Raw genomic sequence first — 57,086 nt, 5'->3', positions numbered from 1 at the left:
GTCCGTCTTGACCTCGACGGAGACCCGTGTGGACAGGGCATTGACGACGGACACACCGACGCCGTGCAGACCACCGGAGACGGCGTAACCGCCGCCGCCGAACTTTCCGCCCGCGTGCAGGACGGTGAGCACGACCTCGACGGCCGGCTTGCCTTCGGACGGCACGATGCCGACCGGGATACCGCGGCCGTTGTCGACCACGCGCACCCCCCCGTCGGCGAGGATCGTGACGTCGATGGTGTCCGCGTGCCCGGCCATGGCCTCGTCGACCGAGTTGTCGACAACCTCTTGCACGAGGTGGTGGAGACCGCGCTCACCGGTCGAGCCGATGTACATGCCAGGTCGCTTGCGGACCGCGTCCAGGCCCTCGAGCACGGTGATCGCGCTGGCGTCGTACGACGCTTTCACCTCGCCCGGGGCGGGAGCAACGCTGCTCTCACCGGGGTTGGACGGAATGTTCTCGTTGGGGTTGCCGGAATCGGCCACGAAGCGCCCTTTCTGGCACAGCACAGGCCGTTCTCCGGGCAGGCGGGAGCGGCTGCGTCGTTCGGCTTGTATCGACGAATCCCGCAAGACGCGGGATTGCACACCAGTCTACCGGTAGCGCCGACCCGAATGGGGGTTTGCCGGTACCTGAGTACGCATGTGCCGCCCTGAACCAGCGCCTGACGACTCCCCATATTCAGGAAGGGCCCCCAAGACGCTCAAGCGGGCATTGAGCGCTTCGACCTGTCAACCTCTCGCTACCGTGAGGGACGCTCCGCTCTCCCCGTCCGGTGACAACCACCGCATACCGGTACAACTCGGATGCGACGGACAGCCCCACCGAGCAGCCCGGACAGGGCCCGGGCGCCACCCGGAACACCGCCCCACCGCGCTCAGGAACGAGAAGAAGCCCAGCTGACACGCTCAGAGCCTGTCGGGTGGCCTCTGATCGGGCGGCCGCGCCCTGGCACGCACTCCCCCAAGGCCTTGAGGGCCAGGGGGGACCCCCTCCCGCGTTGCCGAAATGCCCTGGTAGCTCCATCCCCGAGCTCTCAGCTTCGTTCGAGCAGGGGAGACCCCGTCCGAGGACATCCCGGCGCCTTGGAACCGCACGCACCAGACCGCGTCCGCTGTCCGATCGAAGGCCGCCCGACAGGCTCTCAGCCGTACGTATCGCCGGGCCCCGTGCTCCCCGGCGCCCGCAAGGGACCGAACCTGCGCTGCGGGCCCCCCGGCCCCAACACCTTGATCAACCTGACCGTGCCCTGCCCCAGATCCGCGTTCAGCCGGGCCACCAGCTGAGGCGCCAGCAACCGCAGCTGCGTCGCCCACGCCGTCGAATCGCACTGCACCGTCAGCACCCGCTCGTCCGGATCCTCGTCATACCGCAACGGCACACAGTGATTGGCCAGATCCGCGCCGACGATCTGCGGCCAGCGCCCCATCACCCCGCCCACCGCCGCAGGCGTCTCCCAGCCACGCTCAGTGATCAGGCGATTGATCGCCGCACCCAGCGGCAGCGGATCACGCCCGTCCGCCCGCGCCCCCGAACGCAGCCCACCACCCCGCCTGGCCTGCTTCTTCTGCTGCGCGGCAGCACCACGCGCCCGCGCCTGCTCCTTCGCCGCCCGCAACGCCACCCGCGCCAGATCGACACCCGACGGCTCCGGCTGCCCGCCGTCCCCCGGCCGAGCCTCCCCCGGCCGAGCCTCCGCCGGCTGCCCGGACGCCTCACCCCGGCCGCTCACAGCCGCCCCACCTCACCCGCGGACACCGCGTACCGCGTCCCCGCCAGAACCCCGGGAACGTCGTCGTCCACCGCCGCCGTCACCAGCACCTGCTCACCCGGAGCCACCAACTCCGCCAACCGCTCACGACGACGTGCGTCCAGCTCGGCGAAGACGTCGTCCAGCACCAGCACCGGTTCGTTGCCCTCACCGCGCAACAGCTCGTACGAGGCCAGCCGCAGCGCCAACGCGTACGACCAGGACTCGCCATGGCTCGCATATCCCTTGGCGGGCATGCCGCGCAGCCCCAGCAACAGATCGTCGCGGTGCGGGCCGACCAACGTCACACCCCGCTCGATCTCCTGCTTACGGACCTCCGCCAGGGCCGCGATCAGCTGCTCGAACAGTTCCTCACGGGTACGCGCCGCATCCACCCCCGCGCCGACCGAACTCCGGTACTCCAACGCCACCGGACCACCACCGGGCGCCACATCCGCGTACGCCTTGTCGGCCAGCGGCTGCAGAGTCGCGATCAGATCCAGGCGCTGCGCCAGCAGCTCCGCGCCGACCCGGCCCAGGTGCTGGTCCCACACATCGAGCGTGGAGAGATCCATCGACCGGCCACCGTGCCTGCGCGCCATCGCCGCCGACTTCAGCAAGGTGTTGCGCTGCTTCAGCACCCGCTCGTAGTCCGAACGCACACCCGCCATCCGCGGCGAACGCGCGGTGATCAGCTCGTCGAGAAAGCGCCGACGCTCCCCGGGATCCCCCTTGACGAGCGCCAGATCCTCCGGGGCGAACAGCACCGTACGCACGATCCCCAGCACATCACGCGGCTTGACCTGCGACGATCTATTGATCCGGGCCCGATTGGCCTTGCCCGGGTTGAGCTCCAGCTCGACCAGCTGCGAACGCTCGCCCTGTGTGACAGCGGCTCGGATGACGGCTCGGTCCGCACCCATCCGAACCAGTGGCGCATCGGAGGAGACCCGATGGCTGCCGAGCGTCGCGAGATAGCCGACGGCCTCCACCAGGTTCGTCTTGCCCTGGCCGTTGGCCCCCACGAAAGCGGTGACGCCCGGATCGAGAGGTACCTCGACCCGGGCGTACGAGCGGAAGTCGGCCAGCGAGAGATGCGTGACATGCATGGGTGTACGCCGACCTTCCCGGCTTCCTGCTCCGTGCTCCGTAGGACGGGTCGGACGCTCTGGCCCGGCCCGCTCCTCGTTGCGGCTACTTCTTGTTCTCGACCGCGTGACCACCGAACTGGTTGCGCAGCGCGGCGATCATCTTCATCTGCGGGGAGTCGTCCTGACGCGAGGCGAAACGCGCGAAGAGCGATGCCGTGATCGCGGGCAGCGGCACCGCGTTGTCGATCGCGGCCTCCACCGTCCAGCGGCCCTCACCGGAGTCGGCGGCGAAACCACGGAGCTTGTCGAGGTGCTCGTCGTCGTCCAGCGCGTTGACCGCCAGGTCGAGCAGCCAGGAACGGATGACCGTGCCCTCCTGCCAGGAGCGGAAGACCTCGCGCACATCGGTGACGGAGTCGACCTTCTCCAGGAGCTCCCAGCCCTCGGCGTAGGCCTGCATCATGGCGTACTCGATGCCGTTGTGGACCATCTTCGCGAAGTGGCCGGCGCCGACCTTGCCCGCGTGGACGGAACCGAAGTCGCCCTCGGGCTTCAGCGCGTCGAAGATCGGCTGGACCTTCGCCACGTTCTCGGCGTCGCCGCCGTACATCAGCGCGTAGCCGTTCTCCAGGCCCCAGACACCGCCGGAGACTCCGCAGTCCACGAAGCCGATGCCCTTGATGCCGAGCTCGACCGCGTGCTTCTCGTCGTCCGTCCAGCGGGAATTCCCGCCGTCCACGACGATGTCACCGGGCGAGAGGAGCCCCGCCAGCTCGTCGATGGTGGCCTGGGTCGGGGCACCGGCCGGAACCATCACCCAGATGACCCGCGGGCCCTTCAGCTTGCCCACAAGCTCTTCGAGGCTCTGGACATCCGAGACGTCCGGGTTGCGGTCGTAACCGATGACGGTGTGGCCTGCGCGGCGGATGCGCTCGCGCATGTTGCCGCCCATCTTGCCGAGGCCGACGAGACCGAGCTCCATCAGAGATTCCTTAAGCGTTGTGCCGATTCGTACCCAAGGTCGAGCCTACGCCCGGCCGGGGACAGACCGGCGGGCATGCTCGGCGCTGAGCGTGCCCGTCGGAACCTGCCGTTTGCGGGACCGGTGGCCGGATCAGCCGGAGAGACGCACCGGCATGATCAGGTACTTGTACGCGTCATCCGCCTCGGCATCCACGGCCGGGCGGCCGCTGAGCAGCGCGGGCTTGGTGGACGTCGTGAACGAGAGCTGGGCGACCGGGGAGTCGATCGCGCTCAGCCCGTCCAGCAGGAAGGTCGGGTTGAAGGCGATCGAGATGTCGTCGCCCTCCAGCACCGCGTCGACCCGCTCCACAGCCTGTGCGTCGTCGCTGGACCCCGCCTCCAGGATCAGCACGCCCTGCTCGAAGCTGAGCCGCACCGGGGTGTTCCGCTCGGCGACGAGTGCCACACGCTTGACGGCCTCCACGAACGGAGCGGTCTCGATGACGGCGACCGAGTTGAACTCGGTGGGGAACAGCGTGCGGTACTTCGGCAGATCGCCTTCCAGCAGTCGCGTGGTCGTACGCCGGCCCGCGCCCTCGAAACCGATCAGACCCTCACCGGCACCCGAGCCGGAAAGGGCCAGAGTCACCGTGTCACCGCTGGTCAGCGCCTTGGCGGTGTCCAGCAGCGTCTTGGCGGGCACCAGGGCGACGGCCGAGGCATCCGGGTTCTCCGGCTTCCAGAGGAACTCGCGGACCGCGAAGCGGTAGCGGTCGGTGGAGGCCAGGGTGACGGTCTCGCCCTCGATCTCGATCCGCACACCGGTCAGGACCGGCAGCGTGTCGTCGCGGCCCGCGGCGATGGCGACCTGGGCGGCGGCCGAGGCGAAGACCTCGCCGGGGACCGTGCCCGTCGCGGTCGGCATCTCGGGCAGCGCCGGGTACTCCTCCACAGGAAGGGTGTGGAGTGTGAATCGCGAGGAGCCGCAGACCACGGTCGCCCGTACACCATCTGTGGAAATCTCCACCGGGCGGTTGGGAAGGGCGCGGCAGATGTCGGCGAGCAGCCGGCCGGAGACCAGCACCGTGCCGTCCTCGTCGACCTCGGCGTCCACCGAGACCCGGGCCGAGACCTCGTAGTCGAAGCTGGAGAAGCTGAGGGCGCCGTCCTCAGCCTTCAGCAGAAGGCCCGCGAGAACGGGCGCCGGCGGACGGGCCGGGAGGCTACGGGCCACCCAGGCCACAGCCTCCGCGAGTACATCGCGCTCCACCCGGATCTTCACCGGAACCGCCTCCTGCTGTTGCTCGCTCGCCCTGCTGGCCTTCGTCGTCTGATCGGGTCGTCCCGCCGATGACAGCGGGAGGACGCCGGGGACCAGTCTGACGTACGGCACCGACACTCGGTGCTGCTCGGGGTCAAGTCGCGACAAGAGCTTCGGAGCGCTCCGGCGCCGAGTTGTACACAGGCCCCACTTCGAAGCGGATTCCGGGCTAACTCTAGGTGGCAGTAGTAGTAGGGCCTGTGGAAACCGTGGATAACGTCGTTTTCCCAGGTCAGGCCCAGTTTTTTGTCCACCGACCCTGTGGGTGGCACCGGTGGACAACCCGGCGCTTCTGTGGACACGCGAAAGTTCTGCACACCCAGTGCACAGGGCAGGGGGGTTTCTCCCCAGGGCTGTCCCCAGCTTTACCCAGGTTCCCCACAGCCCAACCGACCCTCTCGGTGTGACGCCTTTCACTCTGCGCAGTGAAAGGCGGTGTTGCGTTGCCGAACAGTGGACAGGGGTGTGGAGAAGCTCGACCAAGCTGGGGACAAGACGGGCCGAGCTGTGGGCCGCCGGTGGACAACATCATCAGCTCCTTGTGGACGAAGATCTTGTCCACAGCCTGTGGATCACTGTTGGCCACAAATCCCCAAGCCCTTGACCTGGCCTGATGGAGTATCGACAGTCGCCCCTGTGGAAGCAATATGGAAAACTTCCGAATCCCCAGGCTGTGGAGGGGGGATTCTCCCCAGATCTGTGGAGAACGGACGGCCGACGGCAGGTATTCGAACACCGCGACCGCGACGGAGGCCCGGGAACAGGCTTCGGAGGGGGTTCAGGAGCGGGGTTCGGGGGGGCTCCGAAGGGTGCTTCCCAGGCCCGGAGGAGGGCTCAGGAGGACTCAGGGGGAGGCGTGAGGTGCCGGAGAGCCCTTCACGAGGGTTCCGTGGCGGCGTCCGGTGGTCCCCGGGGCGGTTTGCCGGCGGTTTCGGGAAAGCCTGGGGACGCCCCGCAGCCGCCTCGGGGGGTTCCGACAAAGCTCCGGGCAGGGGCCGGACAACGCGGAAGGGCGCCCGGAAGCCCTGTGAGGGTTCTCCGGGCGCCCCTGTGGCGCGTACAGAGCGCGTACTGCCGGCCGTCAGCCGTTCTTGATGCGGTTGGTGAGCTCGGTGACCTGGTTGTAGATGGAGCGTCGCTCCGCCATCAACGCGCGGATCTTCCGGTCCGCGTGCATCACCGTCGTATGGTCGCGGCCGCCGAACTGCGCCCCGATCTTGGGCAGTGAGAGATCGGTCAGCTCCCGGCAGAGGTACATGGCGATCTGGCGGGCCGTCACCAGCACGCGGCTGCGCGACGTTCCGCAGAGGTCGTCCACCGTCAGACCGAAGTAGTCCGCGGTCGCCGCCATGATGGCCGTCGCCGTGATCTCCGGAGCCGAGTCCTCGCCCCCCGGAATCAGATCTTTCAGCACATGCTCGGTCAGCCCGAGGTCCACCGGCTGACGGTTGAGGCTGGCGAAGGCCGTGACCCGGATCAGCGCCCCCTCCAACTCCCTGATGTTCCGGGAGATCCGGGAGGCGATGAACTCCAGCACCTCCGGCGGGGCGTTGAGCTGCTCCTGTACCGCCTTCTTGCGGAGGATCGCGATCCGCGTCTCCAGCTCCGGCGGCTGCACATCGGTCGTCAGACCCCACTCGAAACGGTTCCGCAACCGGTCCTCCAGGGTCACCAGCTGCTTGGGCGGCCGGTCGGAGGACAGCACGATCTGCTTGTTCGCGTTGTGGAGCGTATTGAAGGTGTGGAAGAACTCCTCCTGCGTCGACTCCTTGCTCGCCAGGAACTGGATGTCGTCGACGAGCAGGATGTCCACGTCGCGATAGCGCTTGCGGAAGGTGTCGCCCTTGCCGTCGCGGATCGAGTTGATGAACTCGTTGGTGAACTCCTCGGAGCTCACGTACCGCACCCGGGTGCCCGGGTAGAGGCTGCGGGCGTAGTGCCCGATGGCGTGCAGCAGATGGGTCTTGCCGAGTCCGGACTCCCCGTAGATGAAGAGCGGGTTGTACGCCTTCGCGGGTGCTTCGGCGACCGCGACCGCCGCGGCGTGGGCGAACCGGTTGGACGCACCGATGACGAAGGTGTCGAAGAGGTACTTCGGATTCAGCCGTGCCGCCGGCTCACCAGGACCGGGTGCGGGGGCTGGCTGTGCGCCCATCGGCCCGGTGCCGCCGCCGGGCCGGCCGGTGCCCGCGCCGCCCTGCCGGTGCTGGGGCTCCGGCATGTCGTGGTGCTCGGGGCGCTGCTGTTCGTAGCTCTGGCGCTCGGGCGGCTGCGGCCGGTAGCCGTGCTGCGGCTGCTGGGGGCGGCCGCCGGCGTACGGCTCGCGCCACTGCTCCGCGGAGGTGTCGCGGTCCTGGAATCCACCGAGCCGCGGCTGCTGCCAGGAGAGGTCCTCCTGGGTGCGCGGCCACGCACCGGGGTCGGGGCGCTGCTGCTGGTAGTCGGGGTAGGCGGGCCGAGCGGTCGGCATGCCGTCGTCCGAGGGCCGGTGTCCGTATCCGTCGTACGCGTCGTTGTGCTGACGCTCGTCGTGCTGCGGTCCCGGATAGCGGTGCTGCTGGGGCTGCTGGGACTGATGCATCGGGGGCGCGGGCGGGCTCGGAGGCTCGGCCGCGGAATCGTCGACGGTGATCGCGATGCGGATCGGGCGGCCGCACTCCCGGCTCAGCGTCTCGCTGATGAGCGGCGCGAGCCGGCCCTCCAGGACGCGCTTGCCCCATTCATTGGGTACGGCGAGCAGCGCCGTGTCGGCGACCAGTGCGAGCGGCTGGCAGCGCTCGATCCACTGCTTGTCCTTCGGCTCGATGCCCTGCTGGCCCTCTCCGAGGAGTTGCTCCAGCACTCGTGGCCACACTGCGGCAAGATCGGCAGGTACATCAGCCACAAGGCACGCTCTCTCGCTGGTCCCACGAATGTGTGGTTCTCGGGACGGGATGGGTCGGGATGGGTGAGGACCGGCAGGCAGGAAGAAAAAGAACCGGAGTTCAGCCACGGTAGTCAGGCCGACCCGCACGGTTCAAGTCGTTGTCCACAGGCTGTGCACAGTGGGGGGTGTTGCGGAGCCGGTTTGACCGGATGGCGCAGCCGCGCGTACCGTGACCAGGTCGAGTTGTCGATGGCTGCTGCCGCCTGCCTCCGATGGGCAAAGATCACGATCTGTGATTGTGAAGCGGTGCACTAGAGCGTTTACGCGAGTTCCTCGTGGGCGCACGGTGACAGCCAGGCGATGTCCCGCCAACACACGAGTCATTTCTGGAGCCCCCGAGTGAGCAAGCGCACCTTCCAGCCGAACAACCGTCGTCGCGCGAAGACCCACGGCTTCCGGCTGCGTATGCGCACCCGAGCCGGCCGCGCGATCCTCGCGTCCCGCCGTGGCAAGGGTCGCGCCAACCTGTCCGCCTGATCGCCTACAGGTCATGACGTGCTGCCTACCGAGAATCGGCTGAGGCGGCGCGAGGACTTCGCGACCGCAGTACGTCGAGGACGCCGGGCCGGCCGCCCGCTACTCGTCGTTCATCTACGCAGCGGTGCAACCGACCCGCACGTGACTGGGGAGAACGCTCCCCCGCCGCGTGCGGGTTTCGTTGTCAGCAAATCCGTGGGTGGAGCGGTTGTACGCACAGCGGTGAAGCGCAGGCTTCGCCACCTGGTCCGCGAACGACTGGCCCTGCTGCCCCCCGGTAGCCTGGTTGTCGTACGAGCGTTGCCTGGAGCGGGCGACGCCGACCATGAACAGCTGGCCCGAGACCTGGACGCCGCTCTGCAGCGGCTGCTGGGAGGGGGCGCGCGATGAAGTACCCGCTGCTGGCTCTTATCAAGCTGTATCAGTGGACGATCAGCCCGCTTCTCGGGCCTGTTTGCCGTTACTACCCGTCGTGTTCCCACTACGGATATACGGCGATCGACCGGCACGGAGCGATCAAGGGAACCGCGCTGACGGCTTGGCGCATCCTTCGCTGCAATCCGTGGTCACCCGGTGGCGTGGACCATGTTCCACCGCGCAAACGTCCGCGTTGGCACGAACTGCTGCGTAATGCCATGCGCGGTGACAAGGGCGGGGACTCCGCCGCTGATGTGCCTCCCGAGGGGACGGTTTCCGAACCCCCGGGCCCGGTCGCAGAGACTTCGCCCAATGCTCAAGGAGCTTGATTAGTGGACACGATTGCCAGTCTGTTCAGCTTTATCACCTGGCCTGTTTCATGGGTCATTGTCCAGTTCCACACGTTGTATGGAGCGATCTTCGGCAATGACACGGGCTGGGCCTGGGGCCTGTCCATCGTGTCCCTGGTGGTGCTGATCCGGATCTGCCTGATCCCGCTTTTCGTGAAGCAGATCAAGTCGACCCGGAACATGCAGGTGCTCCAGCCGAAGATGAAGGCGATCCAGGAGCGCTACAAGAGCGACAAGCAGCGTCAGTCCGAAGAGATGATGAAGCTGTACAAGGAGACGGGCACCAACCCGCTCTCCTCGTGCCTTCCCATCCTGGCGCAGTCGCCGTTCTTCTTCGCCCTGTATCACGTGCTCTCGGCCATCGCCTCGGGCAAGACGATCGGTGTCATCGACCAGCCGCTGCTCGACAGCGCCCGTAAGGCACACATCTTCGGTGCTCCGCTCGCTGCCAAGTTCATGGACAGCACGTCGGATGTCACCGCTCTCGGTGCCTCTCTGACCGACGTCCGGGTCGTCACCGCGGTCATGATCGTGATGATGTCGGCGTCGCAGTTCTTCACCCAGCGCCAGCTGATGACGAAGAACGTCGACCTGACGGTCAAGACGCCGTACATGCAGCAGCAGAAGATGCTCATGTACATCTTCCCGCTGATCTTCGCCGTCATGGGCATCAACTTCCCCGTCGGTGTCCTCGTCTACTGGCTGACCACCAACGTCTGGACCATGGGTCAGCAGATGTATGTGATCAACCAGAACCCGACGCCGGGCAGCAAGGCGCAGGACCAGTACCTGGGACGTCTGCTGAAGAGCGTCACCGCGCACGGTGAGGTTCGTGGCAGGACCAAGCGCAATACGGTGAAGCGGATCGTGTCCAAGGGCCCGGACCGCAATGACATCGAGCGGAAGTTCATCACCGGGCTGGCCAAGCTGGGCCTCGCTGCCCAGGAGGACGGCACGGTGATCAAGAGCGACACTGCGCTTGCCGAGGCCGAGGGCGGAGCCGCGCAGCGGCGTCAGCAGCCCAAGCGCCAGACCAAGGCCAAGCGTCAGACCGGTTCTGCCAAGGACACCGGCTCCACCGAGTCGGGATCCAAGACCTCCCTGCAGAAGCAGGACGGATCGCAGGACGACAAGCCCACGCCGGCGGGCAAGCCCGCGTCCGGTTCCTCACGCCAAGCCAAGTCCGGACAGCGCAAGGGTCCGCAGCGGCCCAAGCACCCGTCCAAGAAGTAAGAAGGAGTCCATCCGTGACGGAAGGCACCACCTCCACGGCCGCTGAGGGCAGCGACACCTTGACCCGCCTTGAGCAGGAGGGCGAGATCGCAGCGGACTATCTTGAGGGACTACTCGACATCGCCGATCTCGACGGTGACATCGACATGGACGTCGAGGCGGACCGGGCCGCGGTTTCGATCATCAGCGATTCGGCACGTGATCTGCAGAAGCTCGTGGGCCGCGACGGTGAGGTGCTGGAGGCGCTCCAGGAGCTGACGCGGCTTGCCGTGCACCGGGAGACCGGTGACCGCAGTCGGCTGATGCTGGACATCGCCGGCTTCCGGGCCAAGAAGCGGGCCGAGCTCGCGGAGCTGGGCGCCAAGGCCGCTGACGAGGTCAAGAGCACCGGTGAGCCGGTGAAGCTGGACCCGATGACGCCGTTCGAGCGCAAGGTCGTGCACGATGCGGTCGCGGCCGCCGGTCTTCGCAGTGAGTCCGAGGGCGAGGAGCCGCAGCGCTTCGTCGTCGTTCTCCCGGCCTGACCGGACCCTTGTTCTGTCGGCCCCGTCTGTTCGCAGGCGGGGCCGATCTTTGTCAGCCTGATAGTCAGCCACCCACAGTGCGTTAGTGCGGTACGGAAGGACGGTCCCCGTGACGGCGGAAGTAGAGCTTCCCCAGGCGCCCGAAGGGGCGCGGGCGGTTTTCGGCGAGTTCTTCCCGGAGGCTGTCCGGTACGCGGAACTGCTGGCGGATGCCGGGGTGAAGCGGGGGCTGATCGGCCCGCGTGAGGTGCCACGGCTGTGGGAGCGGCATCTGCTGAACTGCGCAGTGCTTTCCGAGGTCGTGCCCGAAGGGGTCACGGTCTGCGATGTGGGCTCGGGCGCCGGTCTACCGGGTATCCCCTTGGCGTTGGTGCGCCCGGATCTCAAGATCACTTTGTTGGAGCCTCTGCTCCGTCGGACGAACTTCCTTCAGGAAGTCGTCGAACTGTTGGGACTGGACCATGTGACGGTCGTGCGCGGCCGGGCCGAGGAGGTTCTGGGAACGCTTCAGCCGGTTCACGTGGTGACAGCTCGGGCCGTGGCGCCGCTCGACCGGCTGGCCGGCTGGGGCGTTCCGCTGCTGCGCCCGTACGGGGAGATGCTGGCGCTCAAGGGGGATACCGCCGAGGAGGAGATCGCCGGTGCGCGTGCGGCCCTGAGCAAGCTCGGTGTGGTGGAGACCGAGGTGTTGCATGTCGGAGAGGGCATCGTCGATCCGATGTCCACGGTGGTGCGCGTGGTGGTCGGCGAGAGCCCGGGTGGTGTGAGGTTCGCCGCAAAGAGGGCCAAGGCCGCGAGGACGAGCCGTACGAGGCGACGCCGCTGACCCGCTTGGCAATGCTGTGGACTCAACCGGTACGTACGGCTTGTGCCGTCTGTTGGTAATAATCCCGGCAAGCGGCCATACATGCCCCGTGCGGAGTGTCGTGCCCCTGTAGCAACGCTGCAGGGGCATCGTGTTTCACGTGAAACGTCGCTCTCTGCTGCATGGGATCATCAGTCGCGGTCGTGCGGCTGCCGCGCCGCGGCATCGCGGGCCCGATAGGGCTACGGAGTTGTCCACAGAAGTGGATTCATCCACAGAAGAGCGGGCCTCGCTGGTTCACGACCCTGAAAGCATGGCAGGCTCTGTTCATTGCGAGCCTGAAGTCGAGGAGAGTGAATCCTTGCGGTCCGACGCCAACATCGCGGGACCGATGACCGATCCGGTCCCCGGTCCCCGAACCGAATCGGCGGGGGAGGGTGTTTCACGTGAAACACCGCCGCCGATGGACGACACACCCATCGGTCGCGCGGCCCAGCTGGCGGTCGAGGCCCTTGGCCGCGCCGGTGAGGGCCTGCCCCGTCCTGACCGGACGCGCGTCATGGTGGTGGCCAATCAGAAGGGTGGAGTGGGCAAGACGACCACGACAGTCAATCTTGCCGCCTCGCTCGCGCTCCACGGTGCACGCGTTCTGGTGGTCGACCTTGACCCGCAGGGCAATGCCTCTACGGCTCTGGGCATCGATCACCATGCCGAAGTTCCCTCCATCTATGACGTCCTGGTGGAGAGCAGGCCGCTCTCCGAGGTGGTCCAGCCTGTCCCGGACGTCGAAGGCCTCTTCTGTGCCCCTGCCACCATCGATCTCGCCGGTGCGGAGATCGAGCTGGTGTCGCTGGTGGCGCGGGAGAGTCGACTGCAGCGAGCGATCCAGGCGTACGAGCAGCCGCTGGACTACATCCTGATCGACTGTCCGCCTTCGCTCGGCCTACTGACGGTCAATGCCATGGTCGCCGGTGCCGAGGTGCTGATTCCCATCCAGTGCGAGTACTACGCCCTGGAAGGGCTGGGGCAGCTGCTGCGCAATGTGGACCTGGTGCGGGGGCATCTCAACCCCGCTCTGCATGTGTCGACGATCCTGCTCACCATGTATGACGGCCGGACCAGGCTCGCGTCGCAGGTCGCGGAGGAGGTGCGCAGTCACTTCGGCAAGGAGGTGTTGCGGACGAGCATTCCGCGGTCGGTGCGAATTTCGGAGGCACCGAGCTACGGGCAGACTGTGCTGACCTATGACCCGGGTTCGAGTGGGTCGCTCTCGTACCTCGAAGCGGCGCGTGAGATCGCCCTGCGGGGTGTCGGGGTGCAGTACGAGGCCCAGCCTGCCCACACGGGCACTGGGAACAGCCAGCAAAGCATTTCGGAGGGGATTCAGTGAGCGAGCGTCGAAGAGGGTTGGGGCGTGGGCTGGGTGCCCTGATCCCCGCCGCTCCCCAGGAGAAGTCGGTGCCGTCCACGGGGGCGGGTTCAGCGTCTCCTGGGGCGGGTCCTGTCTTGACGGCAGAGCGGGGGGTGGCCGCTGCGAAGGTGACCGCTCTCGCGTCCGCGCCGGTTGTGCCCGAGCCGAGTGCGCCGGTTACGGCCCCCGACGCCGGCGCGGAGTCGGCGGGAGCTGCCGGTGCGTACTTTGCCGAGGTTCCGCTCGGCACCATTACCCCGAATCCGCGTCAGCCCCGTGAGGTGTTCGACGAGGACGCACTTGCCGAGCTGGTGACCTCCATCAAGGAGGTGGGTCTTCTCCAGCCCGTCGTTGTGCGGAAGACGGGTCCGGATCGCTATGAGCTCATCATGGGCGAACGTCGCTGGAGGGCCTGCCGTGAGGCGGGGCTGGAGCGGATCCCGGCCATCGTCCGGGACACGGACGACGAGAAGCTTCTCCTGGACGCGCTCCTGGAGAATCTTCACCGGGCTCAGTTGAACCCCTTGGAGGAAGCGGCCGCGTACGACCAGCTGCTCAAGGACTTCAAGTGCACGCATGACCAGCTGGCCGACCGGATCGGGCGTTCGCGCCCTCAGGTGTCCAACACGCTGCGTCTGCTGAGGCTGTCGCCTCCGGTTCAGCGCAGGGTTGCGGCCGGGGTGCTGTCGGCCGGTCATGCGCGGGCGCTGCTGTCCGTGGACGACTCGGAGGAGCAGGACAGGCTGGCGCATCGCATCGTGGCCGAAGGGCTGTCGGTGCGCGCGGTCGAAGAGATCGTGACCCTCATGGGGTCCGGGTCCACGAGTCCTGCCAAGTCCAAGGGGCCACGAGCCGGTGGCCGGGTGTCGCCCGCGCTGACTGATCTTGCCTCCCGACTGTCGGATCGATTCGAGACCCGGGTGAAGGTCGACCTCGGTCAGAAGAAGGGGAAGATCGTCGTCGAGTTCGCGTCGATGGAGGATCTGGACCGCATTCTCGGCAGCCTGGCACCGGGTGAGGGGCGGGTGCTGGATCAGGGACCGTCCGACGATCCCGTTGACGGTGATGAGGGCTGACCTCTGCCGGATGGGCTGAAGGGCGGGCTGTGTCCGGGTGCATACCGGAACACGGCCCGCCCTTTGCATTCTCTCGGTGTCCGCTTCATCTCTGGGTGGATACGATGCGTTCTGGTATGGCACATCCGGCTTGAGTCACCTCGGCGGAGGGAGGGCCATGCGATCAGTGAGCCGCAGCCGAGTGGTGACAGTCGGGCTGGGCCTGGGGGCTGTCGGAGGGTTCTTCGGGAGCCTGCTCCTCGAACGGAGTGCACTGACTGTCGTACGCGATACGGCGGGCGAAGGAAGCGAGGAAAAGCCTTCATGGGGCGTCGGCTCGTACCGCTCACACTGGACAACCTTTCCGATCTCCCCAGCCGCTGCCGCTCGTGTGTCTTCTGGGAGCTTGATCCGGTCAGCGGGGATGCTGCGGTAAAGGCGGGAAGGCCCGAGCTGGAGAAAGAGGCATGGATCTCGGCCGTTCTGCTGGAGTGGGGGTCCTGCGGCCGCGTCGCCTATGTCGACGATGTGCCGGTGGGGTTCGTTCTCTATGCACCGCCGGCCTATGTGCCGCGCTCGACGGCTTTCCCGACGAGTCCCGTCTCCCCCGATGCCGTGCAGCTCATGACTGCCTGGATCGTGCCGGGTTACCAGGGGCAGGGTCTGGGGCGGGTCATGGTGCAGACCGTCGCCAAGGATCTCCTGCGTCGGGGATTCAAGGCGATCGAGGCCTTCGGGGATACCCGGTGGAAGGAACCCGCCTGTGTGCTGCCCGCGGATCACCTGCTGGCGGTGGGCTTCAAGACCGTACGGCCGCATCCCGTCTATCCACGGCTGAGACTGGAGCTGCGTACGACGCTTTCCTGGAAGGAAGACGTTGAGCTGGCGTTGGACCGGTTGCTGGGTGCCGTCCAGAAGGAACCGGCCCTGAGGCCGCTGTGACCGAAGAGTCCACAACAAACGTGAAACGGGTCCGTCCCCCCGAGGGACGGACCCGTTTCACGTGAAACAGCGGACCGTGGCCCTACTCGCCGATGAAGTTTTCGAGGTCGCGGAGGATTGCGGCCTTCGGCTTGGCGCCGACGATGGTCTTGGCGACCTCGCCGCCCTGGTAGACGTTCAGGGTCGGGATGGACATGACGCCGTACTTGGCAGCTGTGGCCGGGTTCTCATCGATGTTGAGCTTGACGATCTCGATCTGGTCGCCGTGCTCGGCAGCGATGGCCTCCAGCGACGGCGCGATCTGGCGGCAGGGACCGCACCAGGCGGCCCAGAAGTCCACCAGTACGGGCTTCTCGCTCTTCAGGACGACCTCGTCGAAGGAGTCGTCGGTCACGTTCTTCAGGGCGCCGGCCACGGCGGCCTCCTTAACTACTTGGGGTGTGGGGTGAGAAAGTCGTGGATCAGACGGTGGCCGCAGCGGCCTTCTCGTCATCGGCGAGCGCAGCGAGGAAGCGTTCGGCGTCGAGAGCGGCCGAGCAGCCGGTGCCGGCAGCGGTGATGGCCTGCCGGTAGGTGTGGTCGACTACGTCACCGGCGCCGAAGACACCGGTCAGATTGGTGCGCGTCGAGGGGGCATCGACCTTGAGGTAGCCCTCGTCGTCGAGGTCGAGCTGGCCCTTGAAGAGCTCGGTGCGCGGGTCGTGGCCCACGGCGATGAACAGGCCGGTCACCGCGAGCTCCGACGTCTCGCCGGTCTTGGTGTTCCGCAGGGTCAGACCCGACAGCTTCTGCTCGCCGTGAACCCCGGCAACCTCGCTGTCCCAGGCGAACTTGATCTTCGGGTCGGCGAAGGCGCGGTCCTGCATGGCCTTGGAGGCCCGGAGCGAGTCACGGCGGTGGACGATGGTGACCGACTTGGCGAAGCGGGAGAGGAAGGTCGCCTCCTCCATCGCGGTGTCACCACCACCGACCACGGCGATGTCCTGGTCCTTGAAGAAGAAGCCGTCACAGGTGGCGCACCAGGAGACGCCTCGTCCGGAGAGGGCGTCCTCGTTGGGCAGGCCGAGCTTGCGGTGCTGGGAGCCGGTCGTCACGATCACGGCCTTGGCGCGGTGCACCGTCCCCGCCGTGTCGGTCACCGTCTTGATGTCTCCGCCGAGGTCTACGGAGACAACATCGTCGGGGACGAGCTCGGCGCCGAAGCGTTCCGCCTGGGCGCGCATGTTGTCCATGAGCTCGGGGCCCATGATCCCGTCCTGGAAGCCCGGGAAGTTCTCCACGTCGGTGGTGTTCATCAGCGCGCCGCCGGCGGTGACGGCGCCCTCGAACACCAGCGGCTTCAGCGACGCGCGTGCGGTGTAAAGGGCGGCCGTGTAGCCCGCGGGGCCGGAGCCGATGATGATCACGTTACGGACGTCGCTCACGGGTTTCTTCCTCGTCTCTGCAGACTGCCTACTGTCCACGCCTACTGGGGCCGGTTCAACGACTCTCACCCCACCCAACGGATCCTACGGGGGATGCATTCCCGACGTGCCGGGCGGCGTACGGCGCGATTCTCAAGGGCGCGTGTAGGCGCGGGTCAGCAGCAGTTTTCCCTTGGCGGCGGGCTTTTCCCCGACGCAGGCCGCGTCGACGACATACGCCTGGACGCGTTTCGCGTCGGACGGGTGCGGCAGCACGACCAGGAAGGCGTGCGTTCCTTCGTAGAGGCCTTCCTCCATGGCGAGGGCCGCGGTCTTGCGGCCGATGCCGAGTTCCACACAGGGCGGGACGGACACGGTGGGCGCGCTCAACGGCCTTCGAGGCGACTCGGCCCCCGCGGAGTCGCTCTTCGGCGTCGACTGCTCCTCGACGGATGGCGCCTTCTTCTCTGTGTCAGCACTTTCTGCACTCGAAGGCTTCGTGGCGGCACTCCGAAGCAGCGTGTGCACCTGGTCTTCGAGCGTGGATTCCGAGAAGCCCCCTGGGCTCTTTGCCGTGGAGTCGGAGCTTCGGTCCGCCGCCTTGAGACCGGCAGCCTCCTGGGACGGCTGAAGGCTCTGCAGCATGAAGACGCTGACACCGACCACGGCTGCACCGAGGGCGGCGCCGAGGACGGCTGTGCGGCGGCGGCGCCCGGCTCGTCGGCGGCCAGGACCGGTCGCTGCCCTCGAATGCCCCGATGGGCGGTCCGAAGCGCCGGTGGACTCTGTGCTCGGCTTCTGCACCACGGAGTGTTCTGTTTCACGTGAAACATCTGCCACGTCGGCGGGTGCCGTGGTGCGGAGAGCTTCGGCGGCGAGCGCGGCGTCGATGCGATCGGCGACGTCGTCGGGCATGGGCTGTGGTTCTGGCACAGCGCCGAGCAGCTCTTGGATCTCTACGAGGGAGGCATGGACATCACCGCAGAGTGTGCAGCCATCCACATGACTGCGTACCTCTGCCGCACGTGACGGCGGGAGTAGCCCTTCCATGAGATCGGAGATCTCCGAGACATCCGGATGCTGGGTCGTGTCGGTCGTTGATGTCATGCGCGCCCACCTCCGCCCTTCACTGCAGCAGGATCGCTTGTCCCGGTGTCCCTCGGCCTCGATGGCGGTGGGACGGATGCGCGTGGCGTCCGGTTCCTTTCCGCGGTGGCTTCGTCGGTCTCCGCACTCTCACTGCGGAGGTGAGTGAGCAGAGGGGCCAGCCGGGCCCGGCCCCGGGCACAGCGGCTCTTCACGGTGCCGGTCGGTACGTCGAGGATGCGTGCTGCCTCGGCCACGGGGTACCCCTGCATGTCCACGAGGACGAGCGCGGCACGTTGTTCGCCGGGGAGAGTGGCGAGTGCGGCCAAGAGCTCGCGGTGCAGATCCTGGCGCTCCGCCGGTGCCTCGGCAGACTCGTGCGGGTCGAGGAGCTGCTCGAACCGTTCGGTGTCATTGACCGGTGAGGTCTTGCGGGTGGCTGCCTTGCGGACCCGGTCGAGGCAGGCGTTGACGGTGATGCGGTGCAGCCAGGTGGTGACGGCGGACTGGCCGCGGAAGGTGTGGGCTGCCCGGAAGGCGGAGACCAGGGCGTCCTGGACGGCGTCGGCGGCTTCCTCGCGGTCACCCAGGGTCCGGAGTGCCACGGCCCACAGCCGGTCGCGGTGGCGTCGTACGAGCTCGCCGAAGGCGTCGGGTTCACCGGCCACATGGCGAGCGAGGAGGTCTGAGTCGCTGAGCGGCTCTGACGGCTCGACGGCCACCTCCCCCTCCCTCCCTGTCTCTGCGTCAAGGTGCGTCTGTCTATCACGATTCGTGGGAGCAGGGCAGAGGGCAGAAAGATGCGCTGCCCGATGTGGGGGTGCGAAGGTGCGCCGACCGGGCCGATGGAGCGAAAGGCCGGTGGGAGGAGCTCCCACCGGCCTGCTCTGTCAGCTGAGCACGGAGATCTCTGAGATCCCGCCCCGGTAGCCGTCGGACGTTCCGTCCGATGGGAGTTCGGTGATGTGGATCAGCACGTAGCGGGTCCGTACGGGCTTGTCCAAGGTCGTCTTCAAGTCGCTGCCCACGGTTTCGAGCTTTGTGAGGCGCTGAGGAAAGTCCGAGAGGGACGACGGGGCGGAAGTGTCGGCAGCGGCTGCGAGCACCTCGGCCTTCTGCCCGCTGCGGTACATCGTGACCTTGATTCCGGCGACGCTCTGCACGCTGCCCAGATCGACGACTATGCCGCTGCCGTCTCTGCGGTTCGGATAGTTGCCGAAGTTCGCATAGCCCCGGTAGCGCGGAGTGATCCAGGCGGTGCTTGTGTCGCCGTCGACGGCATTCGGTGCCAGCTCCTGCTTTATCCCCGAGCCATTGGGCATGAACTCTTCGGCACCGGCGATCCGCAGCGGCTTGAGCGGGGCCGAGGGCTTGTCGTCGCCGCTTTCCGGGGTGGTCTGTGTGGTGTCGGTCCCTGAGTCCTTGCCATGGTCGAGGAGCGCCTCGGCGAGTTGCCAGCTGCCGAGGCCCAGGGCGGCAATGAGCAGTGCGGACACCGCCCACTTGAGGACCTTGCCGGTGCGGCTCTGGAGTGGGGCCGGTGGCACGGCGATCACGGGCTGGGTGGCGTGGGGGCTTGCGGTCGGACGTCCGTAGGTGCCCTGCTGGTAGGTCGTGCGCTGATACTCCGGAGGCGCCGTGAAGGTGGGCTCCGGAGGACGGATGCGGGGCATCGCGGCAACGGCCTTGGCCAGCTCGTCCGGGGTGGTGCACGGCTGCTCCTGCCGGGAGGCCGTGGCGCCGTCATTGGCGAGTGCGCGCATGGAGAGCTCGGACAGGCCCCGATGCACGCCGGCCCGCACCTGGTCGGGGGCGATCAGCCCCATGCCCTTGGGCAGCCCGGACAGGCCGTAGGCGTCGGTCTCGTACGGCCAGCGCTGGGTCAGCGCGGCATAGAGCAGGGCACCGATCGCCTCGGTGTCCGCACGCTGGGGGCCTTCGGAGGTGATGCCTCGCAGGGCGGCGTTCACCGCGAGGCCACGGATGCGGTACTGGCCGGTCGAGCTGCGGAGCACCGCTCCCGGGGTCAGCCTCAGATGCGCGAGACCTTCTCGGTGCGCGGCTGCCATGGCCTGGGAGACCTGGCTGACGAGCTGGTACGCGTCGTGCGCGTCCATCGGCCCGGAGGCCAGCAGCGAGGTGAGCTCGGTGGCGTCGGGGAGCCACTCATGGACGACGTAGACGAGGTCGTCCTCCTCCACCGCGTCGAGCACCTGCACGAAGCGCGGGTCGCCGAGCAGGGCGGAGGATCTGGCGGCGGCCAGCACGGAGCGGGCGCGGGGGTGATCGGCCGGGAGCAGATGAACGCCCACCGCGCGACGCAGCTTCTCGTCGACCGCGCGCCAGCTGCTGAATCCGTCCAGACGGGTGACGCACTCCTCGAGCCGGTAACGTCTGGCAAGTTTGTGCCCGCTGTGCAGATCAGGGGTCGGCAGGGTGGTTTCGGAGCTGATGCGCTCTCCGTCCGTGTCCTGCGGCTCGGTGCCCGTCGTGTCCTGAGCTTCTGCCGTTCCGTCGGTCGTGGCCTCGTCCGCCTTGGCGGTCAGCGGCTCATCGCCGCTGTTGTCGGCCACGTCGACGGCTGCCGTGCTACGTTCCGCCACCGTCGTTCCTGCCTCCCCATCCGTTGCGCGATGCCAGCCAGCTCTGCACAGTCACGCCAATTGTGCCCACACTCCGGCGCTATGCACGACACGCCAGGGGCGGTGATGGTTGTGCGGCCGGTGATCCTCAGCGCCCGAGACGTCCTCGGACCATGCCGACCATGCCGTTGATCTCTTCAATTCGCATCCGCTTGGCGGCTACGAAGAAGACGCCCAGCAGAACTGCCCCACCACAGATCAGCGCGACGAGTGACCCGAAGGCTCCTTCGCCGAGGCCCAGAAGAACCGCGAAGCCCACGCCGCCACCGAGCACGGCTGCCGGGACGGCCGCCAGGCACAGGCGGGCGTAGGTGCGTACGACATGAGCGCCGTCCAGGTCGCCGCCCAGCCGGTTGCGCAGCCGTCGCCAGGCGATGCCCACGCCGACGGCGTAGGCGAGGCCGTACGAGGCGGCCATACCGACCACGGCCCACTGGGCCGGCAGAACCACATAGCAGAGGGCCGAGGCGGCCGCGTTGACCGCGGCGACGATGACGGTGTTGTAGAAGGGCGTCCGGGTGTCCTCGTAGGCGTAGAAACCACGTAGCACCACGTACTGCACCGAGTACGGAATCAGGCCGAGACCGAAGGCCATGAGGATGTAGCCCATGGAGCGGGCGGCTTCGGTGCCCGCGGAGGCGTACAGCAGGGTGCACATCGGCAGGCCGAGGGCGAGGAACGTGAAGGCCACCGGCACGATCGCCACGGCAGAGTTCCGCAGCCCCTGAGAGATGTCGTCGCGGACGGCGCCCGGGTCGCCGTCATGGGCGGCGCGGGAGATGCGGGGCAGCAGGGCCGCCATGACCGACACGGTGATGATCGCCTGCGGCATGCCCCAGATGAGCTGGGCGTTGGAGTACGCGAGGAAGCCGGTGCCGTCCTTGCCGGACAGTTTGCCCGCCGACGTCGCGAGCTGGGTGACGACGATCACGCCGGCCTGGTTGGCCAGGACGAACAGGACGGTCCACTTGGCGAGCTTGACCGTCTTGCCGAGCCCGTGTCCCTTCCAGTCGAAGCGAGGGCGGAAGCGGAAGCCGGCCTCGCGCAGATACGGGATCATGGCCAGGGCCTGGACGATCAGACCGAGCAGGGTGCCGATGCCCAGGAGCCGGACGCCCTCCGGCGGGATCGTCTGCACGCCCATCTGGGATTCGGCGGAGGTGCCGTAGACCCAGATGAACATGCCGAATGTGAAGATCATGACGATGTTGTTGAGGACCGGGGTCCACATCATCGCGCCGAACCTGCCGCGGGCGTTGAGGATCTGGCCCATCACGACGTGCACGCCCATGAAGAAGATGGTCGGCAGGCAGTACCGGGCGAAGGTCACGGCGACGCTGTTGGCGGCCGCGTCCCCGGCGATCGTCGGCGACATCATGTGGATCAGCCACGGAGCGGCGAAGACGGCGATCGCGACGATGACGCCGAGCGCGACCATGACCAGGGTCAGCAGCCGGTTGGCGTAGGCCTCGCCGCCGTCCTCGTCGTCCTTCATGGAGCGGACGAGCTGGGGAACGAAGACCGAGTTCAGCCCGCCGCCGACGGTGAGGATGTAGATCATCGTCGGCAGTGTGTAGGCGATGGTGAAGCTGTCGCCGAGCAGGGCAGCACCGAGCGCGGCGGTGATCACGAGGCTGCGGACGAAGCCGGTGAGCCGGGACACGAGGGTGCCGGCCGCCATCACGGCACTGGACTTCAGCAGGCCGGACGCCCGGCCGCCGGACTTGGGTGGTGCGGGCGCCGGAGCCGGCTCGGGCTCGGCCGGAACGGACGAGGGTCCGGCCGGGCCCTCCTGGTCCCGGAACAGGTGCGCGAAGGCGTCCTGCTGTTCCTGGTCGTCGGACGCCTGGCTGACGAGGTCGTCGACCCCGACGAACTGGGTGGTCGCCGGGTTGTCGCCGTACGGCAGGTGCCGCGACGGCCCGTCGGGCTCGGGCGGCGGGGTCTGTGCCCAGATGCGCGGGTCGGGTGCGTACTGCGCCGCAGGCGGCTGCTGGTACAGCGGCTGGGGCTGCTGGTAGGTGCCGGGAGGCGGCGGCGGGTGCGCGGCGCGGTCGTACAGCGCCTCGTTCACCGGGTCCTGGACGGACAGGTCCTGGGCCCGGTAGGGGTCGTAGTCGTAGGCGGCCTGCAGGTAAGGATCGGGTGCCGGCGGAACCTGGCCCTGTCCGGGAGGCGACGCAGCCCCATCGGCAGACCTGGCCCCGCCCGCACCCTGACCGCGGTCACCGTCGTACGGCGCGTTCATCGAAACCCCACCTCATTGTCCCTGGCCGACCGGCCACGACAGACATCGCTCAACGTTCCACTTTCTCACCCGGGCCCGACGGCGCCCCGCTTTCCGGACCGGTGTCCGGCGTCGGGTCACTCGGCTGCTCGGGTTCGCTGCCGTTGTCCCCGGCCGCGCCGCCCGCGTTGGCACGCTTGCGGTGGGTGTACATCCTGATGCCCGCGAGGACCAGAAGCAGCAGCCCACCGGCGATCACCAGCAGCACGGTCGGGGTGAGCTCGGAGACCTTCACGGTGAAGGTCATCTCTTCGCCGTACGGCGTGCCGTCCTCGGTGTAGAGCTGTGCGGTCATCTGTACCTGGCCGTTGACGTTGGCCGCGGCGTCGAACTTCACGGACTGGCTGTGACCGCCGCCGATCCGGATCGGCTGCTCCGCCACGGCTCCGCCGTTGTTGAGCTTGAGCCGGGTGGCGTTCTCGGACTTCAGCCGGAGGACCAGATGATCCACGCCCTGCAACAGCCGGTTCTGCACAGTGACCGGGATCGTGGCGCTGCGGCCGGACAGGGTGACGTCCGACTTCGAGATGAGCTGGACCTCGTTGACGAGGCCCTGCAGATAGGTGCGTACCGAGTCCCGGTACTGCTGGGCCTTGAGCGGCTTGCCGCGCCACGACGTCGACATGGACCGGTTGATCGCATTGCCGAAGGGGGTCACCACCCGCTCGGGGTGGGTGAGGATGACCTGGAAGTCGTTGAGCGAGACCTGGGTGGACTTGATGTCCTGGAACGCCTGGGTGGGCAGTTCCTGGCTGCGGAGCTTCTTCGGGTACTGGGACGACCCGGGGACGCTGGTCGTCGCGTCCGCGTCGGGCTTCGCCTCGGCCGCGTCCACGAGTCCCAGGGGCTGTGTCCAGCGCTCGTCGTCGAGGGCGTGCAGGGCGCCGGCCATCGACTGGGCCTGAGCGACCGTCGGCATCCGCTGCGGTGCGACGACGATGCTTCGTTCCGTGTCGGTGTCCTGTTCGGCCAGAGCGAGGGTCTGAGCGAGGAACTTCTGCACGGCGAGGGTGGAGCTTCCCGCCGTCGACATGTTGCCCTGGAAGGCCGTGGAGAGCCGGGCGTCGGAGACCACCGCGGTGGTGCCGCCACCGATCGGACGGGCCGCGGTCGGCGTGTACGGCAGAGCGTCGGTCTCCTGGAGGCTGTCGCTGCGGGCGATCACGTTGTGGGCGCCGGCCGAGGTGGCGACATCGACGATCGACGGGTCGATCGCCCCGTCGATCGGCCAGGCGAAGTCCGTCGACGGTTTCACATGCAGGATGGTCTCCACCGTCGTTCCGGCCACCTCGGTGGCGGTCTGCAGGTGGCTGAGGGTGCCCGACACGTTCTTGCCGCGGTGTGCGATGGAGGCGAGATCGGGGTCGCCGAACGGCAGCGCGATGACCTTGCCGTCCGACACCGCGGCCTCCAGCGAGGCGAGCCATTTCTTGGCGACGGCCTGGTTCTTCCCGGCGACGGTGGTGTCGCCGGACTTGACGCGGTAGTTCCGTGCTGCCATGGCGTCGACACTGGACAGCAGATCCGGGTCGATGACCCATGTCACGGGCAGCTGGCTGCCCAGTGAGACCAGCTGTTCGAGACGTCCGCCCGGAGCGAGTTCGGCGGCCAGTTCGTCGTCCGCGAACACGGGAGTCTGCTGGTCGTCGGAGCCGGTCTCGGCAGTGACATGAGGCGATGCGATGAGCGGCCAGAGATAGGTGATCTTCGTCCTGGAATCACGCTGCTCCTCCTGCCAGGGCAGGAAAGTGCGCTGGATTCCCAGCACGTGGTCGTACCGGGCTCGGGTGGTCTGTCCCGACAGCGAGACACCGAGCTGGTAGACGCCGTCGTCGCCGAGCCCCAATTTGTCGACCGGGACGGACAGTGTGAAGTCCTGGCTGATCCCGGCAGGGAGCTTGGCGAACCTCACCGTGTACTTGCCGCCGAGCGGAGCGGGATCGGTGCCGGGGACATACCCGGTGCGCTTGGCGGCGTCGTCGATCGACTTCCTGCCGTAGAGCTTCGGGCCCACTCGCAGGTCGACCTCCGCCTGCGTGATCGTCTCCTTGCCACGGTTGGTCACGGTGCCGGAGACGCTCAAGGTGTCCCCCTTCACCGGTGCGCTCGGAGCGATGGTGTCCAGGGAGACCTTGACCGTCTCCGAGCCGGTGGGGGTCCGGTTCGTTCCGCCGGCCAGTGCCGAGGGCGCCGCCGTACCGACCAGCAGTGCCGCGACGAGCGGAGCCCCGATGACCAAGGAGGCTGTGCGCCGCAGCCATCGACGGGCAGGAGACGGAACGATCTCCTGGATGTCTGCCGCCTCGGCCACGCGCCTACCCGTCCCTCGTCGTCGTCAGCTGGTGTCGATGGTTGTCGGTTGCTGCGTCCCCGCATGGTAACGATGTGCGCGGGCACCAAGTGCTGCGGAGTCCGCTACATGATCGGAAGAGTCTCGCAGGACGGGACGAAACCAGGACGACCGGGCCGGTCCGGGCACGTACCCTTTTCTGTTGTGTCGAATGCCAATGAAGACAGTCCCAGTGCCCTGACCCAGGTGCAGCACCGCGCAGTCAGCGAACTGCTGCGGGTGTCACCGGTCGCCGACGACCTCGCCCGCCGTTTCCAGGATGCCGGATTCAGTCTCGCCCTGGTCGGTGGCTCGGTCCGGGACGCGCTCCTGGGCAGGCTCGGGAACGACCTGGACTTCACGACCGACGCCCGCCCCGAGACGGTGCTGAAGATCGTCCGCCCGTGGGCCGACTCGGTATGGGAGGTCGGGATCGCCTTCGGCACGGTGGGCGCCCAGAAGGATGGCTACCAGATCGAAGTGACGACATACAGGTCGGAGGCGTACGACAGGACCTCACGTAAGCCGGAGGTGTCCTACGGCGACTCCATCGAGGAAGACCTCGTGCGCCGTGACTTCACGGTCAACGCGATGGCCGTCGCGCTCCCGCAGAAGGACTTCATCGACCCTCATGGCGGTCTTGAGGACCTTGCCGAGCGTGTACTGCGCACTCCCGGCACCCCCGAGGAGTCCTTCTCGGACGATCCGCTGCGCATGCTGCGCGCCGCCCGCTTCGCGGCGCAGCTGGACTTCGATGTCGCCCCTGATGTGGTCACGGCGATGACGGAAATGGCCGGGCGCATCGAGATCGTCTCCGCCGAGCGGGTCCGGGAGGAGTTCAACAAGCTGCTGCTCTCCGCCGACCCCCGCAAGGGGCTGGCGCTGCTGGTCGACACGGGGCTGGCGCAGCAGGTGCTGCCCGAGCTCCCTGCCCTACGCCTGGAGAGTGATGAGCATCACCGTCACAAGGATGTCTACGAGCACTCGCTGACCGTCCTGGAGCAGGCGATCGACTTGGAGGAGAACGGCCCCGATCTGGTTCTGCGCCTGGCCGCCCTCCTCCATGACATCGGCAAGCCGAGGACGCGGCGCTTCGAGAAGGACGGGCGCGTCTCCTTCCATCACCACGAGGTGGTGGGCGCCAAGATGGTCAAGAAGCGGATGATCGAGCTCAAGTACTCCAACGACGTGGTCAAGGACGTCTCGAAGCTCGTGGAGCTTCATCTGCGTTTCCATGGCTATGGCGACGGGGAGTGGACCGACTCGGCGGTGCGCCGGTACGTACGTGACGCGGGCCCCCTGCTGGAGCGGCTGCACAAGCTGACCCGATCGGACTGCACCACGCGCAACAAGCGCAAGGCCGCGGCCCTCTCGCGGACCTATGACGGGCTTGAGGAGCGCATCGCTCAGCTCCAGGAGAAGGAGGCGCTGGACGCCATCCGGCCCGACCTGGACGGCAACGAGATCATGAAGACCCTGGGGATCGGACCTGGGCCGGTGATCGGCAAGGCGTACGCGTTTCTGCTGGAGCTGCGACTGGAGCACGGGCCCATGGAGCATGACGCGGCGGTCGAGAAGCTCAAGCAATGGTGGGCCGGCCAGGACTGAGGCCGGGGGCGGCACAGTCCGTGGTCGTACAGCGGGTGTGCTCATGTTTCACGTGAAACATGAGCGCGAGCACGACGGGGACTCGGTATGACGAGGGGCGCTGTTTCACGTGAAACAGCGCCCCTCGTCATACCTGGAACGCCAGTGCTGTGACCCGAAGGGTTCACCGGCTCGCGATGCCCGGCGCGGCACCACGCCGCGTTGTCTCCTCGCCCGAGTGCGTCCGGCGCGAGGGTGATCCTCCGCCTTGCGGCGCACCGCGCCGCGCCGGATGCCGCGAGCTTCCCGGCACGTCTTTCCGTGGCCTGAGCTCCTCTAAAGCGGCCTCTCGGCTCGGCTCCAGCGGAAGAGCAGTACGGCAGCGACCGCATAGAGAACGGCCACGCCGATCACCAGCACGGCCGACTGTCCATCAGGAGGCAGCATCAGGGCGGAGGCTGCGGCGGCGCCCACGAACGCCACGTTGAACAGCACGTCGTAGAGGGAGAAGACCCGGCCGCGGAAAATGTCGTCCACCGACGTCTGCACCACCGTGTCCGTCGCGATCTTCGCCCCCTGGGTGACGAGTCCGAGGACGAACGCCGCCACGAGTATCGGTGCGGGGACGAACCACAACCCCAGTGCGGGTTCGAGGACGGCTGCCGCCGCCGCGCACACCGCCATCCAACGGAACCGGCCGAGCCACCCCACCGCCCAAGGCGTCACCACGGCCGCCGCGAAGAATCCCGCTCCGGAGACCCCCACCGCCAGCCCGAGGAGGGCCAGGCCTTCGGATTCGCTGTCGGACCAGGCGTACCGGCACAACATCAGCACCATGACGGTGAGTGCCCCGTAGCAGAATCGGAGCACCGTCATGGCGGCCAGCGCCCGGGTGGCTTGCCTCCGCTCCGCCAGATGGTGCAGCCCGTCCGCGAGACCCCGAGCGGTGATGGCCAGCGCCTTCCCCAGCCGGATGCGGTGCTCGTTCCGATCCGGTCCGAGCAGCCCGGTGGCAAGGCTCAGCGAGACCAGTGCCGACGCGAGATAGAGCACGGCGCCCAGCAGCACCACCGCCGCATCGGAATCGGCGAGTACCAGTCGCACGATGAAGGCGAGTCCGCCGCCGGCCGTGGCGGCGAGTGTGCCCGCGGTCGGTGAGAGTGAATTCGCCAGCACCAGCCGGTCCCTGTCGACGACCCGCGGCAGTGCGGCCGAGAGCCCGGCCAGCACGAAGCGGTTGACCGCGGTGACGCACAGCGCCGAGGTGTAGAAGAGCCAGTCGGGGGCGGAGCCGAGAATCAGGAGTGCGGTGCAGCAGGCGAGTGCGGCGCGCAGCAGATTGCCGTACAGAAAGACCTGACGTCGCGGCCAGCGATCCAGCAGGACGCCGGCGAACGGGCCGACGAGCGAGTAGGGCAGCAGCAGCACGGCCATCGCGGAGGCGATGGCCCCCGCCGATGCCTGTTTCTCCGGGGAGAAGACGACATGCGCCGCCAGTGCCACCTGATAGATGCCGTCGGCCGACTGTGAAAGAAGTCGTACGGCGAGCAGACGACGGAAGTTCCGAAGGCGCAGAAGTACGCGCAGATCACCTACGACAGGCATGTGATCAAGGGTCACATACGTTGATGGTCCCCGGGGGGATTACCCGGGGACCATCAACGGTGCGGAAAGGGATGAGCGTTGCCGCTCATCGTCGATCCGCGCCGACGCACCGTGTCCGGTAGCGTCAGTTGGAGACCTCGCCCCTGATGAACTTCTCGACGTTCTCGCGGGCCTCGTCGTCGAAGTACTGGACCGGCGGGGACTTCATGAAGTACGACGACGCGGAGAGGATCGGGCCACCGATGCCGCGGTCCTTGGCGATCTTCGCGGCGCGGACGGCGTCGATGATGACACCGGCGGAGTTCGGGGAGTCCCAGACCTCCAGCTTGTACTCCAGGTTCAGCGGAACGTCACCGAAGGCGCGGCCCTCAAGGCGCACGTACGCCCACTTGCGGTCGTCCAGCCAGGCCACGTAGTCCGACGGGCCGATGTGGACGTTGTCCGCACCGAGCTCGCGGTCGCGGATCTGGGAGGTGACGGCCTGCGTCTTGGAGATCTTCTTCGACTCCAGGCGCTCACGCTCCAGCATGTTCTTGAAGTCCATGTTGCCGCCGACGTTCAGCTGCATCGTGCGGTCCAGGACGACGCCCCGGTCCTCGAAGAGCTTCGCCATCACGCGGTGCGTGATGGTGGCGCCGACCTGCGACTTGATGTCGTCGCCGACGATCGGGACACCGGCCTCGGTGAACTTGTCCGCCCACTCCTTGGTGCCGGCGATGAAGACCGGGAGAGCGTTGACGAACGCGACCTTGGCGTCGATGGCGCACTGGGCGTAGAACTTCGCGGCGACCTCGGACCCGACCGGCAGGTAGCAGACCAGGACGTCGACCTTGCGGTCCTTGAGGATCTGGACGACGTCGACCGGGGCCTCGGCCGACTCCTCGATGGTCTGGCGGTAGTACTTGCCCAGGCCGTCGTGGGTGTGGCCACGCTGGACGGTGACGCCGGCGTTCGGCACGTCGCAGAGCTTGATGGTGTTGTTCTCGCTGGCGCCGATGGCGTCCGCGAGGTCGAGTCCGACCTTCTTCGCGTCGACGTCGAAGGCGGCGACGAACTCGACGTCCCGCACGTGGTAGTCGCCGAACTGGACGTGCATCAGGCCAGGCACCTTGCCGGCCGGATCGGCGTCCTTGTAGTACTCGACGCCCTGGACCAGCGAGGCGGCGCAGTTGCCCACGCCGACGATGGCTACGCGAACCGAACCCATTCCGGTTGCTCCCTGTGTGTAATGGATGTTCCCGATGAAGCCCCGCGGATCTGCGGGGACCTCACTTTGAGGTGTCGTCGGACGGATCCGGCAGGGTGTCACCCCGGTGCCGGGGCAGGCCGTCCGTCTCTCCTGCTGTGTTCTGCTGAGCTTCGCTCCCGGGCGAGGATCGTCGCTGATCCCGTCCCGACCGCTCGCTCTCGATGAGCTCGTTCAGCCAGCGCACTTCGCGCTCCACGGACTCCATGCCGTGTCGCTGCAGCTCAAGCGTGTAGTCGTCGAGGCGCTCGCGCGTGCGGGCCAGAGAGGCTCGCATCTTCTCCAGGCGCTCTTCCAGCCGACTGCGCCGGCCTTCCAGCACCCGCATCCGCACCTCGTGCTCCGTCTGACCGAAGAAGGCGAAACGAGCTGCGAAGTGCTCGTCCTCCCAGGAGTCGGGGCCGGTGTGGGAGAGCAACTCCTCGAAGTGCTCCTTACCTTCTGCCGTCAGCCGGTAGACGATCTTGGCGCGGCGCCCGGCCAGTGAGGAGGCGGGGGCGACCGAGCGGCCGGCGGGGGGCGGAAGGTCGGCCGGGGCGCTGCCCGGCTCCTCGATCAACCAGCCGTTGGCGACCAGCGTCTTGAGGCAGGGATAGAGGGTGCCGTAGCTGAAGGCGCGAAAGATCCCCAACGAAGTGTTGAGGCGTTTGCGCAGCTCGTACCCGTGCATCGGGGATTCGCGGAGCAGACCGAGAACGGCGAATTCGAGGATGCCGGAGCGTCTGCTCAACTTCGCCTCCTCCTTCTCCGCGCCTCTCCGAGTGCTCCTGCGGAGCCCTGTGCTGAGTCGATGTACCGAGCTGATGTATCGACTCGATACATCACGACGATAGATCGGTCGCCGCTCTGCGACAAGAGGGGTCATCGTGAACGGCGTCACATCGTGAATTCGTAGGCACCGACTTGCGCTGTTTGAGGTGAAGTTCGGCCCTAGGGGGGGTTTGGCCGTGCGTAGTCTGTCCGGCATGCAGACCACCGGGAACCGCGAGACGCGCAGACGCGTCGGTTTTCGCGGACTAGCCGGATGCACTGCGGACGAGCCCGTCGCAGGGCTGGTCCGTAATTCGGGGGACCGGATCTCAACTGCCGCTTCCAGGCGCTCTCGCCTGCCCGAGGAGTAGTCGTTCCATGAGCGAGCACCGTCGCAAAACGCCGCAACCGCAAGGTGGAGGGCGTGCAGCGGCCAGACGAGCCGCCCAGCAGTCCTCAGGACGCCGCGCCGCTCCGTCACGCGGAGTAACATCAGAATCACCGTCCGGTGCGGATGGCGGTGACAGTCCGTACGGCGGGCGCGCGGCGGCCAGACGAGCCGCCCAGCGCGGCGGCGGGGGCCGTGGCGGCGGTGGCCGTCGTCGTGGTGGCGGCGACGGTGGACACGAGGGCCCGGGTAGGGGGCGCGGCCGCGGTGGCCAGGGTCCTGTCAAGAAGCGCTTCATCGACTACCCGCGCGCCGGGAAGTACGGCTTTCGGCGCTGGGTGCCGTCGTGGAAGCTGGCCTCCGGTCTCTGCGTCGGTTTCCTCGGCCTGCTCATGGGGTTCGCCGGTCTCGCCTACGCGATGGTCGGCATGCCCAGTGTGAAGGACGCCGCGAAAGCGCAGAACAATGTCTACTTCTGGGACGACGGCACGCAGATGGTCGCCACCGGCGGTGAGGTCAACCGCCAGGAGATCGGCTACGAGCAGATCCCCGCAGCCATGCGGAACGCGGTCATCTCGGCCGAGAACAAGTCCTTCGACCATGACCACGGCATCGACCCCATGGGCATCGCCCGTGCCCTGTACAACATGGCCAGTGGCGGCCAGACCCAGGGTGGTTCGACGATCACCCAGCAGTACGTGAAGAACTCGCGTCTGTCCCAGGAGCAGACCCTGAGCCGGAAGTTCGAAGAACTCTTCATCACGCTCAAGGTCGCCAACGAGATGGACAAGAAGGACGTCATCAGGGACTACCTCAACATCTCGTACTACGGGCGAGGTGCGTGGGGGATCCAGGCGGCGGCCCGCACGTACTACGACAAGGACGCCAAGGACCTGAACCCGAGCCAGTGCGCGTTCCTGGCCACGCTGCTCAAGGGCGCGACCTACTTCGACCCGGCGGGTGTTCCCGAGATCGATGAAGTGCAGGCCACCAAGGCGAAGAACACTGATCGGGCCAAGAGGCGCTGGAAGTGGATCCTCGACGAAGAGGTGAAGGACAACCGCCTCTCGGCGACGGAGCGCGACAAGTACACCGAGTTCCCGATGCCCAAGCCGCCGAGGAAGAACGCCCAGCTGGGCGGTCAGACCGGCTACCTGGTCGACCTCGCCAAGAAGTACTTCCTCAACAACAACGACCGGGGCGTCACAGCGCTGAAGCTCGCCCAGGGCGGCTACGAGATCCACACCACCTTCAACAAGAAGAAGGTCAAGGAGCTCGACGCCGCGGTCCAGAAGGTCTACGACAACAAGATCAAGCCGAAGCAACGCCCCGAGACGGACACCCACGTCCAGTTCGGTGGCGGGTCGGTGAATCCCAAGACCGGTGCCATCGTGGCGATCTACGGCGGTGAGGACGCGACCAAGCACTACACCAACAACGCCGACCCCACCGGTGCGCAGGTCGGTTCGACCTTCAAGCCGTTCGTGCTGGCGGCAGCAATGCAGTACGGCAGGCGCGACCCCTCGCTCCCTGCGGACCAGGCCGACGCGCACCGTGAGAAGGTCTCGCCGCTGAGCATCTACAACGCCGACGACAAGCTGAAGATCAAGAAGTACAACGGCGAGATCTGGACGGACGAGAACGGCAAGGAGTGGCTGCAGGCCAACGACGGCCATGAGTCGAAGGGCAACATCACCCTTCGTGAGGCGATGCAGTGGTCCGCCAACTCCCCCTACGTACAGCTCGGCATGGACGTCGGCACCGACAAGGTGAAGGACGTCGCCATCGCCGCGGGGCTCAAGGACGACAACAACATGGCGAATTCGAATGTGCCGTCGTTCTCCATCGGTACGTCCTCTCCCAGTGCGATCCGCATGGCCGGCGCGTACGCGACCTTCGCCGACAGCGGAATGCAGCGCGAACCCTACTCGGTCAACGAGGTGAAGCACCGGGGCGAGGTCATCTACCGGCACAAGGACGCCCGCAAGCGCGCCTTCAAGGCGGCGATCGCCGACAACGTCACCGACGTCCTGAAGAACGTCGTCGAGAAGGGAACCGGTACCCCCGCACAACTCCCCGGCCGCGACGTGGCGGGCAAGACGGGTACGACGGACGACAACAAGTCGGCCTGGTTCGTCGGCTACACCCCGCAGCTGTCGACGGCCATCAGCATGTACCGGCTGGACGACAACGAGAAGAACGCGAACCGCAAGTTCGAGAAGATGTATGGGACTGGTGGTGAGAAGACGATCCACGGTGCCTCGTTCCCGGCCCAGATCTGGCACGACTACATGGCGGGTGCGCTGCAGGGCCAGCCGGTCCTGACCTTCCCGGAGCCGACGCCGATCGGTGAGACGGTCTTCGGTGGCGGCGCGCCGAGCCCCAAGCCGACGCCCACGATGGAGGTGTCGCCCACGCCGACCACGGAGGTGTCCGAGTCGCCTTCGAACACCCCGTCCCCGCCCGCGCCCGACCCCAGCGAGACCTGCAGCGCATGGGACCCGAACTGCCAGAACAGCAACGGCGGAACCAGTACCGGTGCTGCGAACGGCGGAGACGGCGGCGGCCCCGGTCCCGACCCGTCGACATCCGCCACGCCACCGGTCGGCGGCAACGGGAACGGTAATGGCAACGGCAACGGCAACGGGAACGGGAACGGTGGAATCTTCGGAGGCCCGGCCGGTTAGCGGCTCCCCTGCTGGGTAGACAGGCGATCCAGCCGGCTGGATTCCCGTCGAGGGCCGTCGCACCACATGGTGCGGCGGCCCTCGACGTTTCCACAGCCCCGTACGGCAGGATGAGCGGCATGCCAAGCCGAGAAGACACGAGTGTGGACCAGACACGGCCTGTTGTACGGCCCACGCACCAGGACGAGATCGCCGAGGCCGGCAGCGAGCTGATCGGCGGGCGGTCGGGGCGCTGGTCACGGCTCGGCAGCACGGCACTCACGCCCGTGGGCGTCATCGCGCTGGTGGCCGTCGGGATGTTCGCGCTCGGCATGGTGCAGAAGCTGCCCTGCTACAACTGGGCGTGGTTCAGGGGCGCCGGTTCGCAGTACACGCACGCCTGCTACTCGGACATTCCGCATCTCTATGTCGCACGCGGCTTCTCCGACGGCCTCGTCCCGTACTTCGACCGGCTGGCCGGCGACATGCAGTACCTGGAGTACCCCGTTCTGACGGGCGTGTTCATGCAGATCGCGTCCTGGCTGACGCCGGGCGGAGACGTTCAGCATCGTGAGCAGATGTACTGGATGGTCAACGCCGGCATGCTGATGATCTGCGCCGTGATCATCGCCGTCTGTGTCGCGCGTACCCACCGGCGCCGCCCCTGGGACGGGCTGCTGGTCGCCCTCGCGCCCGCCTTCGTACTCACCGCGACGATCAACTGGGACCTGCTGGCCGTCGCGCTGACGGCCGCGGCGATGCTCATGTGGTCCCGGAAGCGGACGCTGGCGTTCGGCATCCTCATCGGGCTGGCCACGGCCGCGAAGCTGTATCCCGTGTTCCTGCTGGGGCCGCTCCTCGTGCTGTGCTGGCGGGCGGGCAAGTGGCGGGAGTTCGGCCTGGCGGCGCTCGGGGCGGCCGGCTCCTGGCTGGTGGTGAACCTGCCGGTGATGATCTTCGCGCCCGAGGGCTGGAGCAAGTTCTACACGTTCAGTGAGGAACGCGGCATCGACTTCGGCTCCTTCTGGCTGGTCATCACCCAGCGCACCGGCATGTCCATCGAGACCTCGACGGTCAACCACATCTCCGAACTGCTGATGGTCCTGCTGTGCGCGGGCATTGCCGCACTGACGCTGATGGCACCGCGCAGGCCGCGCTTCGCGCAGCTCGCCTTTCTCGTCGTCGCCGCGTTCATCCTCGTCAACAAGGTCTATTCGCCGCAGTACGTGCTGTGGCTGATTCCCCTGGCCGTCCTGGCCAGGCCGCGCTGGCGCGACTTCCTGATCTGGCAGGCGTGCGAGGTCATGTACTTCCTGGGCATCTGGATGTACCTCGCGTACACGACGAGCGGGGACAAGCACCAGGGTCTGCCCGCGGAGGGGTATCAGCTGGCGATCGTCCTGCACCTGCTGGGCACGCTGTACCTCTGCGCCGTGGTCGTACGGGACATCCTGGTGCCGGAGCGGGACGTCGTACGGCGCGACGGGTCGGACGATCCGTCCGGCGGGGTGCTCGACGGCTCCGCGGACGTATTCGTGCTGGGGCGGGCGGCGCATCCGCCGCGGTATGCCCAGCCCGCCGTCGAAGGGCCGCGGGTGGACTGGGGCGCGGGGCACGGCCCCGCCGCCGACTGATCCGGACCCTCTCCGGCGACGGAGCCCCGGAGAGGGTCCTCGGAGCCTTTCTAGCGGTCGACGAGGCGGTCGAACTGGGTGGTCGTGTGGCGCAGATGGGCCACCAGCTCGTCACCGACCTTCGGCTCCTGCGCGTCGGAGGGAACGAACAGGATCGACACCTGCATGTGCGGCGGTTCGGCGAACCAGCGCTGCTTGCCCGCCCAGACGAACGGGGACAGGTTGCGGTTGACCGTGGCCAGACCCGCGCGTGCGACGCCCTTGGCACGCGGCATCACCCCGTGCAGGGCCTTCGGGGCCTCCAGGCCCACACCGTGCGACGTACCGCCTGCGACGACCACCAGCCAGCCGTCCGAGGCGGCCTTCTGCTGGCGGTAGCCGAAGCGGTCACCCTTGACGACAGGTGTGACGTCCAGAACGGCGCCCCGGTACTCCGTCGCCTCGTGGTCGCCGAGCCACAGCCGGGTACCGATGCGGGCGCGGAAGCGGGTCTGCGGGAACTGCTGCTGCAGCCGGCCCAGCTCCTCGGCGCGCAGATGGCTGACGAACATGGTGTGCAGCGGAAGCCGGGCAGCGCGGAGCCGGTCCATCCAGGCGATCACTTCCTCGACCGCGTCCGAACCGTCCGTGCGATCCAGCGGGAGGTGCAGGGCGAAGCCTTCGAGGCGTACGTCCTCGATGGCGGCGTGCAGCAGCCCGAGCTCCTCCTCCTTGACACCGTGGCGCTTCATCGAGCTCATGCACTCGATGACGACCCGCGCGCCCACCAGGGCGTGCACTGCGTCCACGGAGGAGACGGACCGGATGACACGGTCGGGCAGCGGCACCGGCTCCTCGCCCCGGCGGAACGGGGTGAGGACCAGCAGATCGCCGCTGAACCAGTCCTTGATGCGGGCCGCCTCGTAGGTGGTGCCGACGGCGAGCGTGTCGGAGCCGAAGCGGATGGCCTCGTCGGCGAGCCGCTCGTGACCGAAGCCGTATCCGTTGCCCTTGCAGACCGGGACGAGGCCGGGGAACTGGTCGAGGACGGATTTCTGGTGCGCCCGCCAGCGCGCGGTGTCGACGTAGAGGGAGAGCGCCATGGCCGGTCCGGAACCCTTCTGGTGGCTGCGGTGGATCAGAGGTGTGCGGGGCTTTGTGGAGTGCCCGTCGGGTCGAAGTCCCCATTGAAACGAATGAAGCCGGTTTCGTCAGCGGGACGACGCGTATCAGCGACGCGACATGTAGATGTCGAGCGCCTTGTGCAGCAGCTTGTTGAGCGGGAAGTCCCACTCGCCGAGGTACTCGGCAGCCTGCCCGCCGGTGCCCACCTTGAACTGGATCAGACCGAAGAGGTGGTCGGTCTCGTCCAGCGAGTCGGAGATGCCGCGCAGGTCGTAGACGGTGGCTCCCATGGCGTACGCGTCGCGCAGCATCCGCCACTGCATCGCGTTCGAGGGCCGGACCTCGCGCTTGTGGTTGGCGGACGCGCCGTACGAGTACCAGACGTGGCCGCCGACGATCAGCATGGTCGCGGCCGCGACATTCTCGCCCTCGTGCCGGGCGAAGTACAGCCGCATCCGGTTGGGGTCCTCGTTGTTGAGGGCGGTCCACATGCGCTGGAAGTAGCCCAGGGGCCGCGGCCGGAAGTGGTCGCGCTCCGCCGTGATCTCGTACAGCCGCTGCCACTCGGCGAGCTCCGCGTAGCCGCCCTGCACGACCTCGACGCCGGCCTTCTCGGCCTTCTTGATGTTGCGCCGCCACAGCTGATTGAAGCCCTTGTGGACGTCTTCGAGCGACCGGTTCGCCAGCGGCACCTGGAAGACGTAGCGCGGCTGTACGTCACCGAATCCGGCGCCGCCGTCCTCGCCCTGCTGCCAGCCCATCTTCCTCAGCCGGTCCGCGACCTCGAAGGCACGCGGTTCGATGTGGGTGGCCTCGACATCGCGCAGCCGCTTCACGTCCGGGTCCTGGATCCCCGACTTGATGGCGGCCGCGTCCCAGCGGCGGATGATGACCGGCGGGCCCATCTTCACGGAGAAGGCGCCCTGCTGCTTGAGATGCGTCAGCATCGGCTGCAGCCAGTCGTTCAGGTTCGGGGCGTACCAGTTGATGACCGGGCCCTCGGGCAGATAGGCGAGATACCGCTTGATCTTGGGCAACTGCCGGTAGAGCACCAGGCCGACGCCGACGAGCTGTTCGTTCTTGTCGAACCAGCCCAGGCTTTCCGAACGCCACTCGGCTTTCACATCTGCCCATGCCGGGACCTGCATGTGACTCGCCGCGGGCAGATTCTGGATGTAAGCCAGATGCTGCTCTCGGCTGATGGTCCTCAGGGTCAGGCTCATGCGGGGCGCTCCTCGGCAGGTGTGTCCCCATCGGTCAGGGGCTCCGGCTCTCGCGCCGAAGCCTACTGCGACCGGGGAGCACCCCGTCTGGCCCTGTACGACCTTGCCGGTTCGTCCCGCCGGGACCCGGGTGGCCCGGCCCCTGCACGGGGAACGGCGTCAAGTCCCTGCGACGGTCCTCGCGCCGATCCATGTGTCCGGCTCTGTCTGGTTATGCATGTTTGTGTCTTTCTTGGATCAGCCCACTATGCCGCCGAAGAGGCCGCCGTGGGCCATGCCCAGGAAGAACCCGATGGCGGATGCGCCCATGCCGATGATCAGCGGGAACCTCTCGCGCGTGGTCACCGACACGTACTGCCCGTACGCGGCGGTGAGGATTCCGATCAGCCCGGCCCACGAACTGATCAGGTGCAGGTTGTGGAACATCGCCGTCACGAAGGCGAGCGCACCGAGCACCAGAGTCGCCACCACCAGGGTTTCCTGGAGTGGATGCTTCTTGCCGTCCGTGGCAAGAAGGGAAACGGGGGGACGGGGTCGAACTGCCTGTGCCATGGAGTGCCTCCTGGCCGAAAGGCGGCGCCTTGTGGCGCCGCTCACACCCGATGTGTCCAGATTGCGTCTCCTGGGCACCGGATTTCAACCGGAAGCGGGTGTGCGGGTAGTCTGTAACGTCTGCACCGGTGTCTGCCCAGGCCAGTACTGCGGCCCCCTCCAGGAGGAGGGTGTTGTCAGTGGTGGCTGTTCTACTCGGAGACACTGTTGCTCACGCATCACGACCCTCCTGCCACGGAACGACCGTGGCCGCTGAGTCCAAAGGAGGTGGGTTCCACATGCGTCACTACGAGGTGATGGTCATCCTCGACCCCGATCTCGAGGAGCGCGCTGTCTCCCCGCTGATCGAGAACTTCCTCTCCGTCGTCCGTGAGGGCAACGGAAAGGTCGAGAAGGTCGACACCTGGGGCCGTCGTCGTCTCGCTTACGAGATCAAGAAGAAGCCCGAGGGCATCTACTCGGTCATCGACCTGCAGGCCGAGCCTGCGGTCGTCAAGGAGCTCGACCGCCAGATGAACCTGAACGAGTCGGTCCTCCGGACCAAGGTCCTCCGTCCCGAGATCCACTGAGCATCTAGCTCAGCGGTCATCGGGTTCGAGTAGCAGCAAGCAGCCAGAAGCAATCCCCGCCGAGAGGTTCACCCATGGCAGGCGAGACCGTCATCACGGTCGTCGGCAATCTCGTCGACGACCCCGAGCTGCGCTTCACCCCGTCCGGTGCGGCGGTCGCGAAGTTCCGTGTCGCGTCCACTCCCCGCATCTTCGACCGGCAGACCAATGAGTGGAAGGACGGCGAAGGCCTGTTCCTCACCTGCTCGGTCTGGCGGCAGGCGGCGGAGAACGTCGCCGAGTCGCTCCAGCGAGGCATGCGCGTTGTCGTGCAGGGCCGGCTGAAGCAGCGGTCGTACGAAGACCGCGAGGGCGTCAAGCGCACGGTCTACGAGCTGGACGTCGAGGAAGTCGGCCCCAGCCTCAAGAACGCCACGGCCAAGGTCACCAAGACCACCGGTCGCGGTGGCCAGGGCGGCCAGGGTGGATACGGTGGTGGCCAGCAGGGCGGAGGCGGCTGGGGCGGCGGTCCCAGCGGCGGTGGCCAGCAGGGTGGTGGCGGCGCTCCCGCCGACGACCCGTGGGCCACGAGCGCGCCGGCCGGCGGCCAGCAGGGCGGGGGCCAGCAGGGAGGCGGTTGGGGCGGAAGCTCCGGCGGTTCCGGCGGTTCCGGCGGTTCCGGCGGCGGCTACTCGGACGAGCCTCCCTTCTAGGGCGGCTCGTACCCCCACTTCTTGATCACACAGGAGAAACACCATGGCGAAGCCGCCTGTGCGCAAGCCTAAGAAGAAGGTCTGCGCGTTTTGCAAGGACAAGACCCAGTACGTGGACTACAAGGACACGAACATGCTGCGGAAGTTCATTTCCGACCGTGGCAAGATCCGTGCCCGCCGCGTGACCGGCAACTGCACGCAGCACCAGCGTGACGTCGCCACGGCCGTCAAGAACAGCCGTGAGATGGCGCTGCTGCCCTACACGTCCACCGCGCGATAAGGGAAGGGTGACCGAAACATGAAGATCATCCTCACCCACGAGGTCTCCGGCCTCGGTGCTGCGGGCGACGTCGTCGACGTCAAGGACGGGTACGCCCGTAACTACCTGGTTCCGCGTGGCTTCGCCATCCGCTGGACCAAGGGTGGCGAGAAGGACGTGGCGCAGATCCGCCGCGCCCGCAAGATCCACGAGATCGCCACGATCGAGCAGGCCAACGAGGTCAAGACGAAGCTTGAAGCCGTCAAGGTCCGTCTGGCCGTTCGCTCCGGCGAGGCCGGCCGCCTCTTCGGCTCGGTGACCCCGGCCGACATCGCTTCGGCGATCAAGGCTGCCGGTGGCCCCGACGTCGACAAGCGTCGCGTCGAGCTCGGCTCGCCGATCAAGACGCTCGGCGGACACCAGGTGTCCGTGCGTCTGCACCCCGAGGTCGCTGCGAAGCTCGGCATCGAGGTCGTCGCTGCCTAAGGGCACAGCTCACCAGAGCAGGTGAAGGGCCGTACCCCTCGGGGTACGGCCCTTCACTGTTCGGCTTCGATGATCCGCGGCCCCGCTCTTCCGCGGTTCGGCGGTCTGGCGGTTCGGCGGTTTCACGTGAAACGGGGGTGCCGCTCGGCGGTGCTCAGCGGGTGGCTCCGGTGACGATCCACCTGCCCGACCGGGTGCGCAGCCAGAGTGTCACCATGCGGACGGCCATCATCAGTGCCATCGCCCACCACAAGGCGGTCAGGCCGCCGCCGAAGGTCGGCACCAGGAGGGCGACCGGGGCGAAGACGGCCAGGGTCACGAGCATGGCCCAGGCCAGATACCGGCCGTCTCCGGCGCCCATCAGCACCCCGTCCAGGACGAAGACCACGCCGGCGATCGGCTGGGACAGCGCCACTACCAGCAGCGCCGGGAACAGGGTGCCCTGAACGGACTGGTCATCCGTGAACAGGGGCACGAACAGCGGTCGGGCAAGGACGATCAGCGCCCCGAACACCACTCCGGAAACGATGCCCCACTGCACCATGCGGCGGCATGCCTCGCGTGCGCCCCGGGCATCGTCAGCTCCCAGACAGCGGCCGATGATGGCTTGCCCTGCGATGGCGATGGCGTCGAGTGCGAAGGCCATCAGGCTCCAGAGCGAAAGAATGATCTGGTGCGCGGCGATCTCGGTGTCGCCGAGGCGGGCGGCGACCGCTGTGGCGATCATCAGGACGGCACGGAGCGACAGCGTACGGACAAGCAGCGGGACGCCGGCTTGGGCGCTGGCCCTGATGCCGGCGGCATCAGGGCGCAGCGAGGCCCCATGCCGACGCGCCCCCCGGACCACCATGATCAGATAGGCGGCAGCCATGGCGATCTGGGCGATCACTGTTCCCCAGGCCGATCCCGCGATGCCGAGCCCGGCACCGTAGACGAGCCCCGCGTTGAGGGCTCCGTTGGCCGCGAAGCCGCCGATGGCGACATAGAGCGGGGTTCTGGTGTCCTGTAGGCCACGGAGTACGCCGGTCGCGGCCATCACCACGAGCATGGCCGGAATGCCGAGACTGGAGATTCTCAGATACGTGATCGCGTAGGGGGCGGCGGTGTCGGAGGCGCCGAAGGCGTCCACGAGCCACGGGGCCGTGGGGAGTGCGACGGCGATGACGCCCATGCCGAGCAGAAGGGCGAGCCAGATTCCGTCCATGCCCTGTCGGATGGCGGAGGCCAGATCGCCCGCTCCGACCCGACGCGCCACTGCCGCGGTGGTGGCATACGCGAGAAAGACAAAGACACTGACGGCGGTCGTCAGCAGCGCCGCGGCGACGGCCAGACCGGCCAGCTGCGGTGTACCCAGACGACCGACGATGGCGCTGTCGACCATCACGAAGAGAGGCTCGGCGACGAGTGCGCCGAAGGCAGGGACGGCGAGCGAGATGATCTCGCGGTCGTGCCGTCGACGACTGGGCGGCGAGGTTGCCGGGGCCTGGGTCATGGAGGCCAATCTAATCTTCCACAGGTAATGGATGCAATGGGCTTGCGGTCCTTACATTTGTTGCTGGGTGGGGTTCTTCTGCGTGCTGTTTGTCGTGATCTTGAGCCGAGTTGGAAAGTTTTTCTCCCCCACAGCCCGTGGATGGAGAAATCCCAGCTCAGAGGGTTGGTGGTGAGGGTGCTATGAGTTTGTCCACAGTGCTGTCCCCTGCTCCGTGCACAGGTTCTGTGGAGTTCTCCACAGCATCTGGTCCGTCGTCCACATGCCCTGTGGATAACCAGATTGGCTGACGGTGCATAGCGGCCTACCGTGGTCCGGCGCCCGCACCCCGTTCCGGCCCTGGAACCCCGTAGAACTCGACGCGTCGGAACCGGAGTCGGGCGTCTTGTTTGTCGGTGCTGTGCCGTAAGAAAGAGTGGCACGGCGAGGTCCGCGGAGCGGACGGGAGGAGGTGGCCCGGTGAGCATTCCCGAGCCTTTGGACGACCCCTGGGCCGACACCGGTCCCAGTGACCGTCTGCCCGTCACCCGCCAGCGCCGAGGTGAAGGCCGGGACCGCGGCGAGCAGCACGAACGCGGCAGGGAGCGCGGCGGGTGGGAGGACGGCCCCCCCGGTTTCGAGCGGGTCCCGCCCCAGGACCTCGATGCCGAGCAGTCGGTCCTCGGCGGCATGCTCCTGTCCAAGGATGCCATCGCCGATGTCGTGGAGATCATCAAGGGGCACGACTTCTACCGCCCCGCGCACGAGACCGTCTATCAGGCGATCCTCGATCTCTACGCCAAGGGCGAGCCTGCCGACCCGATCACGGTGGCGGCCGAGCTGGTCAAGCGCGGTGAGATCACCAAGGTGGGCGGGGCCCCGTATCTGCACACCCTCGTCCAGTCCGTGCCGACCGCGGCCAATGCTTCGTACTACGCGGAGATCGTTCACGAACGGGCGGTCCTGAGGCGGCTCGTCGAGGCCGGGACGAAGATCACGCAGATGGGATACGCGGCAGACGGCGATGTCGACGACATCGTGAACTCCGCGCAGGCCGAGATCTACGCCGTCACCGAGCAGCGCACCAGTGAGGACTACCTGCCGCTCGGCGACATCATGGAAGGCGCTCTCGACGAGATCGAGGCGATCGGTTCGCGCAGCGGCGAGATGACCGGGGTTCCGACCGGCTTCACCGACCTGGATGCCCTGACGAACGGACTGCACCCGGGCCAGATGGTCGTCATCGCGGCGCGTCCGGCCATGGGTAAGTCCACGCTGGCGCTGGACTTCGCTCGGGCCTGTTCGATCAAGAGCAACCTGCCCAGCGTGATCTTCTCCCTTGAAATGGGGCGCAACGAGATCGCCATGCGACTGCTCTCGGCCGAGGCACGTGTGGCGCTGCATCACATGCGTTCCGGCACCATGACCGACGAGGACTGGACGCGGCTGGCCCGCCGAATGCCGGACGTCTCGGCCGCACCCCTCTACATCGACGACTCCCCGAACCTCTCCATGATGGAGATCCGGGCGAAGTGCCGTCGTCTGAAACAGCGCAACGACCTCAAGCTCGTGGTGATCGACTATCTCCAGCTGATGCAGTCCGGTGGGTCGAAGCGCGCCGAGAGCCGCCAGCAGGAGGTCTCGGACATGTCCCGAAACCTCAAGCTGCTCGCGAAGGAGCTGCAGCTCCCGGTCATCGCGCTCTCCCAGTTGAACCGTGGTCCCGAACAGCGCACGGACAAGAAGCCCATGGTCTCCGACCTGCGTGAATCCGGATCCATCGAACAGGACGCCGACATGGTGATCCTTCTGCACCGCGAGGACGCGTACGAGAAGGAGTCCCCCCGCGCCGGCGAGGCGGATCTGATCGTGGCCAAGCACCGTAACGGCCCGACGGCGACGATCACCGTGGCCTTCCAGGGCCACTACTCGCGCTTCGTGGACATGGCACAGACCTGAGCTCGGCGTTCGCCCGGTTCTTGCGGCCTGTTTGCCGGTCGAGCACCTTGTGGCCGCCGCACCTTGATGATACGGCGTTCGGTGCGGGTCGGGGTGCGGGTCGGGGTGCGGCGCGGGCTGGTGTGCGGACGGGGGGAGCGGTCGGTCATGCCCGCCTCGCCGAACCGGCGGTAGCGGTCGGCCCACCGCTGGGCCGTGGTCGGCGAGACCTGAAAGCGTTCGGTGGCTCGCCGCAGCGGCCAGTTGTCCTCGATGACGCAGCGGGCCAGACGCAGGCGCCCGGTCTCGGTCAGGGGTGCATTACGGTGGGGCACGAGGGCCTTCCGGGGTCGGTGTAGACGTCGCAATCCACACCGACCCCGGAAGGCCCTCACCCCGTCCACAACCTCCCGAGACAGAACAACTTGGGCTGTCCGGAGTCGTGATCAGCGATGGGGAAAAGGGTTGGAGGGGTGATGATCGGGCTGGTAGCTTGCAGTTGACTGTGACACCGCCCGAGGAGGTGAGACCCATGAACGCTGTATCGATGTGGGTGCTCCCCCTTCCCGTCACGGCCGGGCGATTGACGTAGGTGTCGCCGGGAGCGCCTCGACAACAAGGCACTCCCGAAAGGCAACACCTATGTACTCTCTGCAATTCACCGCCGAGTCGTCGTCGAACGACATGCTCGAACGCGACTTCACCCTGGGCGACGTCCCCGGAGTTCTCTGGTCGTCGGCCTCCGGCGCCGATCGCGCGCCCCTGGTCCTGATGGGCCACGGCGGCGGCGCCCACAAGAATCATCCGGCGATGGTCGGCCGCGCCGGCCTCCTTGTGACCGGCTGCGGTTTCCATGTCGCCGTCATCGACGCGCCCGGCCACGGTGACCGGCCGCGTACTACGCAGGACGAGCAGGAGATCGCCGAGCTGCGCAGGGCGCAGGCGGCGGGCGAGCCGGAAGGCCCGATCGTCGTCCCTTATAACGCCCGCTTGGCGGAGCTCGCCGTGCCCGAGTACCGGGCGACCCTGGACGCCCTTCAGGAACTTCCGGAGATCGGCGCCGATGGGCCGGTGGGCTACGTCGGCATCGGCCTGGGCGCCGCGATCGGGGTGCCGCTGGTGGCGGTCGAAACCAGGATCACGGCCGCGGTCTTCGGCATGATGTGGCCCGATGCCCTGGTCGAGACGGCGAAGCAGATCACCATCCCGATCGAGTTCGACCTGCAGTGGGACAACGAGCGCATCCCGCGCGAGGCCAGCCTCGCGCTGTTCGACGCCTTCGCCTCGAAGGAGAAGACGTTGCACGCCAACGCGGGCAAGCACTTTGAACTGCCCAGGTTCGAGGCCGACAGCGCGGTCCGGTTCTTCGCCCGGCATCTTGGCCGGGCGGTCAACTCACCGGCCTGAGCTGAGCGGCAGCGGCGTCCGGTCTGCCCATCGGGCGCCGCTACCGCGGCCCGGGTCGAGGCTGCGCATCCAGATGATGGATCCCGCGTAGCTTGAGCCCTGCCATGTAGCTCGCGGGCGTCTTGTCGTAGCGGGTGGCCAGGCCCCGCCACGCTCGGATCTTGGATCGTGAGACAGAAGCACCGTGTCCCTCGAATGAGACGGCCAGGAATGGCCAGGTCGTCACAGCGGAACGGGACATTCCAAATGCGGACCTACACCTGGCTCGGCCGCCGCCGGGTCTCGTGTTCGCGTCCTGGAGCCGGGGCGTGGCCCGGGGATGCGAAATGTGTTCGCCACGGCCGGGTTCTCCGGGTAGTTGTTGAGGATGAACTCCCCATCTGAACAGTTGCTCCCCGGCACGCGGCGCGCCCTGCTGCACCGCATCGCCACCGCGCAGTCGGAAGGCCGAGCGCCTTCGCTCGTCGCCGCGGTACAGAGGCAGGGGCAGATCGTCTGGAGCGGTTCCCGCAGCTGTGTGGACGGCCATGCACCCGATGCCGACACGCAGTTCAGGATCGGCTCCATCACCAAGACGTTCACGGCGGTGCTGGTCCTGCGACTGCGGGACGAGGGTCTTCTGGACCTGGACGATCCGCTGGAGAAGCATCTGCCCGGTTCGGGCGTCGGCGGAATCACCGTCCACCAACTTCTGGGCCACAGCGCGGGACTGGGTGCCGAGTCACCCGCGCCCTGGTGGGAGAGGACTCCGGGCACCCTGCGGCCCGAGCTTGCCGATGTACTCGGTGAGCAGCCGAGGATGCACACCCCGGGCCACCGCCATCACTACTCGAACCCTGGCTACACACTGCTGGGCGCGCTGATCGAGAAGGTGCGAGGGGAGAGCTGGGCGGAGGTGCTGCGGAGCGAGATCCTGGAACCGCTGGGCATGCACCGTACGAGCCTCCAGCCGCACGCACCGCACGCAGGCGGCTGGGCCGTGCACCCGTGGGCCGATGCCATGCTGCCCGAACCGGCCGAGGACCTCGGGCTGATGGCTCCGGCCGGCCAGCTCTGGTCCACCACGGGCGACCTCCTCCGCTTCGCGGCCTTTCTGGTCGAGGGGGATGACCGGGTGCTCTGCGGTGCCTCTGTGGAGCAGATGCGTGAACCGTCCGCGCCGACCGAGTCCGGTGCCTGGGATTCCGCGTACGGCCTGGGGGTGCAGTGCGCACGGAACGATGGCCGCACCCTCTTCGGGCACACGGGTTCGCTGCCCGGCTTCCTGGCCGCCCTGTGGTTCAGCGTCGAGGACGATGTGACGGCCGTTGTCCTCACCAACACCACGTCGGGGCCGTTGATCGGTGACGTGGCCGCCGACCTCGTGAAGATCGTCGCCGAGGCCGAGCCGCGTATTCCGGAGCCCTGGCGCCCGCTGCCTGAGGTGGACGCCGAGCTGCTCGCGTTGACCGGCCCCTGGTACTGGGGCACGCGCGCGAACATCCTGCGACTGACTTCGGACGATGGGCTGGAGCTTCAGCCTTTGCGGGGCAGTGGCCGCGGCGCCCGGTTCACGGCACAGCCCGACGGGACCTGGACCGGTCTCGACGGCTATTACGCGGGGGAGACATTGCGCGTCGTCCGCACGGGCGACGGCAGCGTGAGCCATCTCGATCTGGGCTCGTTCGTCTTCACGCGGGAGCCGTACGACCCCGCTGCGGCCATTCCCGGCGGCGTGGACGAGGGCGGTTGGCGGGGTCTTCGGGCCTGAGGGCCGCGTTTCACGTGAAACGGCGGGTCGGCCGGCTCAGGCCGTCAACTCCCGTTCCAGTGGGGTTCGGAAGCGCGGGGTGATCCGCGCTCCACCCACCCATTGCGACAGTCGGGACGCTTCCGCCTCGATCGCGGTGGTGGCATCCCGACCGACGTCGGACAGCAGCCGCCAGACCGGCTCGCCATCGGCCCGCTGTGCCCAGCCGCCCACGATCTCGCCGTTCCACCACACGGTCGGGCCGATATTGCCGGACCGGTCGAAAAGCGCGTACCGATGTCCGGCAAGGAGATGGAAGCCGCGATCGGCCCAGCCCATGGCACTGGGGTCCAGGGCCGGAAGCAGCGCGGCCCAGGGCTCAGGGGCCGGTTCAGGTTCCAGGTCCTCCGGCAGGACCCGTCCCACGGCACCGTTGTCGAGCCGAACCTCCTCTGCTCCGACGGCTGCCAGGGCCCTGCGGGCCTGGCCCAGCCCCCAGCCCGTCCACCACTTGAGATCGGCCTCGGTCGCCGGCCCGTACGACCGGAGCCAGCGCCGGGCCAGCTCGGTCTGCGCCTGTGCCGGGTCCTCGAAGGGCCAGGGCTCGGACGTGGTCCAGCGGAACTGGCTGGACGTCCACGAACCGCGTGGCCGGTCCCGCCGGATGCGGCCTTCGGCCGCCAGGATCCGCAGGACACGGGAGGCGACGCCCTGTACTGCCTCCTGCTTCTTGCCGGGGAAGACGGTGATCTTGGTCCGCAGAGCGGCCACGGAGGCGGAGAGCTCGCTGCCGGTGGCGGGTCCCTGGGCCATCAGGGCGGCAAGCACCATCTGTTCGGTGTCGGCGAGCCAGCGCTCGTCCAGTCCATTGCCGTCATCCGCCAGGTGCTTGAGAAAGGTGCGGCGTTCCTTGGCGGCCACGGCACGGGCGTTCGCCGCGTCGACGCTGGGGGCGAGTTCCTGCGGTACGACGAAGAGGGTGTTGCGCATGGAGAGCTGCCGGACCAGGGAGACGTCCGTGTAGAGCGCCTGCTCGACCGAGGCGACGCTTGCCTCGGACATCCGGGCGCACGCGGAGAGGAAGACCGTGGCGGCGTCCGTGGCGTGCAGGGCGACGATCGCGTCGGCCACGGACACCGGGGACACGGTCCGTACCGACGGAGCCAGGAGATGCCGCCGTCCGAGCCTGATCCTGCGCTGTTCGTCGCTGATGTGGTGCACAGACAACCTCTCGGGTTCCGGGCTGCGGTCAGAGCGCGAGCTTGAAGCCCACATGGCTGGCGGTGAACCCCAGCCGCTCGTAGAAGCGGTGGGCATCGACCCGGGTCGCATCGGACGTCAGCTGGACCAACTGGCAGTCCTGACGCCGGGATTCGTCCACGGCCCATTCGATCAGCAGGGTACCGAGGCCGCTGCCGCGCTCGTCGGCGTGGACGCGGACGCCCTCAATGACCGAGCGGGTCGCGCCGCGCCGCGAGAGCCCCGGGATCACTGTCAGCTGGAGGGTCCCGACGACGCGGCCCTCACGCACGGCCACGACCAGGTGCTGGTTCGGGTCATCCGCCAGGCGCTGGAACGCGGCGCGGTACGGGGTGAGGTCGTCGGGCGACTCACGCTGTGCACCCAGCGGATCGTCGGCGAGCATGGCCACGATCGCGGCGATGTCGGTGAGTGTCGCAGGGCGTATTTCCAGATCGCTCATGATCGGCAGAGTACGCAGGTCATGAGGGTGGTGTGGGAAATCGTCGAGACTGCGCGGGGACCGGCCACGGCTGCACGGCGACTCACGCGGCCTTGACGGGGACTTTCAGCTCTTCGACCGCTCTGATGAGTGGGGCCAGCTCGGGATTCTTGGCGGCATCGTCGAGTGCGGCGCGCAGCGCTGTGTCATTGGTCGGCCTGGCCTCGGAGAGCAGCGTGAGGCCGGCCTCGGTGACATCGGTGTAGATGCCTCGGCGATCGGTGTCACAGAGGTACCGGGTCAGGAGTCCGCGGTCCTCGAGGCGGGTGACCAGGCGGGTGGTGGCGCTCTGGCTGAGCACGACGGCGTCCGCGACCTGCTTCATCTGGAGATGGCCACCCGGACCGTTGTGCTGCCTGCTGAGGACATCGAGCAGGGAGTACTCCCGCACGCTGAGCCCGTGCCCGCTCTGCAATGCCCGCTCGATGCGGGCCTCGATCTTCCCATGGAGCAAGGAGAGGGCGCACCAGCCCTGGGAGAGGGCGGTCAGTGCGGGGTCCGTCGCTGTCATGGTCTCTCCTCCGTTTCGAAGCCGCTTGCGTACAGGGTAGGCGACTGCCGCAATAGCCCGCGCTTGCAATGAATCGCGTCTGCAATTATTGTGGGCGCCCGTAAGAGGCAGATGCAATCTCCAGGGAAGGTGAAACCCATGCCGCTGGCGCTTCTAGCTCTCGCCATTGGGGCTTTCGGTATCGGAACGACCGAGTTCGTGATCATGGGGTTGCTTCCCGAGGTCGCTGCGGACTTCCAGGTCTCGATTCCCACCGCGGGATTCCTGGTCACGGGATATGCGCTCGGCGTCGTTCTCGGCGCCCCGCTGATGACGGTTCTCGGCACCCGGATCCCTCGCAAGCGCATGCTCATGCTGCTGATGGGGCTGTTCGTGGTGGGCAATGTCGTTTCCGCGGTTGCCCCGGTCTTCGGCGTGATGCTCGCCGGCCGGGTGATTGCCTCACTCGCCCACGGCGCTTTCTTCGGCATCGGGTCGGTCGTTGCGGCAGGTCTGGTCGCCCCGCAGAAGAAGGCCGGAGCGATCGCCATGATGTTCACCGGCCTCACCGTCGCCAACGTCGTCGGAGTACCGATGGGCACCTACATCGGACAGACCGTCGGGTGGCGGACCACATTCTTCGCCGTCGCCGCGCTCGGTGTCGTCGGTCTTTTCGGTGTGGCCAGGCTCATCCCCGAACAGCCCCGGGCCAAGGACGTACGAATCCGCCACGAGCTGGCCGCCTTCCGCAATGTGCAGGTCCTGCTCGCCATGGCGATGACGGTGCTGGGCTTCGGCGGAGTCTTCGCCGCGATCACCTACATCACGCCGATGATGACCGAGATCGCCGGATACTCCGCATCCTCCGTCACCTGGCTGCTGGTCCTCTTCGGGCTGGGCATGGTGGGCGGCAATCTGCTCGGCGGCAAGTTCGCCGACCGCCGTCTCATGCCGATGCTGTACGTGTCGCTGGGTGCCCTCGCGGTGGTCCTGTCCCTGTTCACCCTGACCGCGCACCACAAGGTCGCGGCGGCCGTCACCATCGTGCTGATCGGGGGCCTGGGCTTCGCCATCGTGCCGCCGCTGCAGAAGCGGGTGCTCGACCAGGCGGCCGGCGCTCCGACCCTCGCCTCCGCCGTCAACGTCGGTGCCTTCAACCTCGGCAACGCGCTGGCGGCCTGGCTCGGCGGCCTCGTCATCGCAGCCGGCCTCGGCTACACCGCGCCCAACTGGATCGGCGCAGCGCTGGCCGCCTCCGCCCTGGTCCTCGCGGTCGTCTCCGGCGTTCTGGAACGCCGCACCGTCACCCGTGGCCGAATCGTCGCCCAGCACAGTCCTGAACCGGTCGCGGCCCCCGCGGTCCAGCGCTGACCTTTCACGGCACTGCTCACCCCGACCTCAGGCACAACACCTCATCGCACCAAGGAGTCATCCCCATGAGCACCACCACCGTCGCCCCGCTGACCACCCCGGATGCGGAAGCGCTCATCGAAGCGGCCCGCAGCGCCGCCGAAGCCGCCGATGTCGCCGTTGCCGTCACAATCCTCGACGCGGGCGGCCACCTGCTGGCCTTCCAGCGGGACGACCGGGCCGTTCTCATCGCGGGCGAAACCAGTACCCGTAAGGCCTACACGGCCCTCCAGCTCGACGCCCCCACCGCCGACCTCGTCGCCATGGTCCAGCCGGGCGGGCTCTTCCACACCCTGCCGACCGCCCTGGACCGGCCGCTGCTCTTCATCGCCGGTGGCGTCCCGGTCCACCGTGACGGCCGGCTCATAGGTGCCATCGGCGTCGGCGGAGGTGCTCCCGACCAGGACCACGGCTTCGCGACGGCTGCCGTGAAGGCTCTCGACTGACGCCCTCACCTGACGCCGCCCGCGAGGGCGAGGGCCGACGGCCGGGTGGGTCAGCCCGTCGCCACGGTCAGCGGAGCGTAGCGACGGGTCCAGTCGCCCGGCAGGTCCGGTGTCCCATACGTCATCACCGTGGTTTCGGAACCGGTCCGCAGACCGCATTGCCCGAACCAGTCGAGCAGGTGCGCATGGCGCGCGTCGATGTCCGCGCGCAGGGGCAGATCGGTCGCCTCGGCGAGCGAGGCGACGAGTGCCTGAGCCGTGGCGGTGTCGGACGCGATCAGCGGGCCGACCACATGGGTACGGTCGCTCGGCCAGGCCGCGGCGTAACCGGTGAGCCTTCCTCTGTCCTCCGCGACCCGGATGTGGTCGGCGTACGCGGGCAGCCGGGCAAGGAGATGTGTCCGGTCGGAGCCGAAGACGTCCGAGTCCAGCCGGACGATGGATCGCAGGTCGCCTGCCCCAGCCGGACGAACGGTCGCGGCGGACATTTTCTCACCGGTCGGCCGGAAGAATCCGGTGACCCGCTCGACGCGGCCCACGACCGCGAAACCGAGCTGTTCATAGAGCGGTTGTCCCGCGGAGGTCGCGTACAGGCTGAGGGGTGTGCCTCCGGCCTCGTCCATCACATGACGCATCAGGCGTCGGGCGACTCCCTGTCGTGCATGCCGTTCGGCGACGAGCAGCATGCCGATGGCAGCCAGGCGCGGGCCGTAGGAGGTCACCACACAGGCTGCGATCAGCCCCTTGCCCCCGGGGTCGTCCACGCCGTAGCCCGTTCCCGCTGCAAGGAGCAGCCCCCATCTGGGCTCATCGCGTGGCCAGCCGCGGTCGTCGCAGAGGTCGGCGCAGGCGACCAGGTCACCCAGGGTGAGACGCCGGACAGGTAGATCGGTGAGCGGACGGGGCAGTGAGGAGGGCATGAGGGTCAGGCTGTCCGACGCGGTGATCGCTCGTCCACTCCTTTGCCGGCCGAGACCCGCAATCGCCGCCCGCGCCGAGTCGGTCCCCAGGGCTTCAGTACCGATACCGCGGTGATGAACAGATACGTCGCCGTGGCCACCGACGGAGCGACCACCAAATCGATGTCGACGGAGCCGCGCATCGCCGCCTCGTTGATGCCGGGGCGCAACGAGAAGATCGACAGCGCCGTGGTGATCAGGGTGAGCCAGAACTTCGTCCAGACCCACCGGTGTCTGGCCAGCCCCCAGGGTGTGCCGAGCGACAGTACGAGTCCGCTGGACAGGGAGAACAGGGCGACGGGGACGAGCAGCCAGTCTCCGAAGATCTTCATGGCGCGGGTGCTGGCCTGTGCGGTGGCGGGGTCGTCGGTGAGAAAGGCTGTGATTCCGAGCGTCAGCAGGCCGACGGTCAGTCCCAGCCAGCTCACGGATATCGAAACATGCGCGACGAGGAGGCCGCGGCGGGCGGAGCGGTTGAGTGGTTTCACGTGAAACACGGTGCCGGGAACGAGGAAGTCGAGCGTCTGACAGCGGGAGTAATCGCATGTACTAGCCTCGGCGTACGGTGAGCGCTCCCCAGAGGCATTGTGGGCCGACCGGTTGGGAAGCATTCCTCGACGGCTTTCTTGGTGGGCCAGTCGGTACGCGGTCCCGCACCAACGCGGGAGGCGGACGACTGTCGTGGATTCAGGGCTCGACCATGGGGCAATGGAGCGGACTGCAGACGGAACGAAAGAGATCTCCCGACGCGATCCTGATCCACCGCACTCTGAACGAGATCTCGCCGGTCGCGGACCAAACGACCTCGTACTTCTACGCCCTGCTCTTCATCCGGCACCCCGACCTGCGTGACCTGTTCCTGGTCGCGATACATGTGCAGCGCGACCGGCTTCTCCGTGCGATCCTCACCGCGGCGGACCGGCGGACCGGCGGACCGGCGGACCGGCGGACCGGCTGACCGGCTGGACGGCTGAGGCTGACCGGCTAGACGACCCTCATGCGCTGGCCGAGTACCCCGGCGGCCTGGGGCGCGGACACCGCAAGTACGGCACGCTGCCCACGCACTACCCCGCCGTGGGGGAGGCGCTCCTCGGTGCGCTGAGCCGTTACGCGAGCACCACCTGGGACGCGGAGACCGAAGCGGCGTGGATCCGTGCCCACACCGCGATGTCGCAGATCATGATCGATGCTGCGGCCGAGGACGAGATGTCGGCCCCCGCCCGGTGGCACGCGGAGGCGCTGTCCCGCGCGAGCGGCGAGAGGCGAGCCCTGCCCCCGGAAAACGGCCGGGTCAGCCCAGGTCGGGCGCGTGCATCGCCCGTACGCCCTCGATATTGCCGTCCAGGTAGTGCCGCAGCGACAGCGGTACGAGATGGACCGCAGCGATCCCCATCCGGCTGAACGGCACCCGAACGACGTCGTACTCCCCACAGGGATCGTCGATCTCGGGCCCGTGACGCCGGGACAGGTCCATCGACTCCAGTCGGCAGACGAAGAAGTGCTGGACTTTGACGCCCTTCACCCCGCCGCCCTCGATGTGTTCCACGGTATCGACGAAACAGGGGACCACATCGGTGATCTTGGCGCCCAGCTCCTCGTCCAGCTCGCGGTGCAGGGCGTCGACGACGGTCGCGTCCTCCGGCTCGACCCCGCCGCCCGGCGTGAGCCAGTACGGATCCACTCCGGGCTTGGTGCGCTTGATGAGGACGAGGTCGTCGCCGTCGAGCAGGATGGCGCGTGCGGTGCGCTTGACCACAGGACGTTCGGTCATGGCAAGAGAGTGGCCCACGGAACCGGTTCTGAAACACCGGAGCGGTGCCGGACCGTCCTGCGCTCACCAGTCGGCGGCGGCGCGCAGCAGCCACTCGTGCGCCCGCGCGATGTGCGGCAGCGCGAGGGTGCCGGTCCGCACGGCCAGGAAATAGGTGCGCAGCGGAGGTACGGGAGGGTCGAGAAGTGCCACGACCTCGCCCCTTTCCAGCGCGCCCTCGCACAGATAGCGCGGCAGCACGGCGAGCCCAGCACCCGCCACCGCGCACTCCAGGACGGCCCGGAGATCCGGTGCGATGACCGTTCCCGCAACGGCGGGCCGGCAGTCGAAGACGGCGGCCCAGTAGCGCGAAACGAGCGGCAGGCTCTCGTGGACCTCCACGACCGGAAGCTCGTCCAGCACCACGGGGCCTTTGTGCCGCAAGGTTCCCGGTCCCAGGCGCCCGGCCCAGCGCGGTGCGGCGATCAGGACGTGCTCTTCGTCGCAGAGCGGAGTCGCGGTGAGCAGCCCACCGCGCGGACGGGCCGTCGCGAGGGCCAGATCATGATGTCCGGCGGCCAGCCCCTCCAGCGCCTCCTCGGCGCCTGCGAAGAACGAACTGCGCAGGGCCAGGCCCCGGGCGATGAGAGGGGTGAGCGCGGGCAGGGCCCGCATCGACGTGAATTCGGGCGGCCCGGCCAGATGCAGTGTCCGTACGCCCGACTCCTCGTCGAGCTCGGTCTCGGCGATCTCGACCAGAGCGTCCAGATGGGGCGCCGCCCGGTGCGCGAGTTCGTCACCGATGGTCGTCGGGGTCACACCACGGGCCCTGCGCAGGAAGAGAGGACGGCCCAGCTGCCGTTCCAGGGTGCGGATCTGCGAGGTCACCGCAGGCTGGGAGAGGCCGAGCAGGGCGGCAGCCCGGGTGAAGGAGCCGGCCCGGTGCACCGTGACGAATGTGCGCAGCAGGGACAGGTCCATGTCATGCCCCCTCTCACGGCCGCGACGCTTCGACCCGTACAACTATAAATATGTCGATAGGTCGCTGTCGCTGGCGTGATTGGACTCTGACTGAGAGTCAACTAGCCTTGTTCAGGCGGTTCTTCACATCCGGAACCGGGGCGGTCCGAGCCACGAGAGGGGAGGCTCGGACCGTCCGTACCGCTGGTCGGCTCAGCTCTTGCGCAGCGCGGCGTCCAGTGCCCGTTCGACGTCGGCCACCAGGTCGTCCGGGCTCTCGGCGCCGACCGAGAAACGGATGAAGCCCTCCGGTACGGCGTCACCGCCCCAGCGCGCCCGCCGCTCGGCGGTGGAGCGCACGCCACCGAAGCTCGTCGCGTCGTCGACGAGCCGCAGCTCGGTGAGAAAGCGCTCGGCCCGCTCACGGTCGGGCAGTACGAACGACACCACGGAGCCGAAGCGCCACATCTGCCGTACGGCGTTCGGATACGAAGGATCGGTGGGTAGGCCGGGATACCGGACCCCGGTCACCCCCTCGCGCCTGGCCAGCGCCTCGGCCAGGGTCAGGGCGGTGGCGCACTGCCGGTCGAGCCGCAGCTCCAGAGTGGCCAGCGAGCGGTGTGCGAGCCAGGCCTCCATCGGCCCCGGAATCGCGCCGACGACCTTGCGCCAGCGCCGTACGCCCGCTGCCAGCTCGGGATCGCGGCAGGTCACATGGCCGAGCAGGATGTCGCCGTGCCCGGTCATGCCCTTTGTGTCACTGGCCACCGAGAAGTCGGCCCCCAGTTCCAGCGGGCGCTGGCCGAGAGGCGTGGCGAGCGTGTTGTCGACGGCCACCAGGGTGCCGGCCGCGTGTGCGGCCCCGACGAGCCTGCGCACATCGCAGACATCGAGCCCTGGATTGGACGGGGTCTCGATCCACAGCAGCCTGGCACCCTCCAGGATCGCCAGCTGGGCATCGCCGCCGGTCGGCGCGGTCCGCACCTCGACGCCGTACGCCTCCAGCTGCTCACGCACCAGCGGCAGCGCCTGGTATCCGTCGTCGGGGAGCACGACCACATCGCCCGTGCGCGCCTGGGACAGCAGAACCGCCGAGATCGCCGCCATTCCGGAGGCGAAGACGGCGGTCTCGACCTGCTCCCCCGGCGCCTCCAGTTCGCCGATGGCGCGTTCCAGATGGGTCCAGGTCGGATTGGTGTCCCGGCCGTAGGTGTAGGGGCCGGTCGGTTCACCGGAGAGGTGGAAGTGCGCGGCGAAGACCGGTCCGGGCAGGGTGGGCTCGAACTGCTCCGGTTCGGGCAGCCCGGCCCGTACCACCCGGGTCCCGTCACCCATGGTGCTCATACCGCTCCTCGCTTCTCTCCCGGTGTGTCACCGGTTTGACCTGCACTGTCTCAGCAGGTGTCGGGTCAGTCCTCGTCGGGCAGGACCACGTTCAGCGCCCACGACACGATCGAGATGATCAGGCCGCCGAGTACGGCGGTCCAGAAGCCGTGGACATGGAAGCTGAGGTTGAACAGACCGGCCAGCCAGGAGGTCAGCAGCAGCATGAGCGCGTTGACCACCAGAGTGATCAGGCCCAGCGTGAGGGTGAAGAGCGGGAAAGTGAGCAGTTTCACTATCGGCTTGACCACGAAGTTCACCACGCCGAAGAGCAGGGCGACCAGGATCAGCGTGAGCGCCTTGCGCCCGGTGCCGCCGCCGCTCAGCGTGATGTCCTGGAGCAGCCAGATGGCCACGGCCAGGGCGCCTGCGTTGGCGATCGTCTTGACTACGAAATTCTTCATGTGTCTGATCGTGGCAGACACGATCGGTGGCGGGCACCGGCAGAACAGAGGCAAGGGGCGGACGGGCCATGAAGGCATTCAGACTGGACGAGCTGGAAGCTGAGCGGGCCGCCAACGACGGCGCGTACCTGCAGTTCGTGAAGGAACGGAACATGTCCGTCGGCCTGTACGCGCTGGACGCCGGTGAACTGGACCCGCAGCAGCCGCACAAGGAGGACGAGGTCTACTTCGTCGTCAGCGGCCGCGCCTCGATCACGGTCGGCATGGAAACCACACAGGTGGGCAGAGGAAGTGTGGTGTACGTGCCCGCCGGCGTGGCCCACAAGTTCCACCACATCACCGAGGACCTGCGGGTCATGGTGGTCTTCTCCCCGCCGGAGAGCTGAGCCCGCTCCTATGGAGGACCGGGCTCCGGTCTCGGGGATCCCTAGGGGGTCGATCAGGGGACTTCAAGGGCTGCGGAACCCCCGCCGGCCCCCTCCGCGCCTCTAGCATCGAAAGCAGGAACTCACAGAGACGAGGTAAGGACGATGGCGGTGCGGGAGATATTCGCGGGGATGCCCTGGTGGGTGAAGTGGATCGCGGTGCCGGTCATCGCGATCGTCGTGTTCGGCGGTCTGATCGCCAGCGTGGTCGGGTTCGTGATCGGTCTGCTCTTCAAGGTTCTGGTCTTCGTGATCCTGGTCGGAGGACTCGTCTTCGTCGTACGCAAGTTCATGTCGTCCTCCTCCTCGCGCAGCGACTGGTAGGAAGATCGGAAACCGGGCGCGGGATTAGCCCAGCTGAGCTAAGTACAAGACGAAACGACCCTCATGGCGGATGCGGCCGATATGGTGGCAATCCGCTGCCGCCACCTGGGAATTAACTGTCTGTCACCACCCTGACCAGTGGTTTGTACGGCGTTCGGCCTCCGGACCCCAGACATGCGGCGGTCCGTGGGGGCGGCCCCCACAGGCGGGCTGACTGCCCGTCACCATGCCTGGGGGTGACCGTTGACCACGGCATCGAGCACTGCTGTTCCGACGCTGATCGGCTCGGTACAGCGAGCGCTGAGGCTGCTGGAAGCTGTGGGCGCCCATCGTGACGGGGCGCCCGCGAAGCAGCTGGCCAGGGAAGCGGGTCTTCCCCTTCCCACCGCCTACCACCTGCTGCGCACCCTGACCCATGAGGGCTATCTGCGCCGGGAGAACGGCGTCTTCCTCTTCGGCACCGCCGCGGAGCGCC

General features: G+C 67.7%; 54 protein-coding genes and 2 pseudogenes (2 of these 56 cut by a window edge). 25 read left to right on the top strand and 31 right to left on the bottom strand.

Annotated elements, in window-relative coordinates; genetic code table 11:
• The 6 genes from gyrB to dnaA all read right to left on the bottom strand — a co-directional run.
• A protein-coding gene (gene gyrB / locus ABZ826_RS20030; RefSeq protein WP_361449652.1) for a DNA topoisomerase (ATP-hydrolyzing) subunit B crosses the window boundary here: on the bottom strand, positions 1–510 show its 5' end (the start). 1,578 nt of this gene lie to the left of the window's left edge; only the first 510 of its 2,088 coding nucleotides appear in the window; its start codon is at positions 508–510; the stop codon falls past the left edge of the window.
• A 635-nt stretch (positions 511–1,145) separates the two neighbouring features.
• Positions 1,146–1,733, bottom strand: a complete 588-nt coding sequence (locus ABZ826_RS20025) for a DciA family protein (protein ID WP_361449650.1) — start codon at positions 1,731–1,733, stop codon at positions 1,146–1,148.
• A complete protein-coding gene (recF, locus tag ABZ826_RS20020) occupies positions 1,730–2,860 on the bottom strand; it encodes a DNA replication/repair protein RecF (RefSeq protein WP_361449647.1) in 1,131 nt (376 codons plus the stop codon). The genes ABZ826_RS20025 and recF overlap by 4 nt, the downstream gene beginning before the upstream one ends.
• An 85-nt stretch (positions 2,861–2,945) precedes the next feature.
• Positions 2,946–3,824 (bottom strand): phosphogluconate dehydrogenase (NAD(+)-dependent, decarboxylating), encoded by an 879-nt coding sequence (gnd, locus tag ABZ826_RS20015; RefSeq protein ID WP_361449644.1) that lies wholly within the window; start codon positions 3,822–3,824, stop codon positions 2,946–2,948.
• A gap of 132 nt (positions 3,825–3,956) precedes the next feature.
• Positions 3,957–5,087 (bottom strand): DNA polymerase III subunit beta, encoded by a 1,131-nt coding sequence (gene dnaN, locus ABZ826_RS20010; protein ID WP_361449664.1) that lies wholly within the window; start codon positions 5,085–5,087, stop codon positions 3,957–3,959.
• Between the two features lie 1,120 nt (positions 5,088–6,207).
• Positions 6,208–8,010, bottom strand: coding sequence for a chromosomal replication initiator protein DnaA (gene dnaA / locus ABZ826_RS20005; RefSeq protein WP_361449641.1), 1,803 nt, complete (start codon positions 8,008–8,010; stop codon positions 6,208–6,210).
• Between the two features lie 381 nt (positions 8,011–8,391).
• Between dnaA and rpmH the strand changes: the two genes are divergently transcribed.
• From rpmH to ABZ826_RS19960, 9 genes are all read left to right on the top strand, one after another.
• Entirely contained in the window at positions 8,392–8,529 is a 138-nt protein-coding gene (gene rpmH / locus ABZ826_RS20000) for a 50S ribosomal protein L34 (RefSeq protein WP_030930485.1), read from the top strand.
• Positions 8,530–8,547: 18 nt separating this feature from the next.
• Positions 8,548–8,919: a ribonuclease P protein component gene (gene rnpA / locus ABZ826_RS19995; protein WP_351072269.1), complete on the top strand. Its 372-nt coding sequence runs from the start codon at positions 8,548–8,550 to the stop codon at positions 8,917–8,919.
• Positions 8,916–9,275: a membrane protein insertion efficiency factor YidD gene (gene yidD, locus ABZ826_RS19990; protein ID WP_361449636.1), complete on the top strand. Its 360-nt coding sequence runs from the start codon at positions 8,916–8,918 to the stop codon at positions 9,273–9,275. Before rnpA ends, yidD begins: the two co-directional genes overlap by 4 nt.
• A gap of 3 nt (positions 9,276–9,278) precedes the next feature.
• Positions 9,279–10,529, top strand: a complete 1,251-nt coding sequence (gene yidC / locus ABZ826_RS19985; protein WP_361449633.1) for a membrane protein insertase YidC — start codon at positions 9,279–9,281, stop codon at positions 10,527–10,529.
• Between the two features lie 14 nt (positions 10,530–10,543).
• Positions 10,544–11,053 (top strand): R3H domain-containing nucleic acid-binding protein, encoded by a 510-nt coding sequence (locus ABZ826_RS19980; RefSeq protein WP_114245516.1) that lies wholly within the window; start codon positions 10,544–10,546, stop codon positions 11,051–11,053.
• Positions 11,054–11,162: 109 nt separating this feature from the next.
• A complete protein-coding gene (gene rsmG, locus ABZ826_RS19975; RefSeq protein WP_361449628.1) occupies positions 11,163–11,879 on the top strand; it encodes a 16S rRNA (guanine(527)-N(7))-methyltransferase RsmG in 717 nt (238 codons plus the stop codon).
• A gap of 292 nt (positions 11,880–12,171) precedes the next feature.
• Positions 12,172–13,248, top strand: coding sequence for a ParA family protein (locus ABZ826_RS19970; RefSeq protein ID WP_361449625.1), 1,077 nt, complete (start codon positions 12,172–12,174; stop codon positions 13,246–13,248).
• A complete protein-coding gene (locus tag ABZ826_RS19965; protein WP_361449622.1) occupies positions 13,245–14,345 on the top strand; it encodes a ParB/RepB/Spo0J family partition protein in 1,101 nt (366 codons plus the stop codon). Before ABZ826_RS19970 ends, ABZ826_RS19965 begins: the two co-directional genes overlap by 4 nt.
• Positions 14,346–14,648: 303 nt before the next feature.
• Complete coding sequence (locus tag ABZ826_RS19960) at positions 14,649–15,266, top strand: GNAT family N-acetyltransferase (RefSeq protein WP_361449619.1); 618 nt, start codon at positions 14,649–14,651, stop codon at positions 15,264–15,266.
• Between the two features lie 82 nt (positions 15,267–15,348).
• On the opposite strand, the gene trxA is transcribed toward ABZ826_RS19960, so the two are convergent.
• The 7 genes from trxA to ABZ826_RS19925 all read right to left on the bottom strand — a co-directional run bounded on the left by trxA (position 15,349) and on the right by ABZ826_RS19925 (position 24,995).
• Positions 15,349–15,681: a thioredoxin gene (trxA, locus tag ABZ826_RS19955; RefSeq protein WP_361449616.1), complete on the bottom strand. Its 333-nt coding sequence runs from the start codon at positions 15,679–15,681 to the stop codon at positions 15,349–15,351.
• A gap of 46 nt (positions 15,682–15,727) precedes the next feature.
• Complete coding sequence (gene trxB, locus ABZ826_RS19950) at positions 15,728–16,690, bottom strand: thioredoxin-disulfide reductase (protein ID WP_361449613.1); 963 nt, start codon at positions 16,688–16,690, stop codon at positions 15,728–15,730.
• 132 nt (positions 16,691–16,822) lie between these two features.
• Positions 16,823–17,584: a hypothetical protein gene (locus ABZ826_RS19945; RefSeq protein WP_361449610.1), complete on the bottom strand. Its 762-nt coding sequence runs from the start codon at positions 17,582–17,584 to the stop codon at positions 16,823–16,825.
• A gap of 188 nt (positions 17,585–17,772) precedes the next feature.
• Positions 17,773–18,477 carry an RNA polymerase sigma factor SigM gene (sigM, locus tag ABZ826_RS19940; protein ID WP_361449607.1) on the bottom strand — a complete coding sequence of 235 codons (705 nt, stop codon included), beginning with the start codon at positions 18,475–18,477 and terminating at the stop codon, positions 17,773–17,775.
• Between the two features lie 168 nt (positions 18,478–18,645).
• Complete coding sequence (locus tag ABZ826_RS19935) at positions 18,646–20,358, bottom strand: protein kinase family protein (protein WP_361449604.1); 1,713 nt, start codon at positions 20,356–20,358, stop codon at positions 18,646–18,648.
• 127 nt (positions 20,359–20,485) lie between these two features.
• Positions 20,486–22,645, bottom strand: a complete 2,160-nt coding sequence (murJ, locus tag ABZ826_RS19930) for a murein biosynthesis integral membrane protein MurJ (protein ID WP_361449601.1) — start codon at positions 22,643–22,645, stop codon at positions 20,486–20,488.
• A gap of 49 nt (positions 22,646–22,694) precedes the next feature.
• Positions 22,695–24,995 (bottom strand): DUF6049 family protein, encoded by a 2,301-nt coding sequence (locus tag ABZ826_RS19925; RefSeq protein ID WP_361449598.1) that lies wholly within the window; start codon positions 24,993–24,995, stop codon positions 22,695–22,697.
• Between the two features lie 183 nt (positions 24,996–25,178).
• On the opposite strand from ABZ826_RS19925, the gene ABZ826_RS19920 reads away from it, so the two are divergent.
• Positions 25,179–26,621, top strand: coding sequence for a CCA tRNA nucleotidyltransferase (locus ABZ826_RS19920; RefSeq protein ID WP_361449595.1), 1,443 nt, complete (start codon positions 25,179–25,181; stop codon positions 26,619–26,621).
• Between the two features lie 315 nt (positions 26,622–26,936).
• Here the strand turns inward: ABZ826_RS19920 and ABZ826_RS19915 are convergent, their stop codons facing one another.
• The 4 genes from ABZ826_RS19915 to ABZ826_RS19900 form a co-directional block, all read right to left on the bottom strand.
• The gene (locus ABZ826_RS19915) at positions 26,937–28,205 is read right to left on the bottom strand and encodes an MFS transporter (protein WP_361449592.1); all 1,269 of its coding nucleotides are present in this window, start codon (positions 28,203–28,205) and stop codon (positions 26,937–26,939) included.
• A gap of 124 nt (positions 28,206–28,329) precedes the next feature.
• Entirely contained in the window at positions 28,330–29,412 is a 1,083-nt protein-coding gene (locus tag ABZ826_RS19910) for an inositol-3-phosphate synthase (protein WP_361449589.1), read from the bottom strand.
• A gap of 61 nt (positions 29,413–29,473) precedes the next feature.
• A complete protein-coding gene (locus tag ABZ826_RS19905) occupies positions 29,474–30,181 on the bottom strand; it encodes a helix-turn-helix transcriptional regulator (protein WP_361449586.1) in 708 nt (235 codons plus the stop codon).
• A 518-nt stretch (positions 30,182–30,699) separates the two neighbouring features.
• Complete coding sequence (locus ABZ826_RS19900; RefSeq protein WP_361449583.1) at positions 30,700–30,828, bottom strand: hypothetical protein; 129 nt, start codon at positions 30,826–30,828, stop codon at positions 30,700–30,702.
• A gap of 99 nt (positions 30,829–30,927) precedes the next feature.
• Between ABZ826_RS19900 and ABZ826_RS19895 the strand changes: the two genes are divergently transcribed.
• Entirely contained in the window at positions 30,928–33,276 is a 2,349-nt protein-coding gene (locus ABZ826_RS19895; RefSeq protein ID WP_361449580.1) for a transglycosylase domain-containing protein, read from the top strand.
• A gap of 119 nt (positions 33,277–33,395) precedes the next feature.
• A complete protein-coding gene (locus ABZ826_RS19890) occupies positions 33,396–34,889 on the top strand; it encodes a glycosyltransferase 87 family protein (RefSeq protein ID WP_361449577.1) in 1,494 nt (497 codons plus the stop codon).
• 50 nt (positions 34,890–34,939) lie between these two features.
• On the opposite strand, the gene ABZ826_RS19885 is transcribed toward ABZ826_RS19890, so the two are convergent.
• The 3 genes from ABZ826_RS19885 to ABZ826_RS19875 all read right to left on the bottom strand — a co-directional run bounded on the left by ABZ826_RS19885 (position 34,940) and on the right by ABZ826_RS19875 (position 37,768).
• The gene (locus ABZ826_RS19885; RefSeq protein WP_361449574.1) at positions 34,940–35,971 is read right to left on the bottom strand and encodes an alanine racemase; all 1,032 of its coding nucleotides are present in this window, start codon (positions 35,969–35,971) and stop codon (positions 34,940–34,942) included.
• Between the two features lie 126 nt (positions 35,972–36,097).
• Positions 36,098–37,216 (bottom strand): peptidoglycan bridge formation glycyltransferase FemA/FemB family protein, encoded by a 1,119-nt coding sequence (locus ABZ826_RS19880; protein WP_361449571.1) that lies wholly within the window; start codon positions 37,214–37,216, stop codon positions 36,098–36,100.
• Positions 37,217–37,453: 237 nt separating this feature from the next.
• Complete coding sequence (locus tag ABZ826_RS19875; RefSeq protein ID WP_361449568.1) at positions 37,454–37,768, bottom strand: hypothetical protein; 315 nt, start codon at positions 37,766–37,768, stop codon at positions 37,454–37,456.
• A gap of 278 nt (positions 37,769–38,046) precedes the next feature.
• Between ABZ826_RS19875 and rpsF the strand changes: the two genes are divergently transcribed.
• The 4 genes from rpsF to rplI all read left to right on the top strand — a co-directional run bounded on the left by rpsF (position 38,047) and on the right by rplI (position 39,774).
• Positions 38,047–38,337, top strand: coding sequence for a 30S ribosomal protein S6 (rpsF, locus tag ABZ826_RS19870; protein WP_015609864.1), 291 nt, complete (start codon positions 38,047–38,049; stop codon positions 38,335–38,337).
• Positions 38,338–38,411: 74 nt separating this feature from the next.
• Positions 38,412–39,029, top strand: coding sequence for a single-stranded DNA-binding protein (locus ABZ826_RS19865; RefSeq protein WP_361449565.1), 618 nt, complete (start codon positions 38,412–38,414; stop codon positions 39,027–39,029).
• A gap of 43 nt (positions 39,030–39,072) precedes the next feature.
• On the top strand, positions 39,073–39,309 hold the full coding sequence (rpsR, locus tag ABZ826_RS19860) for a 30S ribosomal protein S18 (protein WP_003967857.1): 237 nt from the start codon (positions 39,073–39,075) through the stop codon (positions 39,307–39,309).
• 18 nt (positions 39,310–39,327) lie between these two features.
• Positions 39,328–39,774 carry a 50S ribosomal protein L9 gene (gene rplI / locus ABZ826_RS19855; RefSeq protein ID WP_361449562.1) on the top strand — a complete coding sequence of 149 codons (447 nt, stop codon included), beginning with the start codon at positions 39,328–39,330 and terminating at the stop codon, positions 39,772–39,774.
• 154 nt (positions 39,775–39,928) lie between these two features.
• On the opposite strand, the gene ABZ826_RS19850 is transcribed toward rplI, so the two are convergent.
• Entirely contained in the window at positions 39,929–41,266 is a 1,338-nt protein-coding gene (locus ABZ826_RS19850) for an MATE family efflux transporter (protein WP_361449559.1), read from the bottom strand.
• Positions 41,267–41,725: 459 nt separating this feature from the next.
• Between ABZ826_RS19850 and dnaB the strand changes: the two genes are divergently transcribed.
• Positions 41,726–43,204, top strand: coding sequence for a replicative DNA helicase (dnaB, locus tag ABZ826_RS19845; protein ID WP_361449552.1), 1,479 nt, complete (start codon positions 41,726–41,728; stop codon positions 43,202–43,204).
• Between the two features lie 56 nt (positions 43,205–43,260).
• On the opposite strand, the pseudogene ABZ826_RS19840 reads toward dnaB, so the two are convergent.
• Positions 43,261–43,518: pseudogene (locus ABZ826_RS19840) on the bottom strand (leucine zipper domain-containing protein); the annotation flags it as partial.
• A 307-nt stretch (positions 43,519–43,825) separates the two neighbouring features.
• Here ABZ826_RS19840 and ABZ826_RS19835 point away from each other — a divergent pair.
• Positions 43,826–44,590 carry an alpha/beta hydrolase gene (locus ABZ826_RS19835; protein WP_361449549.1) on the top strand — a complete coding sequence of 255 codons (765 nt, stop codon included), beginning with the start codon at positions 43,826–43,828 and terminating at the stop codon, positions 44,588–44,590.
• 367 nt (positions 44,591–44,957) lie between these two features.
• Positions 44,958–46,340, top strand: a complete 1,383-nt coding sequence (locus ABZ826_RS19830) for a serine hydrolase domain-containing protein (RefSeq protein ID WP_361449546.1) — start codon at positions 44,958–44,960, stop codon at positions 46,338–46,340.
• Between the two features lie 36 nt (positions 46,341–46,376).
• On the opposite strand, the gene ABZ826_RS19825 is transcribed toward ABZ826_RS19830, so the two are convergent.
• The 3 genes from ABZ826_RS19825 to ABZ826_RS19815 all read right to left on the bottom strand — a co-directional run bounded on the left by ABZ826_RS19825 (position 46,377) and on the right by ABZ826_RS19815 (position 48,571).
• Complete coding sequence (locus ABZ826_RS19825; RefSeq protein ID WP_361449543.1) at positions 46,377–47,540, bottom strand: winged helix DNA-binding domain-containing protein; 1,164 nt, start codon at positions 47,538–47,540, stop codon at positions 46,377–46,379.
• A gap of 28 nt (positions 47,541–47,568) precedes the next feature.
• Positions 47,569–48,021 carry a GNAT family N-acetyltransferase gene (locus ABZ826_RS19820; protein WP_361449540.1) on the bottom strand — a complete coding sequence of 151 codons (453 nt, stop codon included), beginning with the start codon at positions 48,019–48,021 and terminating at the stop codon, positions 47,569–47,571.
• A gap of 82 nt (positions 48,022–48,103) precedes the next feature.
• On the bottom strand, positions 48,104–48,571 hold the full coding sequence (locus tag ABZ826_RS19815; RefSeq protein ID WP_361449537.1) for a MarR family transcriptional regulator: 468 nt from the start codon (positions 48,569–48,571) through the stop codon (positions 48,104–48,106).
• Between the two features lie 138 nt (positions 48,572–48,709).
• Here ABZ826_RS19815 and ABZ826_RS19810 point away from each other — a divergent pair, with 138 nt between their 5' ends.
• Positions 48,710–49,921, top strand: a complete 1,212-nt coding sequence (locus ABZ826_RS19810) for an MFS transporter (protein WP_361449534.1) — start codon at positions 48,710–48,712, stop codon at positions 49,919–49,921.
• Between the two features lie 65 nt (positions 49,922–49,986).
• Complete coding sequence (locus tag ABZ826_RS19805; protein WP_361449531.1) at positions 49,987–50,406, top strand: heme-binding protein; 420 nt, start codon at positions 49,987–49,989, stop codon at positions 50,404–50,406.
• A gap of 50 nt (positions 50,407–50,456) precedes the next feature.
• On the opposite strand, the gene ABZ826_RS19800 is transcribed toward ABZ826_RS19805, so the two are convergent.
• Together ABZ826_RS19800 and ABZ826_RS19795 are read right to left on the bottom strand one after the other, a co-directional pair.
• On the bottom strand, positions 50,457–51,326 hold the full coding sequence (locus ABZ826_RS19800; protein ID WP_361449528.1) for a GNAT family N-acetyltransferase: 870 nt from the start codon (positions 51,324–51,326) through the stop codon (positions 50,457–50,459).
• 5 nt (positions 51,327–51,331) lie between these two features.
• On the bottom strand, positions 51,332–51,853 hold the full coding sequence (locus ABZ826_RS19795; protein WP_361449525.1) for a DUF2269 domain-containing protein: 522 nt from the start codon (positions 51,851–51,853) through the stop codon (positions 51,332–51,334).
• 212 nt (positions 51,854–52,065) lie between these two features.
• On the opposite strand from ABZ826_RS19795, the pseudogene ABZ826_RS19790 reads away from it, so the two are divergent.
• Positions 52,066–52,610: pseudogene (locus ABZ826_RS19790) on the top strand (globin domain-containing protein); the annotation flags it as partial.
• Positions 52,611–52,656: 46 nt separating this feature from the next.
• On the opposite strand, the gene ABZ826_RS19785 reads toward ABZ826_RS19790, so the two are convergent.
• The 4 genes from ABZ826_RS19785 to ABZ826_RS19770 form a co-directional block, all read right to left on the bottom strand.
• Positions 52,657–53,136: an NUDIX hydrolase gene (locus ABZ826_RS19785; RefSeq protein ID WP_351076314.1), complete on the bottom strand. Its 480-nt coding sequence runs from the start codon at positions 53,134–53,136 to the stop codon at positions 52,657–52,659.
• Positions 53,137–53,199: 63 nt separating this feature from the next.
• On the bottom strand, positions 53,200–54,096 hold the full coding sequence (locus ABZ826_RS19780; RefSeq protein ID WP_361449522.1) for a LysR family transcriptional regulator: 897 nt from the start codon (positions 54,094–54,096) through the stop codon (positions 53,200–53,202).
• Positions 54,097–54,288: 192 nt separating this feature from the next.
• Entirely contained in the window at positions 54,289–55,419 is a 1,131-nt protein-coding gene (locus tag ABZ826_RS19775) for a cystathionine gamma-lyase (RefSeq protein ID WP_361449519.1), read from the bottom strand.
• A 65-nt stretch (positions 55,420–55,484) separates the two neighbouring features.
• Positions 55,485–55,862, bottom strand: a complete 378-nt coding sequence (locus ABZ826_RS19770) for a phage holin family protein (RefSeq protein WP_361449516.1) — start codon at positions 55,860–55,862, stop codon at positions 55,485–55,487.
• A 68-nt stretch (positions 55,863–55,930) separates the two neighbouring features.
• Between ABZ826_RS19770 and ABZ826_RS19765 the strand changes: the two genes are divergently transcribed.
• From ABZ826_RS19765 to ABZ826_RS19755, 3 genes are all read left to right on the top strand, one after another.
• Positions 55,931–56,248 (top strand): cupin domain-containing protein, encoded by a 318-nt coding sequence (locus ABZ826_RS19765; protein WP_361449513.1) that lies wholly within the window; start codon positions 55,931–55,933, stop codon positions 56,246–56,248.
• 150 nt (positions 56,249–56,398) lie between these two features.
• A complete protein-coding gene (locus tag ABZ826_RS19760) occupies positions 56,399–56,611 on the top strand; it encodes a DUF5326 family protein (RefSeq protein WP_093895169.1) in 213 nt (70 codons plus the stop codon).
• A 243-nt stretch (positions 56,612–56,854) separates the two neighbouring features.
• Positions 56,855–57,086, top strand: partial view of a helix-turn-helix domain-containing protein gene (locus ABZ826_RS19755; RefSeq protein ID WP_361449510.1) — the beginning only. It continues 539 nt past the right edge of the window; only the first 232 of its 771 coding nucleotides appear in the window; its start codon is at positions 56,855–56,857; its stop codon lies beyond the right edge, outside the window.

Source organism: Streptomyces sp. NPDC047515 (assembly GCF_040643055.1).
In the GTDB taxonomy this organism is placed as follows: Bacteria; Actinomycetota; Actinomycetes; order Streptomycetales; family Streptomycetaceae; genus Streptomyces.
This window is presented reverse-complemented; position numbering and strand designations above follow the sequence as displayed.

Coding starts and splice junctions, on each gene's coding strand:
- recF (WP_361449647.1), bottom strand. CDS start 2,860: ATGCATGTCACGCATCTCTCGCTGGCCGACTTCCGCTCGTACGCCCGG.
- gnd (WP_361449644.1), bottom strand. CDS start 3,824: ATGGAGCTCGGTCTCGTCGGCCTCGGCAAGATGGGCGGCAACATGCGC.
- yidD (WP_361449636.1), top strand. CDS start 8,916: ATGAAGTACCCGCTGCTGGCTCTTATCAAGCTGTATCAGTGGACGATC.
- ABZ826_RS19970 (WP_361449625.1), top strand. CDS start 12,172: ATGGCAGGCTCTGTTCATTGCGAGCCTGAAGTCGAGGAGAGTGAATCC.
- ABZ826_RS19960 (WP_361449619.1), top strand. CDS start 14,649: ATGGGGCGTCGGCTCGTACCGCTCACACTGGACAACCTTTCCGATCTC.
- ABZ826_RS19945 (WP_361449610.1), bottom strand. CDS start 17,584: ATGCCCGACGACGTCGCCGATCGCATCGACGCCGCGCTCGCCGCCGAA.
- murJ (WP_361449601.1), bottom strand. CDS start 22,645: ATGAACGCGCCGTACGACGGTGACCGCGGTCAGGGTGCGGGCGGGGCC.
- ABZ826_RS19915 (WP_361449592.1), bottom strand. CDS start 28,205: ATGCCTGTCGTAGGTGATCTGCGCGTACTTCTGCGCCTTCGGAACTTC.
- ABZ826_RS19910 (WP_361449589.1), bottom strand. CDS start 29,412: ATGGGTTCGGTTCGCGTAGCCATCGTCGGCGTGGGCAACTGCGCCGCC.
- ABZ826_RS19890 (WP_361449577.1), top strand. CDS start 33,396: ATGCCAAGCCGAGAAGACACGAGTGTGGACCAGACACGGCCTGTTGTA.
- ABZ826_RS19885 (WP_361449574.1), bottom strand. CDS start 35,971: ATGGCGCTCTCCCTCTACGTCGACACCGCGCGCTGGCGGGCGCACCAG.
- ABZ826_RS19880 (WP_361449571.1), bottom strand. CDS start 37,216: ATGAGCCTGACCCTGAGGACCATCAGCCGAGAGCAGCATCTGGCTTAC.
- ABZ826_RS19875 (WP_361449568.1), bottom strand. CDS start 37,768: ATGGCACAGGCAGTTCGACCCCGTCCCCCCGTTTCCCTTCTTGCCACG.
- rpsF (WP_015609864.1), top strand. CDS start 38,047: ATGCGTCACTACGAGGTGATGGTCATCCTCGACCCCGATCTCGAGGAG.
- ABZ826_RS19865 (WP_361449565.1), top strand. CDS start 38,412: ATGGCAGGCGAGACCGTCATCACGGTCGTCGGCAATCTCGTCGACGAC.
- rpsR (WP_003967857.1), top strand. CDS start 39,073: ATGGCGAAGCCGCCTGTGCGCAAGCCTAAGAAGAAGGTCTGCGCGTTT.
- rplI (WP_361449562.1), top strand. CDS start 39,328: ATGAAGATCATCCTCACCCACGAGGTCTCCGGCCTCGGTGCTGCGGGC.
- ABZ826_RS19850 (WP_361449559.1), bottom strand. CDS start 41,266: ATGACCCAGGCCCCGGCAACCTCGCCGCCCAGTCGTCGACGGCACGAC.
- ABZ826_RS19835 (WP_361449549.1), top strand. CDS start 43,826: ATGTACTCTCTGCAATTCACCGCCGAGTCGTCGTCGAACGACATGCTC.
- ABZ826_RS19830 (WP_361449546.1), top strand. CDS start 44,958: ATGAACTCCCCATCTGAACAGTTGCTCCCCGGCACGCGGCGCGCCCTG.
- ABZ826_RS19820 (WP_361449540.1), bottom strand. CDS start 48,021: ATGAGCGATCTGGAAATACGCCCTGCGACACTCACCGACATCGCCGCG.
- ABZ826_RS19815 (WP_361449537.1), bottom strand. CDS start 48,571: ATGACAGCGACGGACCCCGCACTGACCGCCCTCTCCCAGGGCTGGTGC.
- ABZ826_RS19810 (WP_361449534.1), top strand. CDS start 48,710: ATGCCGCTGGCGCTTCTAGCTCTCGCCATTGGGGCTTTCGGTATCGGA.
- ABZ826_RS19805 (WP_361449531.1), top strand. CDS start 49,987: ATGAGCACCACCACCGTCGCCCCGCTGACCACCCCGGATGCGGAAGCG.
- ABZ826_RS19800 (WP_361449528.1), bottom strand. CDS start 51,326: ATGCCCTCCTCACTGCCCCGTCCGCTCACCGATCTACCTGTCCGGCGT.
- ABZ826_RS19785 (WP_351076314.1), bottom strand. CDS start 53,136: ATGACCGAACGTCCTGTGGTCAAGCGCACCGCACGCGCCATCCTGCTC.
- ABZ826_RS19780 (WP_361449522.1), bottom strand. CDS start 54,096: ATGGACCTGTCCCTGCTGCGCACATTCGTCACGGTGCACCGGGCCGGC.
- ABZ826_RS19775 (WP_361449519.1), bottom strand. CDS start 55,419: ATGAGCACCATGGGTGACGGGACCCGGGTGGTACGGGCCGGGCTGCCC.
- ABZ826_RS19770 (WP_361449516.1), bottom strand. CDS start 55,862: ATGAAGAATTTCGTAGTCAAGACGATCGCCAACGCAGGCGCCCTGGCC.
- ABZ826_RS19765 (WP_361449513.1), top strand. CDS start 55,931: ATGAAGGCATTCAGACTGGACGAGCTGGAAGCTGAGCGGGCCGCCAAC.